We start from the raw sequence: 46,729 nt of genomic DNA, 5'->3' as shown, positions 1-46,729 counted from the left end.
CCTTGAAAGTGCCTGTCCTGTAGAGATCCTGAGTTGTCGCAAACCCAAGTATCTCTTACAGCACAGGCACTTTCACGTCCCCCGACCGCGCGTCACACCTCAACCCGTGAAAGACGCAGGCTACGACGCGTCCAAGCAGCTGCTGGTGACCGGTCGACTGCTGCACGGCACGGCGGGCTACTGGGTGATCACGCCGCTCGTGGTCGACGGCACTGGTGCCCGGGTGGTGATCATGCGCGGATTCGTCAGGTCACCGTCCCAGGCGACTCCGCCCACCACCACGGGCGACGTGACGGTCGTCGGCAGCCTCGCGCCGGGTGAGTCGCCCGCCACGACCGTGCCACCGGCCGGCCAGATCGGCACCATCGACCTGGCCCGCCTGCTCAACACATGGGGTGGATCGCTCTACAACGCCTTCCTCTTCGACATTCATGAGACCCCCAACGCCACGTCGGCCGGTATCACCCGCGTGCCGCCGCCGCCGCCGAACCCGAACAGCGGGCTCAAGCTGCAGAACGCGGTCTACGCCGTGCAGTGGTGGATGTTCGGCGTCTTCGCGATCTACATCTACTTCCGGATGATGCGCGACGACTACGAGGCGAGGGCCGCGCAGAGCGACCCGGACGGCGAGAGCGACAATGAACCGACCATCGCATCGCCCACGAAGGACGCCAATGCCTGACACCAGCACGGCCCGCCAACGCAGCCACATACGGCCGGGGGACAACCTGGCGAAGATCCGCCTCGCTCTGATGATCTTTCGCGTCATGGCGATCATCGCCGGCATTGCGCTGCTCGTGCTGTGCGTCGAGCTCTTTGTGCACTACGGCCTGCACAGTGAGGCGATGGAGTGGTGGCCGCAGATTCACGGATTCTTGTTCATCGCCTTCGTGCTGTCGGTCTTCAACCTCGGCTTCAAGCTGCGCTGGGGCATCATCCAGATGGGGCTGTATGTCCTGACCGCCTTCGTGCCGGTGCTCTCCTTCGTGCTCGAGCACCGTGTCAACGCGACCGTCAGCGCCCAGCTGCAGGCGGCGTCCGCAGAGACCGGGCAGGCTCAGTAGACTCCCTGGCATGACCGACCTCGTACAGTCTTCGCCCCGTGGTCGCTCGGCGCAGTCGGGGTTGCTGTGAGCGCACCCCTGCAGGAGCACCCCGTCCTCGTCATCGACTTCGGTGCCCAGTACGCCCAGCTCATCGCCCGCCGGGTCCGCGAGGCCGCGCTCTACAGCGAGGTCGTCCCACACACGATGCCGGTTGCCGAGATCCTCGCGAAGAGGCCGGCCGCGCTGATCCTCTCTGGCGGACCGTCATCGGTGTATGCCGAAGACGCGCCGGGCCTGGAGCAGGCCCTGCTCGAGGCCGGGGTGCCGGTCTTCGGGATCTGCTACGGGTTCCAGGCGATGGTGCGCGCGCTCGGCGGCACGGTCGAGAAGACCGGTCTGCGCGAGTACGGCAACACGAATGCGGAGATCGCCGACTGCTCCTCGACCCTCTTCAACGGGCAGCCGGCTGATCAGGCGGTGTGGATGAGCCACGGCGACTCCGTCTCGGCCGCCCCGGACGGCATCCGGGTCACTGCGACCACGCCCGGCGCCGCGGTGGCGGCGATCGAGGACGACGAGCGTCAGCTGTATGGCGTGCAGTGGCACCCGGAGGTGCTGCACTCGAGCTTCGGGCAGCGAGTGCTGGAGAACTTCCTGCTGCGGGGCGCCCGGCTCGAGCCGAACTGGACGGCGTCGGCGATGGCCGAAGAGCTCGTCGCCGAGGTGAAGCAGCGGGTGGGTGCCGGTCGCGCGATCTGCGGACTGTCCGGCGGTGTCGACTCGTCCGTCGCGGGAGCGTTGGTGCAGAAGGCAATCGGGGACCAGCTCACGTGTGTCTTCGTGGATCACGGGCTGCTGCGTGAGGGTGAGGCCGAGCAGGTCGAGAAGGACTTTGTCGCCGCGACCGGGGTCGACCTGGTCGTCGTGGATGCCCGGCAGCAGTTCCTCGATGCGCTCGCCGGTGTCAGCGACCCGGAGCAGAAGCGCAAGATCATCGGCCGCGAGTTCATCCGCACCTTCGAGCGGGCCGCTCGGGACATCGTCAGCGATCGTGGGGACGAGCAGCACCCGGTGGAGTTTCTGGTGCAGGGCACGCTCTACCCCGACGTGGTGGAGTCCGGTGGCGGCACCGGCGCCGCCAACATCAAGTCGCACCACAACGTCGGCGGCCTGCCGGATGACTTGCAGTTCAAGCTGATCGAGCCGCTGCGCTCGCTGTTCAAGGACGAGGTCCGTCAGGTCGGCCTCGAGCTCGGAGTGCCCGAGGAGATCGTGTGGCGACAGCCCTTCCCCGGTCCCGGACTCGGCATACGCATCATCGGTGCGGTCACCGCGGAACGCCTGGAGATCCTGCGCGCGGCCGACAGGATCGCTCGCGAAGAGCTGACCGCTGCCGGCCTTGACCGGGACATCTGGCAGTGCCCGGTGGTGCTGCTCGCCGACGTGCGTTCGGTAGGCGTGCAGGGGGACGGTCGCACCTACGGCCACCCGATCGTGCTGCGACCGGTGTCGTCCGAGGACGCCATGACCGCCGACTGGACCCGCCTGCCCTACGACGTGCTCGCCAAGATCTCCGGACGCATCACCAACGAGGTGTCCGAGGTCAACCGGGTGACGCTGGACGTCACCTCCAAACCACCGGGCACCATCGAGTGGGAGTGAAGCGGCGCCCTGTCAGTCGGTGGTTCCGCGAAATCACTTCGCCCGCAGGTGCGTCCGCATCGTTCGTAGCGTGGTGTCGGCGATCGCCGTGCCGACCCTGTGCGTGGTGAAGGCGATGCGATGCGTGGTCGGGTCGCCCGTGACGGTGTACGTCAGGGTGTGAGTTCCCGCCGTCAGTGGTGGGTATTGCAGCGCGAGGAGGGTGTAGGCGCGTAGCCACGGGTTGTAGGGGAAGTTCGAGCTGGTGGTGCCGCCGATGACGGTGCCGACGGAGTGGCCGTCGAGGGCGATCGCGTGCAGGGTGATGTCGGGGCCGGACAGGTTGGCCCCGTCGGCGTTGGTGATGCGGGCGGCGACCGCGACCGCGCTGCCGTAGCGGGTGGTGTAGCCGTCCGCGGTGAGTACCTTTTGCCCATAGGCGACCTGCTCGGTCACGTCGGCCGAGGTCGACCTGGCGAATTGCGGATCGCCGGTGTAGGTGGCTTTCACCGAGTGGGTGCCGACCGCGGAGTAGGCGGTGGTGCAGGTCGCGGTGCCGGTGGCGCTGACCGGGAGGGTCGCGCAGCCGGGGATCGTTGTGGCGCCGTCGGTGAAGGCGACGGTTCCGGCGTTCGGGGTGGGCGTCACGGTGGCGGTGTAGGTGGCGTGTCCGCCGACCAGCACCGGGTTCGGGGCGGTCTTCATGGCCGTCACGGTGGTGGTGATGGCTGGGGAGATCGTGATCGTCGTGGCGGGGCCGATCGTCGCGTTCGCTGCGTTCTGGGTCTGCACGGCAAAGGGGTAGGTCCCGGCGGTCGTCGGGGTGCCGGACACGGTGCCGGTGGTCGGGTTGAGGGTGAGCCCGGGCGGCAGGGCGCCGGAGGTCAGGGAGAACGTGGCGGCGGGCTCACCGGCCGGGGTGGCCGCGGCATACCGGTAGGAGTAGGCGGTGCCGACCGTCCCGGTCGTGGGTGGGGTGGCCGCGGTGAAGGTTGGCGCCGGCGCGTATACCGCCACGCCCTGGGGGCCCCACAGGTCGGTGTCGATGGTGGTCTGTGGGCCGCCGGCGGCGGGAACCTCGACGACTTGGCCGTTGCCGCTGTCGGCGATGAACACATCACCCTTGGCGTCGACCGCTACCCCGGTTGGGTAGCTCAGGTCGGCATCGATGGTGGTCTGTGGGCCGCCGCCGACGGGAACCTCGACGACTTGGCCGTTGCCGCTGTCGGCGATAAACACGTCGCCGGAAGCGTCGATCGCCACCCCCTCCGGGTCGTTCAGGCCGGTGCCGATGGGGGTTTGTGGGCCGCCGTTGGCGGGGACCTCCACCACCCGATTGTTCTCGGGGTCGGCGATGAATACGTCACCCTTGGCATCGGCCGCCACTCTGTACGTCCCGTACAGGACTGGGCCGATGGTCGTCGGTGGGCCGCCGGCGGCGGGCACTTCCACTACCCGATTGTCGTCGGAGTCGGCAATGAACACATCACCCTCGGCGTCGACCGCTACTCCGGTTGGGTAGCTCAGGTCGGTGTCGATGGTGGTCCCTGGGCCGCCGCCGGCGGGAACCTCGACCGCCCGGCTGTTGTCGGTGTCGGCGATGAATACGTCACCCTTCGCGTCGACCGCCACCCCGTACGGGTGGCTCAGGTCGGTGTCGATGGTGGTCCCTGGGCCGCCGCCGGCGGGAAGCTCCACCACCCGGCTGTTGTCGGTGTCGGCGATGAACACGGTGCCGACCGCCGGGCTCGTCGCCGCCACCGCGGGCGGGGTGCCAAGTGCTGCGGCGCCCAGCCCGGTGCCGAGGCCGGTCGCCAGGACGGCCGCGCAGGCCAGGGTCCGCCGCCGGGCGCTCGGGTGGTTGGCTCGCGCCGACCACTGGATGGATTTGATGTGTGCGCGGTGGCTCATGGGCTGCTCCTGACTCACGTGAATGACCGGACCCGATCTACCCCGGGTGGTTGGCCCAGAAGGCACTTCTTCGAATGATCGCCGCACGTGTCGACCTGCGATCCCTGTCTCGCACGGATCGTCAACTTCGAGGCTGTAGGCGGGACCCATGACTGCACGGATCGTCAAGCCGACCCCGCGATGCCCTTCCCGCGCTGGGCGGCCGGAGGGATACTGACCAGGGGGAGAGACATGGTTGCTTGGAGGCGAGTGGTGGCCGAAACCTGCGTGTATCAGCGCTTCGACACCCGACTGGTGTCGCCTCAGGACCGGTTCGCCTTCTGGCGCACCTGGTATGACGAGGCCGTCGACGTGCGGATGCGGCTGGACCCGCTCGGCTCCACCATCACGAGCCCGGCCGGGTTCGCCGCTTCCGCGTACGCCCTGACGGCCGGTGACCTGCAGGTCGTCGAGGTCACCAGTGGCCCGGCGGCCGGCACGTGGGCCAGGTCCGCCACCGAGGTCAAGGATCTGCTCCGGCTGATTCTGCTCGCGCCATCGCCCGCCGGTGTTGCTGCGTGGCACCGTTACCGGCTGCACCTCGAGCATGGTGCAGTGGCCGTGCTGGGTCGCACCGCCGGGGCGTGGCACACGCCGGCCGGGATGCACGGCATTCAGGTCAATGTGGCCCGGAGCGCACTCGCGCTCTCGGATGCGCAGATCGACACCGTGCTCGACCGTGGCCCGCTGCAGGTGACCCCGGTGCTGGCGTGCCTGGCGAGGCCCGCCCTTGCCGCGATGGCCGGGCGTCTGCAGACCTTCGCCGGCGCCGAGGCGTTCGGGATGCGTGACACCTGGGTGGCGATGATGCGGATGCTGTTGCGCGCGATGATCGACCGGGACCTGTGCGGCACGGACCTCGCGGCGGCCCGCCGTGTCGCGATCGACCAGTGCATCCGCGCGAACCTGGCCGACCCGCGCCTGAACCCCGACCAGATCGCGGCCGTGCTGCACATCTCGCGCCGCACGCTGTATGCCGCTTTTCCCACCGACGACCGTGGGTCACCGGGCCACGGCGTCGCGGCCCGGATCCGGCAGCAGCGCATGGACGTGGCGACAACCTTGCTGACCGACCCGGTCGAGCGCAGGCCAGTGCATGTGGTCGCGACCATGGTCGGGCTGCCCGACCCCGCGCACTTCAGTCGGCTCTTCCACGCCGCGTTCGGCTGCAGTCCCCGCGAATATCAGCACCGAGCATCGGCGACGAACGAGCGGCAGAACGCGGTCGGCTGGACCTGAGCCCGCTCACAGGACGCGCAGGATCTCCTCGACCTTGTCCTTGGCGTCGCCGAAGAGCATCTGGCTGTTGTCTCGGAAGAACAACGGGTTCTGCACTCCGGCATACCCGGTGGCCATGGATCGTTTGAAGATCACGACGTCGTGCGCGTTCCACACCTTCAGCACCGGCATGCCGGCGATCGGAGAGCCGGGTTCGTCGGTGGCGGCGGGGTTGACGGTGTCGTTGGCTCCGATGACCAGCACGACGTCGGTGCCGGGGAAGTCGTCGTTGATCTCGTCCATCTCGAGCACGACGTCGTAGGGCACCTTGGCCTCGGCGAGCAGCACGTTCATGTGCCCGGGCAGCCGGCCGGCGACCGGGTGGATGCCGAACCGCACGGTGACGCCGCGCTTGCGCAGCCGGGCGGTGAGGTCCGCGACCGGATACTGCGCGTGCGCGACGGCCATGCCGTACCCGGGGGTGATGACTACCGAGGCGGCGTTTCGCAGCAGCTCGGCGACCTCGTCGACCGACGTCTCACGGTGCTGCCCGTAGTCGTGATCGGCCACTGCCGAGCTCGGCGCCGAGCCGTAGCCACCGGCGATCACCGAGACGAACGAGCGGTTCATCGCGGTGCACATGATGTAGGACAGGATCGCGCCGGAGGAGCCGACCAGGGCGCCGGTGATGATCAGCAGGTTGTTGCCGAGCATGAACCCGGCGGCTGCGGCGGCCCAGCCGGAGTAGCTGTTGAGCATCGAGATGACCACCGGCATGTCCCCACCGCCGATGGAGGCGACCAGGTGCCAGCCGAACGCGAGGGAGATGACGGTCATGATCGCCACCGGCACGATCGAGGGCGCCGCCATGAACCAGACCAGCAACCCGATCGAGACCAGGACCGCCAGCAGGTTGAGCAGCTGCCGGTGCGGCAGCATCAGCGGCCGGGAGGAGATGCGCGCGCTCAGCTTGAGGTTGGCCACGATGGACCCGGTGAAGGTGACCGCGCCGATGAAGATGCCGAGGAAGACCTCGACCAGGTGGATGTTCTCCTCGGCGCCGGTCAGGCCGTGGGTGGACAGGTACGAGTTGTAGCCGACCAGCACCGCGGCGAGGCCGACGAAGCTGTGCAGCATCGCGACGAGCTCCGGCATCCCCGTCATCTGAACGACGCGGGCGCGCCACAGACCGATGGACGCGCCGATGACCATCGCCACCAGGATCAGCAGCACCGTGGTCAGCGCGTGCTCCGCCTGGTCGGCGGCCAGCCAGATGGTGGCGACCAGCGCGATGACCATGCCGATGATGCCGAAAGCGTTGCCCCGCCGGGCGGTCTCGTGCTTGGACAGGCCGGCCAGCGACAGCACGAAGAGCACGGCGGCGATGATGTATGCCGCCTGGACCAGGTTCGTGCTCATCGTGAGTCGTCTCTGCGGAACATCTTGAGCATCCGGCCGGTGACCGCGAACCCGCCGAAGATGTTGACGCTCGCGACGACGATCGCGGCGAACGCGACGACCCGCACGGTGAGATCCTGGCTGCCGACCTGCAGGATTCCGCCGACCAGGATGATGCCGCTGATCGCGTTGGTCTCGGACATCAGCGGCGTGTGCAGAGCGTGCGCGACGTTGGAGATGACGTAGAACCCGACGATAACCGCCAGGGCGAACACGGTGAAGTGGCCGAGGAACGCAGTCGGGGACAGCGCGGCAACGAGCGCGAAGAGGACGGCGGCCACCGCCATACCCACGTATCTGCGTCGCGGGTCCGGCGGCGGCTTCTCCGCGACAGCGGCCACTGGGGCGGGCGCGGTCTTGGCGGGCGCCGCGGACACCTGCACCGGCGGGGGCGGCCAGGTGACCTCACCGCCACGAGCCACGGTCAGGGACCGGATCACCGGATCGTCGAGGTCGAGCACGATCTGCCCGTCCTTGTCCGGTGTCAGCAGCTTGACGAGGTTGACCACGTTGGTGCCGTAGAGCTGGGAGGCCTGCGCGGGCAGCCGACCCGGCAGGTCGGTGTAGCCGATGATCGTGACGCCCTCGTCGGTGCGCACGACCTCGTCGGCCCGGCACAGCTCGCAGTTGCCGCCGTTGGCGGCGGCCATGTCGACGATCACGGCGCCGGGGTGCATCGCCGCAACGGTGTCCGCGGTGATCAGCCGGGGTGCGCGACGGCCCGGGATCAGCGCGGTGCTGATGACAATGTCCGCGTCCGCGCACTCGCGGGCATACAGCGCCATCGCGAGCGCTTCGAGGTCGGCGGACATCTCCCGGGCGTAGCCGTCGCTCGTGGTCTCCTGCTCCGGGACCTCGAGCCGGGCGAACTGGGCACCGAGGGACTCCACCTGCTCGCCCACCTCCGGGCGCACGTCGAAGGCGCGCACCACCGCGCCGAGGCTGGTGGCGGTGCCGATCGCGGCGAGCCCGGCGACGCCGGCGCCGATGACGAAGACCTTCGCCGGTGGCACCTTCCCGGCCGCGGTGACCTGCCCGGTGAACAGCGACCCGAACGCGTGCGCGGCCTCGATCACCGCCCGGTAGCCGCCGAGGCCGGCCATCGACGACAGCACGTCCAGCGACTGCGCGCGGGAGATCCGCGGCACGGAATCCATCGCCAGCGCGGTCACTCCTTGCGCTGCGAGCCGCTGCAGCCGGCCTGGTTCGAACGCCGGGGCAAGCAGGGCGATCAGCGTGCTGCCCTCGGCCAGTCGGGCGATATCGGCATCGGCTGGGGCATTGACGGTGATGACGACCTCGGCGCCCCACGCCTGCTCGGGGCTGCCCACGGACGCCCCAGCCTGCGCATACGCATGGTCCGGGTAGGACGCACGCACGCCCGCGCCGGACTCGACCAGCACGTCGTAACCCAGCCCGATCAGCTGGTGCACGGTCTTGGGGGTGGCCGCGACGCGGGACTCGTCGGGCCCGGACTCTGCCGGAACGCCTACCTGCATGGAGGTCTCCTTCGGTTTGCTGCAGTGTGGCAGGCGGGTGGGCGGTCGTGGTGGCGAGGTGGCAAGAATCTCGCTGGGCGGGCCGCCGTCGGCCCGGGACACCGCGGGAGGGCGCCGGGTCTACGGTTGTTGAGGTCGGTGTGGGCGATTCCGCACGAACGACTCCACAGAGAGGCCTTAGCGGGAGCACAGGATGGTCGACGAAGATGGTCGCATGAGCGCGCCTACCCGACCCGACCTCGCGACGCGACCCGTGTATGCCGAGCGGCGAGCGGCCGCGCGCAGGGCAGCCCTGTGGGCGCAACTGGTGGCCATGGTTGCGCTCGGCATCGGCGCGCTGTGCGTGCTGGTGCCCCTGGCGCTGCACAACCCGCGCGGTATGCGCTTCGATCAGCGCCTGATGGACTCGCTGGGCGGGTCCGAGCAGGCATGGGTGCACATCAGCGACGTCCTGACGGTCATCACCATCGGCTTCGTCGGCCTGAGCCTGCTGTTCTGCCTGATTATTGCGGCAGCGCGCCGTCGGTGGGCGGTCGCGGCGGCCGCCGTGGTGCTGGTCGCCGGGGCCAACCTGACCACGGAGATCCTGAAGTTTCATGTGTTCCATCGCCTCCCGGGCCAGGTGGCGAATGGCCTGCCGGACACGAACTCCCTGCCGAGCGGGCATACGACCGTGAGCCTGTCGCTGGTGCTCGCTGCGGTGCTGGTGGCGCCCCCGGCCTGGCGGCGGGCACTGGTGCCGCTCGGTGGATTCGTCGCGACGTTCGTGGCGGCCGGGACCATCGCGGGGCACTGGCACCGGCCCTCCGACGTGGTCGCCGGCCAGGCGGTGTGCCTGGGCTGGGCCGCGATCGCGATCGGTATCGCCGTGCTGCTGCAGTCGCGCCGATCCGAGTCGGTTACGCGTCGCGGCCAGCACATCTGGCTTGCGCTGATCGGTTCCAGCCTGGTCGGCCTGGTGTTCGTGGCGCTGGGTGTGCGCCCGTCCGACGGCGGCGTGAACCTGCCGATGGCGATGCTTGCGCTCGTCCCGGTCGGCATCCTGTGCGCGGTCGTCGTCTGGTGGGTGTCCGCCCTGTCCGACCGCCACGTCGCCTGACCCTCCCTTCCGCCGAGTAGTCACAAATTGCACTCGAGTAGTCACAAATTGCACTCGAGTAGTCACTTATTGCACGCGAGGGGTCAGGGTGACGAACTTCTCTGACCTCTCGCGTGCGATATCTGACCTCTCGCGTGTAATTAGTGACCTCTCGGGGTGGGGACGAGGGATGGCGTAGGCAGCGACTTAGGCCCGGTCCACCAGGCCAGCCAGCCGATGGCGCCCAGCGGGATCTCGGCGACGTGGGTGAAGAGCGCAAACACCAGCACACCCGCGGCCGCGGCCGGCTTGTCGGCGCCCCACGCGACCAACACGGCCAGCGTCCCGGCCTCGGTGACGCCGAGTCCGCCGGGGGTGACACCGACCGCGGTGAGCAGCCTGCCGACGGCGTATGCCGCAAAGAGGTTCGTGAGCGGCAGGACCACCCCGACCGCGTCCATGGCCCGCCAGAACAGGATGAAGTAGACCGCCAGATATCCCACGACCCCGACCGTCATCGGGAACCACCCTGTGCGGGTCACCACCGACAGGCGCGAGCGCTGGTCGAGCAGCAGCCCATGCAGGTCGACCCGCCGGCCCTTGTTGGCGCCGCGGCGCAGCCGAGCAACCGCGCCGCCGCAGAAGCGGTCCAGCCATCGACCGAGCAGGTCGGTCCACCGGTGGCTGACCAGCACGGCGATGAACGCCCCCAGCACCACGAGTCCCAGGACCCCGCCCCAGAACGCGCCACTGCGCACCGACTTGGGCAGCGCATTGTCCGACGTCGACAGTGCCGCAAAACCCAGCAGCGGCAGCGCTACCCGGGCGAGCACATTCCATACGCCGGTCACGATGATGGAGGTGGAGATGCTGCGTTTGGAAAAGCCCCAGGTGCGCGCCAGCAGGTAGGTGGCGGCCAGCCCGACGGCACCGCCGCCCGGCAGGACGTTGCTGACCGAGGAGCCGCAGACGTTGAGAATCAGCGCCCGAGTATGCCGGAGCCCGGGCAGCGACCCAGTCAACGTGAACGTGTAGAGCCACAGGCCGACGATCAGCAGCCCGATCAACTCGAAGGAGGCGCCCCAGCCGAGCAGGCCGAGGTGCTTCCCGATCTGGTCCCAGCCGGTGTGCGCGAAGAACGGCAGGCCGACGGCGATCAGCACGACCGCGAAGGTGAGGCCGGCGGTGGCCTGTAGGACGTGTTTCCCGGAGATCTTCGGGAAGCCGTCGTCTGGCTCGGCCTCGGCCGGTTCGGCGAGGTCCGCGGGATCCTCGCTCCTCATGTGGGGCCTCCGCAAAGTACTGAGCGACGTAGGAGCGAGGACTTTGTGGGGTAGCTCACGGCAGTCCCGCGAAGATGTCTTTGCTCACCGGCCCATGGTGCGCGGGGTCGACGAACCACTCCCTGCCGAACACCGCGTCATACAGCGGACGGGGTATGCGCAGGAACGCTGCGAGCGTCCGATCGGCACCGCCGTCGGCGGTCGACTGGGAGGCGTGCGCCCGCATCGAGGCGCGTTTGGCGGCAATGTGCCGGTGGACGTCGATGCGGTGGGTGATCGCCGACCGCGGGCTGTAGGACCGCTCGAACGACGTCGGATCGAAGTCCGCCGGGAAGCGGTAGACCTTGCCCGCCATACGAATCGCCCACACCAGCAGGTCCCGCGGCACCGTCGCCTGCAGGACACGCGGAGTGTCCGCCAGCTGGGCCGCCAGCGCCCCGACCTCGTGGACCTTGACGTGATCGCGGTGGCCGTACCCGCCGTTGGGGTCATAGCTCATCAGCACGTCCGCGTGCTCCTCGCGCAGCACGTCCGCCAGCCGTTCGGCGGCCTCCCGCGGATCGGCACGCATGAAGCGGGTGGCCCCCGGGGGGTCCGGATCGAGCTCCGGCCCCATCCCGGAGTCCGCGTATCCGAGGTGCACGACGCGGCTCACGCCGAGAGCTGCGGCGCTGCGGTCCAGCTCCGCGAGCCGCAGCTCGCCCAGCGCGCCCCTGTGGGTGAACTCCTCCGACGCGAGCCCGAGGCCGCCGTCGGTCGCCACGACCAGCACCACGCGGTGACCGGCCGCCGCGGTTTTCGCCATCGTCCCCGCCGTGAGCAGTGCCTCGTCGTCGGGGTGGGCGTGGAAGATCACCAGGGTTCGTCGCATCGCGGTCCATTGTCGTTCATGGGATATTGAGCCCTGTGAAGGTGGCCCTCTTGTCGGACTGTTATCTGCCGCGCCTGGGCGGAATCGAGGTGCAGGTGCACGATCTTGCCCGGCACCTGCAGGGCGCCGGCCACGAGGTGGAGGCCTTCACGGCCACCCGCGGGCCAGCGCGCAGGCGTCGTGGCACTGACATCGTGGACGGCATACCTGTACACAGGCTGGCTGCGCCGCTGCCGCGGGACCTGCCGGTGAACCCGCTGGCGGTGCCGGTCGTGCGCAGCATGCTGCGGGCGGGCGGTTTCGACGTCGCGCACGTGCACATGGGGGTCGTCAGCCCGTTCGCGATGGACTGCGTGCGGGTCGCGCTGGGGCTGCAGCTGCCGACCGCCGTGACCTGGCACTGCGTGCAGGCGCACCTGGTGCCCGCGGTCAGGGCCGCCGGGTATGTCGCTCGCTGGGCCCGGCGGGGCGCGGTCCTGTCCGCGGTGTCGAAGGTGGCGGCCGCTCCGATCGCAGAACTTGCGGGTCCGCTGCAACGGGTGGCAGTGCTGCCCAACGGCATCGACGTCGACCGGTGGGCTCCGCAGTCACGCGGACTGCGGCCGGGTGTGCGGATCGTGTCGGCGATGCGGCTGATGACGCGCAAGCGGCCGGTCCAGCTGTTGGAGATGGTCGCCGAGGTGCGCCGCCAGGTGCCCGGATCCGGCATACGGCTGGATGTGCTGGGCGAGGGGCCGCTGCGTCCCCGTCTCGAGCGGGCGGCGCGGGATCTAGGCGCGCAGTCCTGGTTCAGCGCGCCGGGCCGGATGAGCCGGGATGCGTTGCGGGAGCAGTATCTGCGGTCGGATGTGTATGTCGCGCCGGCGCAGCTGGAGGCGTTCGGGATCGCGGCCCTGGAGGCGCGCACCACCGGGCTGCCGGTGGTTGCGCCGCGGCGCAGCGGGGTCAGTGAGTTCGTCGAGGATGGCGTGAACGGCCTGCTCGGCGGCGATGACCGGGGCCTGGTGGAGGCCCTGGTGCGGCTGGCTCGCGAGGAGGAGCTGCGTCGTCGGATCACCGTGCACAACGAGACGCACCCGCCCCGGGAGCAGTGGTCGTATGTCGTGCAGGCGGTGCTCGCTGAGTACCACCGGGCGCAGGGGCGGGCGTAACCCAGAGCATGTCGTGTCGCCATCACTCGGGTGCTGTTTGTGACCTCTCGGGTGCTATTTGTGACCTCTCGGGTGTTGTTTGTGACCTCTCGGGTGGAGTGGGTGCTAGGTGCGCGGTCGGCGCAGGAGCAGCAGGGCGGCGCTGACGACCAGCACGCCGCCGATGATCGCGATGACCACGACCGCCGATGCGGAGCCTGCGCCGGCCAGGCGCAGGTAGGCCGCCGTCGTGCCGAGCGCGAGCAGCAGCGCCCCGGCGAGCGCCGTGGGGATGGATGGGCCCCATCGACGGGGCCGGCCATCGGGGAGTGTCGGGTCAGTCACGGCGTCATCTCGATTCCACGGTGAGGTCACCGACGCCGACGCGGGCGTCGACGGTCAGGTCGCTGGGCCCGGAGCCCAGGGTGAAGCTGCGCTTGATCCCGGTGCCCGACGGGTTGGACCCGTCGCCGGTCTTGGCGAGCACCGATTGCGGCAGGTGGACGGTGCCGACGTCGACTCGCACCGTGAAGTGCACGGTCAGGTTCTGTGGAACCACGACCTTCAGGTTGCCCACGTTGACTCTGGTGGTGAGGGTTTCGCCGGCAGACGCCGACTTGTCGACGCGGGTGAGGACCAGCGTGCCGTCACCGGCGACCAGCGCGAAGCTGTGCTGATGGCCGGCGGCGACGGACGTCGGCATCCATACCCGGTTGCCGGTGGCGCCGCTCCATGGCAGCCCCGATGGCACGGCCAGGGACAGCAGCGACGCGGCGGCCAAGGGAATGCCGATGAGGGCGAGCAGGCCGCCGCGCCTACCGAGCAGTCCACCGATCAGCAGTCCCAGGCCGACCACACCGGTGGCCACGGCCAGCCCGACCTGGACGGCGTCGTCGGACCGCGCCATGTTGTTCAGCACCAATACCGCGACGGCGCCGGAGATCAGGGCCACGCCCACGATGAGCACGCCGGCAAGGCCGAGACGCGGTCGCCGGGGTGGTCGCGGCGGGCGAGTCCATGCCTGCGGCGCGACCGGCGCGACCGGCGCGGCGCCCCAGTCGCCGGCCCACGCGTCGTGCTTGGTCAGGTCGATGCGCCCGTCCCCCGTGCGATAGCTCGCACCGGCCTGGGCAGCGCGGTTGCCGGTGCTCTGGACGCCCCACCCGGTGGCCCGCCAGCCAGTGCGCAGTCGCTCGGCGAAGTCGGTGCCCTCGCCGGACGACCCGGTGTCCATGCGCCCCGATGCAATCGCCCAGACGACCAGCCCGATCACGATCACCGAGCCGAGACCGAGCCCCCACGAACCCCACGACCCGAAGATCCAGAACCCGTTGATGATCACGAAGGCCAGCAGGATCGATAGCGAGACCGACGGACCGTGCCCCTCCCGCACCGCACGCTCGACCATGATCTGTCCCTCGTCGTCGGGCAGTAGCATCCACGCGATCAGGTAGATCGGCACGGCGGCCCCGAAGAGGCAGGCACCCAGGATGAAGGCCGCCCGGACGATCAGCGGGTCGAGGCCGAAGCGCTCGGCGAGACCGGCGCTGACCCCGGCGAACCATCGACCGCCGTGCGGCCGGGCAATGCCAAGGCTGCGGAGGGTGCCGAAGGCCCGATCCAGCGCGTCGCGCTGCTGCGACGTGGGAGGCACGGAGTGGTTGGTCATGGTGTCGAGCCTGGCAGCGTGCGGGGCTTGCCGCCATGAGGGTCGACCCTGAGCCACCCCTGAGATGGCCCTGAAGGTTGGTCCGGCGGGTCCGCATCGGCTCCATAGTGGGTCAAGATGGAGGGGTGACGCAGGCAGGCACCCGCCCGACGAGCCGAACCAGGCCCCCACTGGTCCGGCCTACTCAGGGGCGGGTCGTCGGGGGTGTCTGCATGGGGGTGAGCCAGCACCTGGGCGTGCCATTGGGCATCCTGCGAGCGCTGACCCTGGTGGCCTGCTTCGTCGGCGCCGGCCTGCCTGCCTACGGGTTCTTGTGGCTGACCATGCCGCGCTCGGACGCGCCGCCGGTGGTCGAGTCGTTCACGGGGCGCCCGCACATCTCCGGTCGGCACCTGCTGATCGCCGGTGCCGTCGTCGTCGCGGTCGCAGTGGCCTCGGCGATGCAGGCCGTCGGGTCGCACTGGTCGGTCGGCAGCGCCATTCCCCTGCTGGCGATCGTGGGCGGTGCGATCATCGTCTGGTCGAGGCTGGACCAGGGGGAGCGGCGCCAGTGGATCAGCCGGGATGTCGGCGAGAACCAGCGGTCGCTGATCCGGCTCGCGGTAGGCCTGGTGCTGGTTGTCGGCGGCATCATCCTGCTGGTCTCGCAGGGCCGGGGGTTCGCCGGCCTACGCGATGTTGCGGTGGCGGCGGTGGTCGTGCTCTTCGGCGCGGTCCTGATCGCAGCGCCGTTCATCGCGCGGCTGTGGGAGTCGTTGAAGCAGGAGGAGGCCGGCCGCATCCGTGCCACCGAGAAGGCCGACATCGCAGCCCATCTGCACGACTCGGTGCTGCAGACGCTCGCGCTGATCCAGCGACGGTCCGGTGACGCTCAGGCGGTGCAGTTGCTGGCGCGGGCCCAGGAGCGCGAGCTGCGCGAGTGGCTGTATGCGCAGGACAACCAGCGAGATGCCACGCTGGCCGCACTTGTCTCGGCCACCGTGCACGAGGTCGAGGAGCTGCACGGTGTGCCGATCGACCTGGTGGTCAGCGGCGACCGGCCGGTGGACGACGGGGGGCAGGCGCTCGTCGGCTCCCTGCGCGAGGCCGCGGCGAATGCCGTGCGGCACGGTGCACCGCCGGTGTCGGTCTACTTCGAGGTGGGTGCGACGGCGGTCGAGGCCTTCGTGCGCGACCATGGCGAGGGGTTCGATCTCGACGAAGTGCCGGGTGACCGGCTCGGGGTGCGCGAGTCGATCCTGGGCCGAATGCGCCGGCATGGTGGCGATGCCGTGGTTCGCCGACGGGAGGATGGCACCGAGGTGTCGCTACGCCTACCGATCAGCAAGGAGGAGTCTCATGAGTGACCCGATCCGCGTGGTGCTGGTGGACGACCACCGCATGTTCCGCTCCGGCGTCAAGGCCGAGCTCGGCGACGCCGTGGCCGTGGTCGGGGAGGCGCCGGACGTCGACAGCGCGATCAAGGTGGTGCGTGAGGTGCAGCCCGATGTGGTGCTGTTGGACGTGCACCTGCCCGGCGGCAACGGCAACGGCGGCAGCGATGTCGTCACGGGGTGTGCCGGGGTGCAGACGCCGGGCGGTGACCCGGTGCGGTTCCTCGCGCTGTCGGTCTCGGACGCGGCGGAGGACGTGATCGCCGTCATCCGGGCCGGCGCTCGCGGCTACGTCACCAAGACGATCTCACCCGGCGACCTGGACACCGCCATCCGGCGGGTCGCCGAGGGGGATGCGGTGTTCAGCCCGCGGCTGGCGGGTTTCGTGCTCGACGCGTTCGGTGCGACCGCCGGTGAGATCGCCGAGGTGGACGAGGAGCTGGACCGGCTGAGTCAGCGGGAGCGTGAGGTGATGCGGCTGATCGCCCGTGGCTACCAGTACAAGGAGGTCGCCAAGGAGCTGTTCATCTCGGTGAAGACCGTCGAGACGCACGTGTCGTCGGTGCTGCGCAAGCTGCAGCTGTCCTCCCGGCACGAGCTGACCAGCTGGGCGATGTCGCGCCGCCTACTGTAGGTTCTCCCCACGAGGTTCTCCGCTCGTTCCTCGCTCCGATACTTCGCGGGGCCCCAAACCTACGCCGCTGCAGTGGTTGCGGGAGGCATAGCCGACGAATCCACTGCAGCTGCGGCGTCAGGAGGCCGGGTCGGTGCCCTTGCGCTGGGCGGCGAATGCTTCCACCTGACGCTCGACCTTCCGGCGCAGCAGCGTGGACCCCAGCAGCCCGAAGAGCACGGCGACCGCCAGGCCTACGTAGGAGAATCCCTTGAGGTAGTTCTCGGCGACGGTGCCCAGGTAGTAGACCAGATAGGTTGTGCCGCCCGCCCAGCAGACGGCGCCGGCCACGTTGGCGGCCAAGAACTTCGGGTATGGCATGTGCAGCGAACCGGACAGCGGACCGGCGAAGATGCGCAGGATCGCGATGAACCTTCCGAAGAACACCGCATAGATGCCCCAGCGCACGAACTCGTGCTCGGCATACGCGATCAGGTCGTCGTTGACGTGCTTGGGGAACCTGCGTTCCAGCCACGCGAAGAGCCTGGTGCCCCAGCGGTGGCCGACGTAGTAGCCGATCGAGTCACCGATGACCGCGCCGAGGATTCCGGCGATCGCGACCGCGTGCGGGCTGACCGCCAGCTCGTGCCTCGAGGACAGGATGGCGGCGAAGACCAGGATCGTCTCGCCCGGGATGGGGATCCCGAGGCTCTCGATGCCGACCAGGACGGCGACGAGCAGATAGACCGCAATTGGCGGGATCGTGGTCAGCCAGTGCTCCACGGTGGGCCTCTCGGTCTCAGTGCCAGCCCGAGGGGTCGGTCCCGCCGGGTGTGTGTGCGTTCGGATCGTACGGTGTCCGGCTGAACCGGAAGCTGCCCAGGTCGAGGTATGCTGCGTCGCCGCCGCGGTCGCGCACGACCAGGTGCTCACCGGCGTAGTACTCGTCCAGTCCGATCCAGCTGCCGTCGCCGACCGGCGCGAACCGGGATCCGCGGCCGCTGCCGGCGGGCGCCAGCTCCACGCCGCCACCGGGCAGCAGCGACAGCACGTGCGGCCGCGGCCCCCAGAACCAGGCGCCGGCAACATCCAGGTCGCCGGTCTGCGCAGGATCCGTGACCCACTCCTCGACCGCGCGCGGCTCATGGCTCTGCAGCAGGTCGAGCAGCTCGATCGCGAGATCCAGGTCCAGGTTGCCGGTGGTGTTCGCGAGCAGCGCGACCCCGTCGCCGCTGCCCGGCTCGACGCGCAGCGCCGCCAGGAATCCAGGCATCGAACCGCCGTGTCCGATGAGGCGGGTGCCACCACGGTTGGTTACATCCAGGCCGAGGCCGTAGGCCCGCGTCCACGGTGATCCGGGCGCGTCGTCCACGAGGGATGGCACCTGCATGGCCAGCCGGAGCTCGTCCGGCAGCACGCCGTCGTTGCCGCGTGCCAGGAAGTGTGCCCAGGCGGTGAGATCACCCACGGTCGACCAGAGCTGCCCGGCGGGGGCCATGGCTCCGGCATCGTGCGCGGGCTCGGCATGGGCCAGGTCGGCGTAGGGGTGCACCGCCAAGCCGGGCGCGGCGTCGCCCGGCGGCAGGTAGGTGGTGTGCTCGAGCCCCAGCGGCGTCAGGACCTCATCGGTGAGGCAGTCCCACCACGGGCGTTCGCGCAGCCGGGCGACCAGCTCCCCGAGGACCGCGAATCCGACGTTGGAGTAGTGGAATCGGCGTCCCACCGGATGGATCCGGCGGATGCTCGGCAGCAACGCCGCCCAGTCGTCACCCGCGGTGCGCTCCCACCACGGGCCCCGCGTCTCGGCATACAGCCCGGCGCCGTGCGTGAGCAGCGCGGTGATGGTGACGGTGCGCAGGCTCGGGTCGAGCTCGGGCAGGTGGTCGGTGACCGGGTCGTCCAGGTCGACCAGGCCGTCGGCGACCAGGCGCATTGCCAGGGCGGCCGCGAACGTCTTGGAGATCGATCCGATGCGGTATGCCGTCTGCGCCGTCGGGCGCGGACCGGCGCCCCGGCCGTCGAGGTGGCCGGCCGCGTGCGACCACACCAGTCGTCCGTCGCGCAGGAGTGCCGCGGTCATCGACGGCACGCGGTGGTCGTGCTGTGCCTGTGCCAGGTGGGCGTCAAGGAGGCTGCGGGTCGACTCGTGCACCCCCGGATCCTCTCACTACGCCCCGAGGTCTTCGCTCGTGCCGGTTATCAGGCCCGTGCGCCGCCGACCTTCGCCAGGGCGTCGCCGTCGAGCCGGTAGGTGGTCCAGTCGTCCTGGGGCAGCGCACCGAGCGCGTCGTAGAACTCGATCGACGGGGTGTTCCAGTTGAGGACACACCACTCCAGCCGGGTGAGTCCGCGCTCGACGCAGACCTGCGCGAGGGAGGCGAGCAGCGCCTTGCCCAGGCCGGTGCCGCGCTGCTGCGGGTCGACGAAGAGGTCCTCCAGCCAGATGCCCTGCTTGCCGGTCCAGGTCGAGAAGGACAGGAACCAGAGCGCGATGCCGGCGACCTTGCCGTCGATCTCGCCGATGTGGCAGAAGGTGGAGGGATGGCCGTGGTCGGGGAAGAGCACCGCCTGCAGGTCCGTGTCGGTGGCAACGGCCTGCTCGGGTGCCTTCTCGTAGGTCGCGAGGTCCCGGATCACCCGCAGGATCTCGGGGATGTCTGCAGAGGTGGCGGACCGGATCCGCGAGTCGAGCGTCATCCGTCAATCATCTCAGGAAGTCTTCGCTCGAGAACTATCATCGGTCGATGACACGCACGATCGGGATGATCGGTGGAATGAGCTGGGAGTCCACGGCCTGCTACTACCGCCTGGCCAATGAGCTGGTCGCGCAGCGGCTCGGCGGGCTGCACTCCGCGCCCGTACTGCTCAGTTCACTGGACTTCGCCCCGATCGAGGCGATGCAGGTCGCCGGCGAGTGGGATCGCGCGGGTCGGCTGCTCGCCGACGAGGCCGTGCGACTGCAGAGTGCGGGCGCGGAGCTGCTGCTGCTGTGCACCAACACGATGCACAAGGTCGCCGGTGCCATCGAGCAGGCGTGCGACATCCCGCTGATCCACGTGGCCGATGTGACGGCGCAGGCGGCGCTGCGGCAGGGCAGCCGGCGGGTGGCGCTGCTCGGCACCGCATTCACGATGGAGCAGGACTTCTATCGGGAGCGGTTGGAGCAGCACGGTCTGCAGGTGCTGGCGCCGGAGGCGACAGACCGCGCGCTGGTGCACCGCGTCATCTACGAGGAGCTGTGCCGGGGGGTGCTGCGCGACGACTCGCGGGAGGCCTACCGGCAGGTGATCTCCCGGATGGTGGACCGCGGCTGTGACGGTGTCGTGCTCGGCTGCACCGAGATCGAGATGCTGCTGACGGCTTCGCGCGAGTGCGGTGTGCCGCTGTTTCCGACCACGCGGCTGCATGTGGAGGCAGCCGTCGACCTGGCCTGCGCGTGACGGTTGGTAGTACAGGCGGGATCCATCCGTCCCGCCTGTACTACCAACCAGCGACTTGTCGCCGCTGGGCCGCCGCGATCACCGCGGCGACCTGCGTCATGAACTCGCGCTCGTGGCAGCGGAAGCCGATCACCGGGATCCGCAGCACCCGGTCGCCGTCGATGAGCAGAGCGTTCTGGCGCAGCGAGTCGTCGATCGAGTGCGGGGTCAGCGCATGGTGCGCACCCTCGATCTCGACGACGATGTGCAGGTCGGTCCACCGCACGTCCAGATAGATGCGACCGCGTTTGGTCTCGACGACCACCTGTCGGTCAGGCTTCGGCAGCCCGTATTTGCGGCACAGCCGCGCAAAGTCCAGCTCACCAAGAGACTCGGCCCCATCGCATACGTCCGCAATGACCTGGTCGATCAGCCGGTGGCGTCGCACCAGGCCGTGCTGCCGCCAGGCGGCCATCAGCCGCGCCGGTGTGGTCAGTCGCTGCTCGATGGTCATGGCGACAAGCGTCCCCGCCTGCCGGTCGGACGTCGCCCATGCAGCGGCGCGAATGGCGGCGATCTCCGGACGGGTGCGGGGTATGCCGCCCGCGACCGGGGGCTCGAGGCGGCGCACCGCACGCACTCTCGCACGTTCGACCCTGCGGATCCGCGTGCCGTGGGGCACCGAGATGTCGATCGAGTGGTGGTTCCAGCCTGCGAGTCCGGCCTGCTGCAGTGCAGTCACCCCGTCGAGCCGCGCGCCGGCGCCGACGTCGAATACCGCTGCCCAGCGGCGGGACACCTCATCCAGATCGCGGCGGACGGCAATCGACTGTGCACCGATGCGCAACCAGCGGCCGGTGGCCACCTCGGTGCGGACGTCATGACGGTGGATCCCGTGGAGCCCCTGTGGACAACTGCGGTTGGTAGTACCGACGGGACCCATCCGTCCCGTCTGTACTACCGAGCAAGCGACGTCGGGGGAGGCACGTAGGGTTGTCGGCGAGATGAGCAGCCTTTTCGATGACCTTCCCCTGCCCGGACTCGATGCACGCTCGGCCTCCGCGGACGTGCCGACCGACGACGCCGTGCACGCCGCGCACGCCGCGACGGCGACGCGGGCACCCGCGTATGCCGGTGAGGTGGACGAACGCGGCGTCCCCACCTGGGCCGGCCTCGGCGGCGACGCGCCGGGCGAGGGCGGCACACGGCATACCGGCGGATGGGGCCGTGACCCGCAGGCCCTGCTCGAAGGTCTCAACCCGCAGCAGCGGGAGGCCGTGGTGCACGAGGGGCCGCCGTTGCTGATCGTGGCCGGCGCCGGATCGGGCAAGACCCGGGTGCTGACCCACCGGATCGCCTACCTGCTCGGGGCACGCCACGTGCAGCCCGGTCAGGTCCTGGCGATCACCTTCACCAACAAGGCGGCCGCCGAGATGCGCGAGCGGGTGGCCGAGCTGGTCGGACCGGCCGCGAAGGCGATGTGGGTGTCGACCTTCCACTCCGCCTGCGTGCGGATCCTGCGGCGGGAGGCGACGAAGGTCGGGATGAAGTCGACCTTCTCCATCTACGACGCGGCGGACAGCCAGCGGCTGATGGGCATGGTGCTGCGCGACCTGGACCTGGACTCCAAGCGCTACCCGCCGCGCTCCTTCAGCCACCAGGTCAGCAACCTCAAGAACGAGCTGGTCGACGAGGACACCTATCGCGCGCAGGTGAGCGAGGGCACCCATCAGGAGCGGATGCTCGCGGAGGCCTACACGCAGTACCAGCGGCGGCTGCGGCAGGCCAACGCGCTCGACTTCGACGACATCATCATGATGACCGTCAACATCCTGCAGGCGTTCCCGGATGTCGCCGAGCACTACCGGCGCAGGTTCCGGCACGTGCTGGTCGACGAGTACCAGGACACCAACCATGCGCAGTACACCCTGGTACGCGAGCTGACGGGGAGTGAGGAAACGAACGGAGTGAGGCCCGGAGCGACCGCGGAAGCTCGCACAGGAAATGCAGAGCTGGTCGGGCAGGAGATCGCCGATCCCGCGGTAGGCAGCGTGCCGCCGGCGGAGCTGTGCGTCGTCGGCGACGCGGACCAGTCGATCTACGCGTTCCGGGGGGCCACGATCCGCAACATCGTAGAGTTCGAGAACGACTACCCGCAGGCTCGCACCATCCTGCTCGAGCAGAACTACCGCTCGACCCAGACGATCCTGCAGGCCGCCAACGCGGTGATCGCCAAGAACCCCGACCGGCGCCCCAAGAACCTGTGGACCGACTCCGGCGACGGTGAGCGCATCGTCGGCTATGTCGCGGACTCCGAGCACGACGAGGCCGCGTTCGTGGCCCGCAGCATCGACCAGCTGACCGACCAGCACGGCATCCGCCCGGGGGACGTCGCGGTCTTCTATCGCACCAACGCGCAGTCCCGTGCACTCGAAGAGGTATTCGTGCGAGTCGGCTTGCCCTACAAGGTCGTCGGCGGCACACGCTTCTACGAGCGGCGCGAGGTCAAGGATGCGCTGGCCTACCTGCGGGTGGTGTCCAACCCGGCCGACACCGTCAACCTGCGCCGGATCCTCAACGTGCCCAAGCGCGGCATCGGTGACCGCGCCGAGGCCTGCGTCGCGGCGCTCGCCGATCGTGAGCGCATCACCTTTGTGGAGGCGCTCGGCCAGGCGGATGACGCCCCCGGCATCGCGACCCGCTCGCTGACCTGCATCAAGGGCTTCACCGCGATCCTCGAGTCGCTGCAGCAGACGCACGAGTCCGGTGCCGGTGTGGGCGACCTGCTGGAGGCGATCCTGGACCGCTCCGGCTACCTCAGCCAGCTGCGCGAGAGCGCCGACCCACAGGACGAGACGCGGGTCGAGAACCTCGCCGAGCTCGTCGCGGTGGCACGGGAGTTCGACGAGAACTATCCGGGCGCCTCCTTGGAGGACTTCCTGGAGCAGGTGTCACTGGTCGCGGACGCCGACGAGATCCCCGACGACGACACCGAAGGTGTAGAGCAGGGCGTCGTCACGCTGATGACGCTGCACACCGCGAAGGGTCTGGAGTTCCCGGTCGTCTTCCTGACCGGTATGGAGGACGGAACCTTCCCGCACATGCGGGCTATGGCCGACCCGCACGAGCTGGAGGAGGAGCGCCGACTGGCCTACGTCGGCATCACCCGCGCCCGCGAGCGGCTGCACCTGTCGCGCGCCGAGGTGCGGTCGGCGTGGGGCGCACCGCAGTACAACCCGCCGTCCCGTTTCCTGGACGAGATCCCGTCGACGCTGATCGACTGGCAGCGGGTGGCGACGACCTCGATGCGACCCTCGTCGACGCCGGCGGTGGCCCGTCTGGCCGCCCGCCCCGGTGTGCGCAGCCCCGGCAACCGGCCGGTGCCCTCACTCGACGGGGGAGACAGGGTCACCCACGACTCGTTCGGGCTCGGCACGGTGGTGCGGGTCGAGGGCCAGGGTGAACGCGCCATGGCCTACATCGACTTCGGTGGCGACACCGGCGTCAAGCGGCTGCTGCTGCGCTACGCGCCCGTCGAGAAGCTCTAGACAGCCCCGCGAAGTCTTCGCTTCGCTCAGTGCTGCCAACTCCACCCCTTCCTGATACGTTGCCGTGGTCCGCAGAATGAGACGGGCGCCGGCCAGTAGCGCCGGGTGAGCGATGTCGGAGAGCGCATTGATCGAGGAAGACGCGGTGGTGACCACGCCGATGAGTGCTGCCCCGCGTGACGGGCTCCGCGAGGTCGACATCCGGCTGGTCGACTGGCATGAGCAGGTGCAGCCGTTGCGGCTGGCCGCGGTGATGGAGTCGGTGCTCGAGATCGGCGTGCGCGAGCCGGTGCAGGTCGCGCGGCGCGGCGACCGGTTCATGGTGCTGGACGGTGCGCACCGGGCCCGGGCGGCGCAGGCTCTCGGGCAGCGGACCCTGCAGTGTCGGCTCATCGACCTGCCGGACGACGCACCCGTGGACGGCTGGATCCACCGTCTGCCGGGGCAGCTGCCGCTCGACGCGGTCGCGTTGCGCGAGGACGGTGCGGGACGCGTCGTCGCTCTGGTCAGCGACGGGGGCGGCACCCGTGACCTGCGCGCCCCTCTGGCGAACGACGGCTCCTACTTCGCGGCACTGCATACGCTCAGCAGGCTCTATCGGAACACGCCGTATGAACGCGTCGAGGCCGGTGATCCCGCAACCTCCGTGGGCACCGAGATCGGCTGGGTCATGCCGACCTGGGGCACGATCTGCGAGCTGGTCGAGGACTACGGGCTGCTACCGGCCGGGGTGACCAGGCTGAGCCGCTACCTCCCCTGATTCCTCAACCGAGAAGTCACGTATTGCACGCGAGAAGTCAGAAAATGCCGTGCGCTCGCAGCCACGGGGCCGGGTCGACCGGCTGGTCATTCAGATGGATCTCGAGGTGCACGTGGGGCCCCGTCGAGTGGCCGGTGTTGCCCGATCGGCCGACCACCTGGCCCGCTTCGACCTGCTGGCCGGCGCTCACCGCGAAGGACGACAGATGCGCCTCGATCGAGCTGACGCCGTTGCCGTAATCGATCTCGACGCGGTTGCCCATCCCGAAGTAGTTGCCCACTGTCACGACCGTCCCGGAGTGCAGTGCGCGTAGCGGGGTGCCGACCGGAGTCGCGAAGTCGTCGCCGAGGTGCATGGTGCCCCACCGGCCGCCGAAGCCCGAGGTGAACGTGCCGCCGCAGCCCGCGATGGCACAGGTCCACCCACCGGAGGTGCTGCCCTTCGCCTTGGCGGCCGCTGCCTTGGCGGTCGCCGCCGTGGTGGCCGCCTCCGTCGCCTTGCTGCGTGCGGCCGTGGCGCTCTGCTCGGCCTTCTGACGGCCGGCCGCTGCGGCGGAGGAGCTGCCGGCGAGCGCCTTCGCACGCTGGGCGGCGCGCGAGGTGTTGGCCGAGTTCGCCTTGACCTGGGCGGTGTTCTGCGGGCGGGACAACGACCGTGAGGTGTCGACCTTGCCCTGTTGGCGCTGCCCCAGGAGGTTGGCCGCCGCGACGGTTGCCTCGTGTCCGCTCGTGGCGGAGGCTGTGGGAGTCACGCCGGTGCTGAGCGCCGAGATCCCGACGGCGGCGGTCGCGAGGGCAGCGGCCACGGTGGGGACCACGACACCGGGACGCCGCCATACGGGGGGATGCGAGGCGCGGTGGCGTGCCTGGTACGGGCTCAAAGCACAGACCTCTGAAGGGGTTTCGTCGGGAGTGGAACCCATCGACGGTATCGCGGCGCGCGCTCGTCCGGCGAGGCGGTGCGCCGGGGCTGTGGACAACTCGGCCCGTATGCCGCAGCCGGCCTGTGCTGCTGCGCACCGTGGATGGCGGCGCCAGATAGTCTGCTTCCCATGAGCGAAGCACCATTGCGGATCGTCGTAGCCAAGCCGGGCCTGGATGGGCACGACCGGGGAGCCAAAGTCGTCGCCCGCGCGCTGCGAGACGCCGGCATGGAGGTGATCTACACCGGTCTGCACCAGACGCCGGAGCAGATCGTGGAGGCGGCGATCCAGGAGGATGCCGACGCCGTCGGCCTGTCCGTCCTGTCGGGTGCCCATATGACGCTGTTTGCGAAGGTCACCGAGCTGCTCAAGGAGCGGGACGCCGAGGACATCGTGGTCTTCGGGGGCGGGATCATCCCGGAAGAAGACATACCCGAGCTCGAAAAGCTGCGCGTAGCAAAGATTTTCACTCCTGGGGCAACGACGCACGAGATCTCTGGCTGGGTGCGTGAGCACGTCGGCAACCTCGACGATGACGAGTAGGCGCGCCCACGGCTCGACACGGCACACGCCCGGCTGGATGAGGCGCGCAGACCCGGCCGACTGCAGGATGATGAGCAGATGAGAGAGAACCGGCTGGAGGCAGTCTGGCTCGTGGTGACCATCGTCTATGGGTGCATCGTGGGACTGACGACGGGGCACGGCTGGTCCGACACCTTCACGATCGTCGGCGCCATCATTGTGGGCATCGGCTGGGTGCTGATCGGCATGCGGCGCCACTCGATGCGCCGGCACTATGAGGAGCGAGTCAGGTAGCGCTCCGTCTCACCTTGCCTGCCCTGGCGGCGGGTGCTGCCAGGAGAGGGATACCCTCACAGTCGGACATTCTCTTCGACGGCGAGGACGGACTCCCAGTGGATCTATTTGAGTACCAAGCGCGCGACATGTTCGAGGCGCACGGCGTCCCGGTGCTTGCGGGCAAGACCGCAACGACCCCGGAAGGCGCCAAGGCGGCGGCGGAAGAGATCGGCGCCACGTCCGGCGGCGTGACGGTCGTCAAGGCCCAGGTGAAGGTCGGCGGCCGCGGCAAGGCGGGCGGCGTCAAGGTGGCCAAGAGCGCCGACGAGGCGCAGCAGTATGCCGAGCAGATCCTCGGCATGGACATCAAGGGCCACACCGTGGGCACCGTGATGATCGCCCAGGGCGCACAGATCGCGGAGGAGTACTACTTCTCCGTGCTGCTGGACCGCACCAACCGCCGCTACCTGGCGATGTGCTCCAAGGAGGGCGGCGTCGAGATCGAGAAGCTCGCGGTCGAGCGCCCCGAGGCGCTCGCCCGGGTCGCGGTCGACCCGAACGTGGGCATCGACGCGGCGAAGGCGAAGGAGATCGTCGACGAGGCGGGTTTCGACGCCGAGCTCGGCGCGAAGATCGCCCCGGTGCTGACCAAGCTGTGGGACGTCTACCGCGAGGAGGACGCGACGCTGGTCGAGGTCAACCCGCTGGTGCAGACCACCGACGGCAAGATCATCGCCCTCGACGGCAAGGTGACCCTCGACGCGAATGCCGACTTCCGGCACCCGGAGCACGCAACCCTCGAGGACAAGGCGTCGGCCGACCCGCTCGAGGCCGCCGCCAAGGAGAAGGGCCTCAACTACGTCAAACTCGACGGTGACGTCGGCATCATCGGCAACGGTGCGGGCCTGGTCATGTCGACCCTGGACGTCGTGGCGTATGCGGGGGAGAAGGTCGGCGCGGAGACCGGCAAGCCGGCGCCGCAGCCCGCGAACTTCCTGGACATCGGTGGTGGCGCGAGCGCCGAGGTGATGGCCAACGGCCTCGGGATCATCCTGGGCGACGAGCAGGTCAAGTCGGTCTTCGTCAACGTCTTCGGTGGGATCACCGCCTGTGACGCCGTGGCCAACGGCATCGTGGGCGCGCTCGACAAGCTCGGCGACGGCGCCACCAAGCCCCTGGTCGTCCGCCTGGACGGCAACAACGTCGAGGAGGGTCGTCGCATCCTCGCGGAGCGGAACCACCCACTCGTCAGCATCGAAGAGACCATGGACGGCGCCGCGGCCAAGGCCGCCACGCTTGCTGCCAAGTAAGACCGAGTAAGGGGATTCCTTAGCAATGGCAATTTTCTTGGATGACTCGAGCAAGGTCATCGTGCAGGGCATGACCGGGTCCGAGGGTATGAAGCACACCCAGCTCATGCTGAAGGCCGGCACCCAGATCGTCGGCGGGGTGAACCCGCGCAAGGCGGGCACCGAGGTCGAGTTCGACGGCGGCGGCAAGGTTCCGGTCTTCGGCACCGTCAAGGAGGCGATGGCGGCGACCGGTGCGAACGTGTCGGTGGCCTTCGTGCCGCCGAAGTTCGCCAAGGACGCGGCCATCGAGTCGATCGATGCGCAGATCCCGCTGCTGGTGATCATCACCGAGGGCATCGCGGTCAAGGACAGCGCGGAGCTCTACAACTACTCCCTGGGGAAGAAGACCCGCATCATCGGCCCGAACTGCCCCGGCATCATCAGCCCCGGCAAGTCGAATGCCGGCATCATCCCGGCCAGCATTGCCGGGCCGGGCCGCATCGGTCTCGTGTCGAAGTCGGGCACGTTGACCTACCAGATGATGTATGAGCTGCGGGAGTTCGGCTTCTCCAGCGCCATCGGCATCGGCGGTGACCCGGTCATCGGCACCACGCACATCGACGCGCTCGCGGCGTTCGAGGCGGACCCGGAGACCGACGCGATCGTGATGATCGGCGAGATCGGCGGAGACGCCGAGGAGCGGGCCGCGGAATACATCAAGGCGCATGTGACCAAGCCGGTCGTCGGCTACGTCGCCGGTTTCACCGCCCCCGAGGGCAAGACGATGGGCCACGCGGGTGCGATCGTGTCCGGGTCGTCCGGCACCGCCGCCGCCAAGCAGGAGGCCCTCGAGGCCGCCGGCGTGAAGGTCGGCAAGACGCCGTCCGCGACGGCTGACGAGATGCGCAAGATCATGAAGGACCTCAAGAAGTAACTAGCCCCACGAAGTCCTCCGGCAGCGGCCGGTCACCCGAACAGGGTGACCGGCCGCTGCCGGCAGATGCCGCGACAGTCCGGGCAGCTTCAACGCCGTGGCCACCGGCGTTGCGTGCACCAATGGGCGCAAAGCTGGGTCCGTGGGCCCAGCTTTGAGCCCAGCTCGCACCGTAGTTTGGAAACCTGGTTCTACGTCGGTCGATGGTGGCTCAGTTCATCGTGCAGGGAGGAAAATGACGCGAGCGTTCATCGCAGCCGGTACCCGCCTGCGTCACGCCGTAGAGGGGTCGACCGATCGTGGTCAGAGCACGTTGGAATATGTCGGGATGATCGCTCTGGCCGCGCTGTTGGTCGCGGTGGTCGTTTCGGCGTTCGCGCACGGCAGCAGCCTCGCCAGGACCGTCAGTGAGGCGCTGAGCAAGATCTCCGGGATCGTGGGCTAGTGCTGCGACAGGTTGGGGGGCGGCGGCGATCTGCCACCGGCATCGATGTGGTCAGGGCGGACGAGAGGCAAGATCTCATGGGCAGGGGCGGCAGGGGTGGCGCGGGCGAGTCCGGTCAGGTGGCGACCGGTCTGATCATCTGTACGGTGTTGGGACTGCTGACGATCATGTTCATGGTGATGCTGCCCGAGGGATCTGCGGTGAACCAGAAGTCCGGCACCCAGAACGCCGCCGACGCGGCTGCGCTCGCCGGCGCCGACGGGGTCATCAAGTCGATCGTGACCGATCTGGCCACCCTGCCACTGAGCGCATTCGCGCCGAAGACCTTCTCCTGTGGTCTTGGTGAGACCGATGCGGCCAGGCTGGCGGCGAGCAACAACGCGCAGTTGACCAGCTACTGCTATGACTGGCGGGCAGACCAGGCCGTTGTGAGGGTCCAGTCGATTCGGGCTCTATCGGGAGGTCAGCACTCACAAGCCGCAGCTTTGGCGAAGACCGGTGTACCTTGGGGCGAGTGCGCGTTCAGCAGTCTGCCGAAGCCGACACCGGAGCCGACACACACGCCAAAGCCGACGACGTCCGGGTCGCCATCGAGCAAACCGACGTCATCACCGACGTCATCCGCCCCTACCGGCCCGATCCACCTGGTCTGTGGAGCCATCACGATCGACTACACGCTCGGACCGGGCGGCCGTCTGGTGCTCACCGATCCGGGAGCGTTGAGCAACCTGCTGAAGGCCCGGCTTGTCGGCTGAAGCGCTGATTCCATGGACAACCTGTGGGAGACATCCGAACGCACCTGGCCGACGAAAGGATCAAACGTGGCCAATCCATGGCGTAGGCGTGTGGCGGCGTGTGGGGTAGCCATCTCCCTCGTGGCTGCGGTCGGGGCAATACCTGCCTCCGCCGCCAACGAGACGATCCCGATTGCGGGGACGTTCGTGTATAGCGGCTATCAGACCCCCACCTCGGGCCAGATCCACGGTGCCATCCACGCTGTGGTGCGGATCCCGGGTGGGACCGCGGTGTTCTACTCGGTCGGCGGTCCAGGTGACAGCCCGGGCGGTGTTATGCCGACTGTGGGCCTGTCGACTCCCTTCCGGGTTGGCTCTGCGTGGGCGGTCGGCATCGTCGACCAGCAGGGGTTGAAGTTCTACCAGCCGATGGTGGACAGCTCGGGAAACTGTATGTGCAGCACGGTCAGCGACATCTCGGCATCGCCCACGAGCCTGAACGTGGGGTGGGCGGTACTGCCGCCACTGCCGCCACGCCTGACGAAGGTGACGGTCGATTTCGGGTTCGGAAACCAGGTCGACGTCCCCGTGACCAACCAGCTGCCACAGCCAACCGTCAACAGCTCCACTGTCACGCTCGGTAACGGATGGCCGAAGCTGCCCAGTCGGCAGACCATTTCGAGCGCGAAGACGGCGACGTTCATTCGGTCGTTGGTGAGTAACTCGGGCAACACGGATGCGACCACGCACCGAAGCGCAAACCACGAGGCGATCGCGTTGAACACCGATGTGCTGTTCGCGATCGACAAGGCCGCATTGACGCCGAGAGCACACGCGGCCCTGAAGCAAGCGGCTGCACAGATCTCGGCGAAAGGCCAGGGGGTGGTGTCCATCGTGGGCTACACCGACAGCGTGGGCACGAGCGAGCACAACCAGACCTTGTCCGAGGAGCGGGCGCAGTCGGTGCTGGCAGCCTTGAAGAGGCTGGTGACCAAGCCCGGCATCACGTTCACAGCTTCCGGTAAAGGAGAGCAGGACCCGGTGGGAGACAACACCACGACGCAGGGACGCCAGCTCAACCGCCGAGTCACCGTCTCCTTCGGGACGGGGGAGAAATGATGCCATCCGGGTTGACCAAGGCAGTGGGTGTTTCGCTGTGTCTGACCTGTGGTGCGCTGATGACGGGATGCAGTGGGGGATCGCATCACTCGTCAGCACCCGGCACGTCGGCGCCCACGTCGGTAGCGAGCCCATCGTCGTCCGGTGGCGGGAGTCAGGTCAAGGCTGTCATCAAACAGATCATGGGGTCGAGTGAGTCCCGGACACCGATCGCGTCGGCCACCGGGAAGATCGACACGGGCACCACAACGTCTCCGATGACCGCCCAGATTCTGCGGATCGTGCGCACCTCGCTGTCCACCACCGTGGTCTGGCGCCTGAAGAGCACCTCGGGCGCGACCGTGCCGACCAACTCGTCCCAGTTGTCGGGCGCCGCACCGCTGTTCGACACGCGACAGCTGGCCCTGGTCGACGTCGAGGGCAACAAGACCTTCTATCCCTACACCTACGTTCCGATCGGTCAGCCCACCGGCCTGGACACCAAGTGTCTGTGCAGCGACTTACCGGACTCGGTGAGCGGCGGCGGAGTCGTGCTCTACGCCATGATGCCGGCGCTTCCGGCCGGCGCGAGCACTGTCAATGTCAGCATCCCCGGCTTTTCCACGATGAAGTCGGTCAAGGTGGCATCATGAGGACTCGAATCACGGCCGTGCTCGCCGTCGTCGGAGTGGGGGTTGCTCTCGGCATGTTCGTCGGGCGGGTCGTCGGCCAGCTGGATGGGTCGCCAGTTGATGAGGAGTTGCCGTGGCCCGGACGCTTGTTGACGCCCGTGTGCGGCTCCGCAATACCGCGGAGGGTCTGGTCAGCCGCGAGCAGCAGGCTGATCGGGGCCAGGGACGTTGGAGTATGTGGGGATGATCGCGCTGGCGGCTCTGCTGGTCGTGGCCGTCGTGGCGGCGTTCGGTAAGGGAAGCAGCCTGGCCAAGATCGTCGGCACCGCAGTCAGCAAGATCACAGATGTCGGCTAGGGCTGGGAACCGGCACCCGCTGCAGCGGGTGCGAGCGGTCTTCTCGAGACAGTCAGGTGGGAGGCGAACACCCGTGAGTGGGGCGAAGGACAGGGCAGGTGCCGTATCCGCGCAGCTTCAGGAAGTGCGTCCTGGCGGCGGGTCCGGACAGGTGACCACCGAGCTCATCATCTGCACGTCCTCTTGTGGACTCGGCCAGTCCGACGCCGCCAGGCTCGCGGCAACCAATGGTGCGTCGTTGACCAATTACTGCTACAACTGGCAGACCGACGAGGCCAACATGCGGGTGCGCGCCGTCAAGGCGCTCTCTGGAGGGCAGCGCTCACAAGCCGCGGCTACGGCGAAAACCGGTGTACCTTGGGGCGAGTGCGCCCTCAGCAACCCGCCGAGTCCACCACCGACGACCAAGCCTTCGCCGAACCCCACGCTGCCTACGAGTTCCTACCAATTGGCCTATGGTCCATTGTCTGACACCCGCCTGTTCTCACTGGTCGACGCTGCCCATGGGAAGACGTACTACCCGTTGACCTATGCACCGGTGGGCCAGGCATTCAACACGCCCATCAGGTGTCTGTGCAGTGACCTGCCGTCCTCGGTCGATGGGACGGGCCAGGTTCTGTATGCAGTGCTCCCGGCCCTGCCCGATGGGACCACCTCTGTGAACGTCGCCATCCCGGGGTTCACGACCATGAAGTCAGTGAAGGTTACGTCATGAATGCTCGAACAGCGTTGGTAATCAGTATGGTCGGGGTGACCCTGCTGTCTGCATGCTCCTCCGGCGGGTCAACATCATCGACCGGGTCCACGACCTCGCACGCGACCACAGTGCCCGGGTCGGCGAGCAGGTCGGCCCCGCTCTTCGTCCCGACATCGAGCGATCCGAGCGGTAGTGGTTCGCGTCGTCAGGTCGGGCCGGCCAGCGTGTGGTTGCCCGCGACGATGAAACAGAAGGGGCAGCCGAGCCGACAGGACAAGGGCACGACCACCCTATTCGTCTCGACGACGTCTTATCACGGCCAGTACGCCGCCGTTGCCGTCACGCTGTCGAACGGCAAGGACGTCATGAGCGCGGCGCAGGAGGCGGAGTCCTTCCATGGTCAGCTGGTCGATGTGGAGCACGTCCCGGCGCTCAAGGTCGCCGAGGCGACTTGGCCCGGTCTCACCGGCACCTACCAGTTCACGTTTCTGGACCCGTCCGTCACGCCCTCGCTGAAATCGGTGGTGTTGATGGGGGAGACCTCCGACGGCCGGTTCGTGTCGGTCACGGCGAAGGCACCACCGACCCTGTTCGACTCGATCAATCTGGTGCACGTGGTCGCGACGACTCGGGTCGGCGCGCACGTCCGCACCTCCTGAGCCTCCTCACGCGTGGCAGGCCCGGAGCGGTTGACCGCCCCGGGCCTGCACGTAGCGGGCAGTGCCGCAACCCGTTTCGAGGCGCACGCGCAGACAAGGTGCTGCGCGCCGATTCCCCTGAGATCGGCACGCAGCACCTTGACTCTGTTGGTTGTGGCTATGGCATGATCGTGCTGATCTTGTTGATGGCCTTGGTCACCTCGCCGGAGAGCGCCGTTCCGCTGCCGAATGCGGTGACGATAGCGCCGACCAGGAGAGCGGCGAGCGCGATCATACCGACGTATTCGAGGGTGCCCTGACCCTTCTCGTCACGACCCTCCACGGCCTTGATGATGCGGACCCGGGTGGCGATCAGTGCTCGTGTCATTGTGCTCCTCATTCCTCTTCCGGGGAGTCTGTGCCCCGTCCCCCTGATGGGGCGTTCCTGTTGACATGGAAGACATTACGAGGCATGCGCTGCCTGAGGCAGGGCCCGCGGACCTAATAGAAGGCCCAACTTCACCCCCATTGAGCGGGGCCAATGGCCAGGCTTCTTGGTGGAGTTCAACCGAGCCAGAGCGCGACTGCAGCAGAGCGTGAGGTGACACCCAGCTTCGCGAAGATGTGGTTGACATGATTCTTCACGGTCTTCTCCGCGAGGAAGAGCCCGCCGGAGATCTCGCCGTTGGTGTGGCCCTGTGCGATGAGGTCCATGATCTCCCGCTCCCGGCGGCTGAGACCGTGGATGTCGTGGCGGCTCGGGTCGGGCACGGCCGGCGCGGCCGTCAGCGCGGACTGGACGGCCTCGATTGCCTGCGAGGACAACACAGAGCCGCCCTGCGCCACGGATCGGATGGCCGCCGTGAGTTCCTGCGGGGTGAAGGCCCCGTGCACGAGATAGCCGCGGGCGCCGGCGGCGAGTGCGCTACGGACGATGTCTGGTGAATCCGAGTAGGTGAGCATCAACACCTTGGTCAGATCGTGCACCTCCGACGCCACGCTCACGCCATCGGCAACAGGCATGCGCACATCCACCAGTGCCACGTCCGGCGTTTCGCGTTTGACGACGGCGACGGCGGTGCGGCCGTCGCCGGCCTCGCCGACCACCCTGATAGTGGGGTCGGTCTCGAGCATGCTGCGTAGGCCCACTCGGATGATCTCGTTGTCGTCGACCACGACGACCCGCAAGGGTGGTGACCAATCAGCGGTCCGGTCGTCGGCCTTCAAGGCCGGCTGGTGCTCATTCATGTGGTCCTCTCTTCCGCGTTGCGAGGCAGCGACAGCAGGACACGAGTTCCCCGAGAACCATTTCTGGTGATAGAGAGGTCACCAGCGAATGACTCGGCGCGCTCCCGCATCCCCAGAAGCCCATAGCGCGCCCGACCGACCGCCCCATCAATGCTCTCGGCGATGCCGACGCCGTCATCGATGATGCTGACTTGCAGGCGCTGGGAGTCAGCCGTGACCTCGACCTGGACGGAATCTGCAGCGGCATGCCGATCGACATTCTCCAGTGCCTCGTCGACAACCGACAGGATGCATAGGCGGGTCTCATCGTCGACGTCGACCAGGCCTATCGCGGTGGCACGAGCGAGGACCTTCGTTCGCTGCGACCATTGGCTGCACCGCTCAACCAGCAGATCCAGAAGCGGCCGGTCGGTTTCGGTCCGACGTAGCCCGGTGAGCAGCGTGCGCGCCTCTTGCGAAGCCACCTCGGAGTGGGCTCCGAGCTGGGTCGCCAGCGCTGACGCCCGGTCTGAGTCGGTGGCGATCCAGTGCGGCAGTGATGCCGCTGTGAGGGAGATGCCGTGAAGGGTCTTGCCAAGGGAGTCATGCATGTCCCGCGCCAGCCGGGCCCGCTCCAGGGCAGCGGTCTTCTCGGCTTGCGCCCGATGCAGAGCGTCGATGGCCACAGTCAGCTGGCTGGTGCCGTAGTTGATCGCCTGGCCGATCGCCGCCATGGCGAGATAGATGAAGGGGATGCCGACACGCATGATGTATGGCGCATCCGCAACCGATACGCCATGGGCGGCGAGCGCACCGAAGTAGCCGAGCTCGAGCACGACCAGCAGTGGGAGTGCGGTGGTCCAACGGAAGAGTGCTCCCACCAGCAGGGCAGTCGGCAGGGTGGCCAGCATGAGCACGTTGTCCGGGCCTTCGATGGACAGCATGGTGACGACGATGGCGACGTCGATCATGGCGAGAGCGGGGTGCCGCATCACGAAGCCGATGGCATCGATGCGGCTGGTGAGGCCGAGAAAGCTACTCGCGCCGAGGAGGACGCCCCAGAGCATGAATCCGGTCGTGAGCTGCCTGCCGACCGACGACGCGCAGGCCAGCATGAGCGCCATGAGACGGATGAGGAAGGCGCTCTGGACGATGATTCGGAACAGCCGGTTCGCAACCGGCATCGGTGACTCAACCAAAGAGCATCCCGAGGTTGACATCGCTGCCCACGATGATCCCGACAAGCACCATGATGAGGACGGCGGGCACCAGGACCAGCGAGGTGACGAGGGTGATCTGAGGGGAGGCACGGGCGGCCTTGCGCCGCATCCGCTGCGCCGCGCCACGCCGCATATCCGAGGCGATGGTGTTCAAGGTGTCGGCGAGTGGGGCGCCCAGTTCCTCCGACTGCAGGAACGCGGAGACGAACTGGTTCATCGAGTCCGACGAGTTGCGCTCCTTCAGGCCGGTGAACGCCTGTCGCACCGATGCGCCATTTTGCAGCTGGCCCATGGTGATCTCGATCTCGGCTCCGAGTGGTCCCTCGAATCGGCTGCTCACTCGGGCGAGCGCCGGACGGAACGCGACCCCGGCGGTGACAGTGACCGCGAGGATGTCCAGGAAGTCCGGCAGCATGCTGTCGATCCCGTCCCGGCGCTTGCGGCGGCTGCCGACCAGCTTGCCGAAGGTCAGGAGCAGCGGTACTGCCATGGCCACGAGCGCGGTGAGAACACTGCCTTGGACCAGGCGGATCAGCGCGAGAGGGACTACCAGGAGATACCACATGACCACGCGAGTGAGGAACTCGTCGACCGTCATTCCATCAGGACGGCCGGCCTCATCGATCAGACGCTGCAGGGCCGCGATTCGGCTGTGCCCGAGGCTACGTCGCAGAAGCGGCACGAACGGTGCGGCGAGGCGACCGACGGCCCCCCGGCCTCTCGCCTCCTTCTTCTGAACGCTTCGAAGCAGCACGAGATCTTCGACGGCTAGTCCGTCGGCGGTGTCCGAACGCATCCGGCGATAGCCCACGATGACGAGCACGTAGACCAGTACACTCGCAAGCCCGACCAACGGCCCCAGCAACGCAGTCATGGTTCGATCCGAGTGATCTTGTGGATGAGGAACAGCCCCAAGGCGTAGAGCAGCCCGGCGATGACGAGCGCGACCTCGCCAACGGGGTTCGTGGTCATCCGCTGCACGGTTCCCGGATGGAGCGTGTTGAGCATGATCAGCATCAAGATGCCCATGACGGCAACCATGTATCCGGTGAGTGTCGCCTGGGCCAGGGTGGTGCGAACCTCACGCCGGGTCTCTTTACGCGCTTCCAGGGTGTCGGCGATTCCCCGCAGTGACGTGACCAACGAACCTCCGCTGCGCGACGACACCAACAGTGTGGACACGAGCACCTTGATCTCCCGGGACGGCAGTCGGTTCAAGATGCCGAGCAGGCCTGTTTCCAGCGTGTCGCCGAACTGCATGGTCCGGGCCACTCGGGAAAGCTCGGTAGAGGCCGGCTCGCTGAGCTCCTCCGATGCCATTTCGATCGCGGTGCGGATGGACAGGCCGGCACTGGTGGCGTTGGCGAGCACCCTTGCGAGCTCGGGCATCTGAACGATGAACGCCTCGCGCCGCCGGTCTCGCGCTCGACGCAGAAAGATACGCAGACCTTGGATCGCGAGCAGAAAGCCGACGATGAGGAATGCCGGAGCCAAGAGTTTGTCAAGCGCGAGACTGGCGACAACGCCAACGGCAGCGGTGATCGTCACGACCAGAAGAGGTGGACGGTCAACGCCGGCGAGCACCAGCTGCTGCTCCACCCGTGTGCCGATCCGGGTCTGCCGGAACCTCGTGTTCAAGCGTTGCCACGTTGTCCGACCGCTGGTGCTCTCGTCGGCAAGGATGAGCTCACGCAACCGAGCGCGATCACTGACTGCGCCTGCGAGGTCAAACACTGCACAGGCGAATACGACGACCATGACGAAGGTGGCAATCGGGAGCAGCACCGGCATCATGGTGCGTCCTGGTTCGTCAGTGAGAGACCCGCAGGCAGCGATTCGCCGCTCGCGTGGAGCCGTCGTGCGAGGTCCGGGGGCGCGGTACCGAGCACGAACGCACCAGGTTTGCCGGTCTCGGATGGCGCACGGGGGTCCCAACGCATCAGAGTATGAAGAGAGAACGGCTCGTTGCGAGCGGAAACCACGTAGTCGCAGGCGACGATGCGGCGGACACCGTCAGACCCCCGTTGTAATTGCACGATGACGTTGATCGCTTCGTTGACCTGGTCGTGCAAGGCCTTGAACGGAATCTCGATGTCGCTCATAGACGCGAGGGTCTCCAGGCGAATCAGGGCATCTGCGGCGGTGTTGGCGTGCACGGTCGTCAAAGAACCCTCGTGGCCGGTATTCATCGCCTGGAGCATGTCCAGCGCCTCGCCGCCGCGGCACTCACCGACGACGATCCGATCCGGCCGCATGCGAAGGGAGTTGCGCACCAGCTCCCGGATTGGCACCTCGCCGCGGCCCTCGACGTTGGATGGGCGCGTCTCGAGGCGGATGACGTGATCCTGCTCAAGGGACAGCTCGGCGGCGTCCTCGATGGTGATGATCCGCTCATGCGTGGGGATGAATGCGGACAACGCGTTGAGCATGGTCGTCTTCCCGGACGACGTGCCACCGGACACGACGATGTTGAGCCGGGCCCGGACACATGACGCGAGGAACTCGGCAGTGACAGTGTCCAGGCTGCCGCGCGCCAGCAGCTCGTCAAGTCCATAGGCCTTGGGGAACAACCGGATGGTGACGACTGGCCCGTTGAGCGCGAGAGGTGGCAGGACAACGTGCACGCGAGCTCCACGGGGCATCCGGGCATCCGCCGGCAGCCGCGCGTCGACCATCGGATTGGACTCGTCCACACGGCGGTTCACGGTGGAGACGATCCGGTCGATGGTCTGCAGCAGCTGCTCCTCGCTGGAGAAGGAGGACGGCACGCGTTGGAGCTTGCCGAACCGCTCGACGTAGACCTCCCGATGACCATTGACCATGATTTCGCTGATGGTGTCATCGGCCAGCAGAGGCTCGAGCACCCCGAGCCCGACGGCCTCGTCGACGACTCTGCGGACCAGTCGGTTTCGTTCGCGTGAGCTGAGGATCAGGCCCTCACGGGAGACCAGATGAGCCATCACCCGCTCCAACCGGATCCGGCGCTGAGCGGTGTCCATCCGGCCGAGCTCATTGAGGTCGATCTCGTCCAGGAGGATCCTCTTGAACCGGCGAATCAGAGCCTCGTCCTGCCGATCCGAGGCAGCGGAGTGGATGCGGGTGCCGGACCTCGATCCGTTGGCACCGTCCATCGGATCGGCGTTGGTGAGTGGGCTATCCGAGAAATGGCCCCTCACGGCATGACCGCGCTCTCGGAGACCGTGGGCGCAGGAAGTGGTCCAAGGCGCGGCACCGTCACCTCGACCGTCGCTCCGTGATCCGGTCCATACAGTGTGACCACCTTGGCCCGAAGGCCGAACGGCAGCGAGCGGTCCACCGCAGCAGTTGGGTTTTCGCCCAACGAGTAGGCGCGCGCGGCGGCTCGCGCCGCGGTCGTCGTCACGTTGGACACATAGGCCGCAGCGATGAACTGCAGGACCAATAGCACGACCACGACGACAACGGGCAGCAGCCCGACGAGCTCAATGCTCGCGCTGCCACGCTGATTGCGACGGGAGCCGATCTTGCCGAATCGGGAACTGGTCATGGCTCGACGACGACCGTCCGGTCGATACGCACCGACCATGGCGAGTTCAGCAGGCCTGGGGCCAGAACCGGTACCCTGACGCTGACGTCGACCCGACCACTCGTCGGTGCACTCGAGCTCGGATCGACGCTCATCCCGTCGCGAAAGTACGACGGCACCCGGGCTTCGGCCGCGGGGCCGGGAGCCTTGCCGATTGATGCCTGCCGTGCCGCCGCATCCGCGGCGTAGGAGGCCCACATGAAGGTCATCCCGACCAGACCGATCTGCCAGATGAAGGCCGCCACGAGGAATATGGCCGGGAGCAGCCCTACGAGTTCGATGGTCAGCTGGCCCAACTCTGAATTGGCGCTCTTGCGGCCGTGCCGTCGCACTTGGTGCGCCTTCCGCCTACCCTTGCGCGAGGTGATGTCATCCGTAATGGCTTGAGCGGCGATGTCCTTGCGCGCCGGTGCCTGAACGAGGGCGATCTCTTTGCCGATCGCTCGCAGCGCCTTCCACCAGGAGCGATCATGCACCGACAACGGATCACGGGAATTGACGGCCGCTTCCAGCTGACGATGCAACGACGGCAACGCGATGGAGATCACCGGCGCTTGTGCGAGACGCTGGACAACGTCGGCCTGAATGGTGTTCTGCTTGTTGCTATTGTTCACGAGGACCCGACTCATCTCCGGCTTGCGCACGCCGAGGTCCTGCCATGAGTCCAGTGTTCTGCGGACACCACGAAGCGAGAGCACGTCCGGCGTCGTGGTGATGATCACCTCGTCGGCGAGCTCGACCACGGCGACCTGCGTGGGAGTCACGTGCGAGCCGCCATCGACAATCACCAGGTCGTAGGCCTGACGCAGGAAGGTGAGGATGACACGGACCGCGTGCGGCGTGATGTACTCCACGTCTTGCACGGACGGCGGCGTGAGCAGAAGGTGCACGCCGGACTCATGGGGGACGACAGCGTCGGTGACAGTGCGGATGCTCAGGTCGTCGGAGATCTTGGCGATGTCAGCGATCGATGTGCGGTAACGGACGTCGATCAAGCTCGAGACGTCGCCCTTCTCCAGGTCCAGGTCCAGGAGAGCCACCCGATGCCCAGGAACCTCGCGCACCACGTCGAGCGCGAGATGCGTCGCGATGGTCGACGTCCCGACGCCACCCTTGGAGCCGGTGAAGCAGATGATTCGTGCGCCTCCGGTCGAGCTGTCGTCGCGGGTGTTGCGGACCATGCGTTCCATGGCCGATGCCCAGTCGATCGCTGCCTTGATGCGAGTGCGGACCTCTTCGAAGGCAAGGGGGTGACTCAGCACCCCGCGAGCACCGGCCTCCATCAACGGAACCAACACGTCGGACGACGTGTCGCTGCACACGATCAGGGTGGCCATTGCGGGCCGCCGCAATGACAAGTCGCGCAGCAGGTCGATCGGAGCATGTGGACCGAGCGCGTCGTGCAGGATCGCAACGTCCGGGTCAAGACGCAGCACCGCCTCGGAGAACTCGATCGTACTTTCGGCGATGTAGCCGATCTCGATGTCGCCCACCTCGTCGAGCTGCGAGCGCAGCTCGTATCCGAGTGTCTGGTCGGCACATCCGATCACGACAAGTGAGCTCATTGCTGTCCCTCCGGCACTGCCTTGCCACCAAGTTGGTTGGCGTCGTAGATCCCCTGCTTGCCGGAACCATTGTCGGGAACGCCCGCCGGAAGGCGCACCACCCGCAGCTCTTGGGCGAATGCGGAAGCGTAGGTGACGGCAAGTGAGTCGCTCGGGTTGAGAGAGAGGGTGATCGGCACGAACTGCTGCGCGCCGTTGCCGCTCGACGACGTGCTCCCGCTGCTGCGTACACCCCCGACTGCTTTCACTGGGACGTTCCGGACCAGCACCCGTACCTGGTCTGGCAGGCCGGGGATTTTGGCGTAGACGGCGTAGACATCAACGGAGTTACCCGCCTGGACGCCACCCGCCATGCCGGTCACGGGGTCGACCTCGATCGTGATGTCGCGCTCGTCCGGTGCCTGGTCTGAGGCAGGGACAAGCATGCCGGCGGTCAGGGTGGACCCCGTGCTCGTGGCGACGGCAAGCTTGCGTCCGGTCACGGTCGTGGGGTCCGAGATGGCATGTGGGTCGGCCCACCGCCTGGGGATCGCCGTGGAGGTGAAGTCATCGGCGGACAGCGTCGTATAGGCCTTCAGATTCGACTTGAACCTGAGAACGGTCACCTCGGGGCCGACCCGAGAGTTTACGCTCGAGACGTATGCGGTGACGCCGAAAAGGATGGCCATGCCGCCCACGATGGCCACGATCAGCAGGAGCATGCCGCGGCGCTGACGTGGATTCACGAACCAACCCGTGCGTCAGGTCGGCGGGTAGGCAGGTCAGTAGACGGGCGCGCATGAGCCATCGTTTCCCCTTGGTCGTTCACTGCGGACTACGTCTCCCTCACGGTGTGCCCGGACCCTGTCGCGGAGTGAGCAACCACGTGTGGTTGTCCGGCTCCGGCCTAGTGTCGCCAATACGGTATCGGACCACCAGGGCACATGGGCCCATTAGGGCCTCCGCTTTTTTGGGCCCTCGCGGAGGCGCGCAGGCCCATCGGTCGTGGCCGGTGGTGGCCATGATGGCCGAGAGGCAGCACTGGACATGCCGCTCGAATGGGGTGGCGCGCGACACCAGTTCTTCGCAGAAGGGGCAGATGAGATGAAGCGGTTCGACCTCACCATCACGTGGCGGGTGGCTGCGTGGACGCTCGGTGGCGGCGTCGTTGCTGCCGTCGGGGCGGGCGTCCTCGCGGGCGTTACCGGTGGGATGACTCGGGCAGTGCTCTTCCGCGGCCTTCTCGTGACTGTGTCACTCCTCATTGCCGCATGGGTGGCCGCACGACGGGCAACGGCGAGTGGCATCGACTCGATCCTGCCGACCGTGGCGACGGGTGCGACGGTCGGGTGCCTGCTCGACCCGGCGAGCTGGGATGGGCGCGCCTACCTGGCCCAGTTGGTGTTGGCGCCGGGGATGATCACCGCCGTGCTCGACCTGGTCATCTGGGTGGCGCTGACGGTGGCAGGCACGGCTGTCCTGCTGTCCGGTGTCACCGAGCGTCTGCGTGGTCATCGGCAGCAGGCAGGGAGCTATGTCGGCTAATGCCCTGTGGGCGTGATGTGCGGATCTTATTGATATAGGTCCAAGTTGGGGACTCTGGGCCCACCCACAATTTCGGGTGCGACGGAATGCTGGAGCTCCACCTCACTCATCTTTCAACTCTAAGAGATCCCACTTGGGGGGAGCCATGAACGCTACAAAGTCCGGGCGGAGAGCAGCGCTGCGGAGCACGTGGGAGCGCGGAGCAGCGACGTTGGAGACAACGGGGATGCTCGCGCTGGCTGCGCTGCTCGTGCTCGCTGTGGCGGCCTCCCTGACAGTTGGAAGCTCGGGTCTGGGGGCCGAGGTCAAGACGGCGATCTGTGAGGTCGTGACACTCGGCCAGGGGTCCTGCGACTATTCGCCGCAGGCACAGGCGCACGTGCCGAAGGAACCGTGCGTGATGAGTTCCCAGAACCAGCAGGGGACCGTCTCCGCCAGCTTTGTCGTGACCCTGAGCGGCGGGGAGTCCGCGCTGATCGAGAAGTTGAGCGACGGAACCTATCGCGTAACGACCGGCGAGACCGGGGGAGTCGGGTGGCAGCCAGGTGTCGGCTTCGACGTCACGGCGACCTATGACGGCAACAAGTACGGGGCAAGTGCCGCAGCCGGCCTGAATATTGAGGCGAGTTTCACTGGCGGAAACGTCTACATCGCCCACAGTCAGGCAGACGTCGGAAAGCTCATGCGCGCGTTCACCGAAAAAGTTGCAGTGGATGGAACGGTGGGCAGCGGAGGGCCGTTGCACTGGGCCACGAACAAGTTTCTCGGCCTTATCGGCAAACGGTACACACTGCCTACACCGGACTCGACCTATGTGGAGGGAGGCGTGCAGGCCGGCGGGTCGGCCAGTGCCACGGCCGGCGCCTCGGGTGCGAGCGCAAGCGCCTCGGTCGCCGCCGGCCTCGGATATCAGCGAAACAAGGACGGATCGACCGTGACCTACTACAAGGCCTCGGTGTCGGGCGCCGCGCAGGGACAGCTGGTCGGCAACGGCAGCACGGCGAAGACCGTGGAGGCGGGCGCCGGCGGTCAGGCGCAGGTCCTCACCCAGGTCGTTCGCAACACCGCCGGAAAGATCACCTCGGTGCGGGTGCAGACGGTGGTCGCGGGCGATGCCAGTGCCACCGGAGCCGGAGATCACTCCGCATACCGCAAGTCGACCGTCGAGCTGCCGATCAGGAATGGTGCGGATGCGGCGGTCGCAAACAACTTTCTGATGTCTCAAGGCATCGACCTCGGCGGCTCGATGCTGTATGCACCGATCGCGAAGCAGGATCCGTCCGGAGGGAACCAGATGCAGGCACCCATCGCGAAGCAGGACCCGTCCGCGGGCGGACACAAGATGCAGGTCTTCAACACCTCACCGGCAGGGCCGCCGAACCTCATCGACAGCACCGAACAGTTCGTCCAGGCGGCGCGAGACCACGGATACGACACTCGGCAGGACTTCCAAAGCCAGGCGGGCAATGAGTACGGATTCAGCCTCGGCGGCAAGTTCCTGGGCAAGTTCGGAGCCAGCGGCGACTATGCGACATCCGGTCTGAAGGCGACGAATAGTCAGTACTGGAACGGTGCCCAGTGGGCCAGCTGGCCCGGTTGCTGACCGGTCCGGGGTGACAGCGTGTCCCCGGACCTGCGGTCGCCCCGGGTAACCTCGCGACAGCACTGTGTATGCAGCTAGGCGACGAAACGGCAGGGACATGGGAGCGCGACAGCAGATTGCAAGACTTGGCATCTATTATTGGTTCTTTCTGCTCGCGGCCGCCTTCTTCTTCGTGTTCGTCGCAGTCGGCGGGGTGAAACTGGTCCGAGCGCACCCGCATGAGGCAGCCGTGACAAGCGCGCAGGGGTTCACCCTGCCCGCCGGTGCCATGCATGCCAGCGGCCCGTTCGCGGGCGACACCTACCTGATGCTGCCCGCTGCCGTGGTCGAGGGACTGCCGCCCTCGGCACCCAGCTGCACCTCCAACGGAGTGGCGTTGCCGGCCTCGCTCTTCGGGACCTCGACCACCTACCAGGGCCGCACGTATGAGGCGGTGGCGTCCTTGCCCAGCGGTTGGCAACCAGGAGGCCGGGTGCAGTGCGGTGACCTGCCGGCCCGGGCAGGGTTGCTATACAACGACTCGCGAGGTCGACTGCTGATCATTGTTGGGCTGGGACTCTTCGCCACCATCGCGAGCCTGACCCTCGCGCTGATCGGCTGGACCCTCCACAAGCGTCAGGCCGTGGCATCCTCTGGCCCCGTCTCGGGCGCCTCCTGGACCGCACCACGCAGGTGACAGAAGGGGCAGGCCTGCCAGACCGGGTCGCCACACGTGCCGCAGTGCCCGTCCGGTGCGGGCAGGCGCATCCCGCGTGGATCGGGGGTCATGACGTACTCGATGCTTGCCTCCGTGCCCCAGCGGGCGCGCAGGCTGTGGCCAGCCGCCAGGATCTCCTGATGCGTCGGGGAGTAGGCGGCGGTCAGCTTGCCCTGCACGGGAGGCGGCACTGTCGCGGAGGTGCGGAGGACGCGAACCGTTGTTTTCTCCACGGGGGTCGTTGGCGATGCAGGCATCGATGACACTGCCGATGCCGGAGTGAGCGTGGCGAACTTGCCGCCGGTGATCGGCGACCAGGAAGCCAGGTGCTGGATCACCGACGGGGCGGGATGCGAGAGGTGTCCGACCCGCTTGACCCAGGCCCCGGCATACGACCGACGAGCGTGCTGCCGGACCTGTGCGACGAACCGGGCGCGTTGTGGCAGCAGCTGTGATGAGTCTCGAATGGCCGCGAGGACCCCGGTGACATGGGTGGGCAGCGTCACCACGGCCACCGAAGGACTCGGCTCCGGCAGCAGCTCATCCAGCTGGGTTCCCTGACCGATCAGCGGATTGTGACCTTCGGAGGGGATGAAGAGGATCGCGCTGCGGACGCCGGCGTTGCTGCGGAAGAACTCGTTGGTCCACAACGGACCGGACGGGTCGATGAACGCGACGGGAACACCGAGGTCGGAGGGGGTGGCGGCGCCCGGCCCGCGGGGCGCAAGGATGCCGAGCACACTCTGCTGCTGGTTCACGCTGTTGGCCCCCGCTGCCTCATCCTGTCCTCCTGCGCCGGGATCAGCCCCGCCCCGACCTCAGGCAGATCATAGCCCGTCTCGTCCGACGATGGCGGTGCGGAGGCTCGCGCCCACTTGGGTCAACTGGCAAGAAGGACCAGCACCGTGCCCGCAACCATGAACGGTCCGAACGCGATGTAGCTGTGCCGGGTGGCGCGGCGCGTGATCAGCAGCCCGGCCGCCCATACGCCGGAGAGCAGGAAGGCGGCCACCGTGCCGCCGAAGACCGCGTACCACGAGAACCAGCCCAGCAGGATGCCGGTGCCTGCTGCGAGCTTGACATCGCCGAGCCCGAGGCCAGCCGCCCCGCGCGATATCAGCAGCAGGATGAAGTAGGCAGCGCAGAGCGCAAGACCGCCGAGCGCGGCTCGAAGCAGGGCGGACCAGTCGCCGGTCGACAGCGTCGCGACGAGCGCGACTACCAGCGCGAGCGGGACCAGTGGGTAGGTCAGGATGTCCGGCAGCCGGTGGACGTCCATGTCGATCGCCGCGAGAGCGGTCAGCGGAACGAGCGCCACGGCATACGCCACGGCCAGGATCTCGGGCCAGCGGAAGCCGAGCTCCAGGGTGACGACGAAGGCACCGATCGGCAGGGCCGCGAGCACCCAGCGGTGTCGTCGCGCAGGCGTGCCGGCCTCGTCCTCGTAGCGGTAGCCATGGGTGAGCAACCACCGTCGGAGCAGCACGGCTGCGCCGATCGCGAGCACCGCGCAGCAGGCGGCGGTCACGTATGCGGTCATCAGCTGGCAACTGACAGGGTGTCGCCCGGTCGCACGCCCCACTGTGCGAACGACCCGGCGGCCGCCTCGATTGTGGCATTGGCCCGGAGCCTGGGGCGAGTGAGGCCGACCCAGGGCCGCAGGGTGCACAGCATCAGCACCGTGCCGGACTTGTCGACCACAGCGGCGTCGATCGGGTACCGCATACCCATCATGTGCACCGAGGGGCACCGGGTCAGCCACAGCGCACCGGCGATCCCTGATGTGCCGAGCAGCCCCTTGCGACGGGTGCGGGCGGTGTCCGCCACAGCAACCGGCGCGATGGGGCGGCCGTTGCAGAGCAGCCGTTCTCGTCCCGGACCGAACGTGGTGCGCGTCATGAATCCCCCCGAAGTGGCGATGGCGTCCTGGATCTGCCCCGATCAGCCGAAACCGTTCCGCGACTGAGCCTGCGGGGATTCTACCCAGGATGCCCAGGTTCGGTTCGGGTTCTTCGGCTGCGCAGTCGCCGCCGAGGTGCGATCTCGACTGTGGTCTTGCTCGCACCACGGCGCGCCGCCCGGAATTCGGGCGGTGGACACGGGACGATGGGGGCCTCATGAGTCTTTTGGAGCGCACCCGCAACACCGTCGTCGGGCCCGATGCCGAACCACCCGACTGGCGTCCGCTCGGAGTGTCCGCAGGCTACGGCGTGATCGGTGCGCTC

50 protein-coding genes (1 of these 50 running past the window's edge) are annotated in these 46,729 nt (G+C 67.9%); 26 read left to right on the top strand and 24 right to left on the bottom strand.

Going from position 1 to position 46,729, the window contains the following annotated elements:
- Positions 1–106 precede the first annotated feature (106 nt).
- The 3 genes from FGL98_RS12175 (at position 107) to guaA (ending at position 2,708) form a co-directional block, all read left to right on the top strand.
- The gene (locus tag FGL98_RS12175; protein WP_186526135.1) at positions 107–682 is read left to right on the top strand and encodes an SURF1 family protein; all 576 of its coding nucleotides are present in this window, start codon (positions 107–109) and stop codon (positions 680–682) included.
- The gene (locus FGL98_RS12170) at positions 675–1,064 is read left to right on the top strand and encodes a DUF3817 domain-containing protein (RefSeq protein ID WP_146317045.1); all 390 of its coding nucleotides are present in this window, start codon (positions 675–677) and stop codon (positions 1,062–1,064) included. Before FGL98_RS12175 ends, FGL98_RS12170 begins: the two co-directional genes overlap by 8 nt.
- 66 nt (positions 1,065–1,130) lie before the next feature.
- Positions 1,131–2,708 carry a glutamine-hydrolyzing GMP synthase gene (gene guaA / locus FGL98_RS12165; RefSeq protein ID WP_146317044.1) on the top strand — a complete coding sequence of 526 codons (1,578 nt, stop codon included), beginning with the start codon at positions 1,131–1,133 and terminating at the stop codon, positions 2,706–2,708.
- A gap of 33 nt (positions 2,709–2,741) precedes the next feature.
- Here guaA and FGL98_RS12160 read toward each other — a convergent pair whose 3' ends face one another.
- On the bottom strand, positions 2,742–4,598 hold the full coding sequence (locus tag FGL98_RS12160) for an Ig-like domain repeat protein (RefSeq protein ID WP_186526134.1): 1,857 nt from the start codon (positions 4,596–4,598) through the stop codon (positions 2,742–2,744).
- Positions 4,599–4,850: 252 nt separating this feature from the next.
- Between FGL98_RS12160 and FGL98_RS12155 the strand changes: the two genes are divergently transcribed.
- A complete protein-coding gene (locus FGL98_RS12155) occupies positions 4,851–5,876 on the top strand; it encodes a helix-turn-helix domain-containing protein (RefSeq protein WP_186526133.1) in 1,026 nt (341 codons plus the stop codon).
- Positions 5,877–5,882: 6 nt separating this feature from the next.
- Here FGL98_RS12155 and pntB read toward each other — a convergent pair whose 3' ends face one another.
- Complete coding sequence (gene pntB / locus FGL98_RS12150) at positions 5,883–7,274, bottom strand: Re/Si-specific NAD(P)(+) transhydrogenase subunit beta (protein ID WP_146317041.1); 1,392 nt, start codon at positions 7,272–7,274, stop codon at positions 5,883–5,885.
- Positions 7,271–8,812, bottom strand: a complete 1,542-nt coding sequence (locus tag FGL98_RS12145) for a Re/Si-specific NAD(P)(+) transhydrogenase subunit alpha (RefSeq protein WP_146317040.1) — start codon at positions 8,810–8,812, stop codon at positions 7,271–7,273. The genes pntB and FGL98_RS12145 overlap by 4 nt, the downstream gene beginning before the upstream one ends.
- Before the next feature lie 214 nt (positions 8,813–9,026).
- On the opposite strand from FGL98_RS12145, the gene FGL98_RS12140 reads away from it, so the two are divergent.
- On the top strand, positions 9,027–9,911 hold the full coding sequence (locus tag FGL98_RS12140; protein ID WP_186526132.1) for a phosphatase PAP2 family protein: 885 nt from the start codon (positions 9,027–9,029) through the stop codon (positions 9,909–9,911).
- A gap of 140 nt (positions 9,912–10,051) precedes the next feature.
- Here the strand turns inward: FGL98_RS12140 and FGL98_RS12135 are convergent, their stop codons facing one another.
- Both FGL98_RS12135 and FGL98_RS12130 read right to left on the bottom strand, forming a co-directional pair.
- Positions 10,052–11,173, bottom strand: a complete 1,122-nt coding sequence (locus FGL98_RS12135; RefSeq protein ID WP_146317038.1) for a lysylphosphatidylglycerol synthase transmembrane domain-containing protein — start codon at positions 11,171–11,173, stop codon at positions 10,052–10,054.
- A gap of 55 nt (positions 11,174–11,228) precedes the next feature.
- Entirely contained in the window at positions 11,229–12,044 is an 816-nt protein-coding gene (locus FGL98_RS12130) for a PIG-L deacetylase family protein (RefSeq protein ID WP_146317037.1), read from the bottom strand.
- A 35-nt stretch (positions 12,045–12,079) separates the two neighbouring features.
- Here FGL98_RS12130 and FGL98_RS12125 point away from each other — a divergent pair, with 35 nt between their 5' ends.
- Complete coding sequence (locus tag FGL98_RS12125) at positions 12,080–13,195, top strand: glycosyltransferase family 4 protein (RefSeq protein WP_146317036.1); 1,116 nt, start codon at positions 12,080–12,082, stop codon at positions 13,193–13,195.
- 105 nt (positions 13,196–13,300) lie between these two features.
- On the opposite strand, the gene FGL98_RS12120 is transcribed toward FGL98_RS12125, so the two are convergent.
- Positions 13,301–13,519, bottom strand: coding sequence for a hypothetical protein (locus FGL98_RS12120; RefSeq protein ID WP_146317035.1), 219 nt, complete (start codon positions 13,517–13,519; stop codon positions 13,301–13,303).
- Positions 13,520–13,523: 4 nt separating this feature from the next.
- Positions 13,524–14,843, bottom strand: a complete 1,320-nt coding sequence (locus FGL98_RS12115) for a PspC domain-containing protein (protein ID WP_146317034.1) — start codon at positions 14,841–14,843, stop codon at positions 13,524–13,526.
- A 107-nt stretch (positions 14,844–14,950) separates the two neighbouring features.
- Here FGL98_RS12115 and FGL98_RS12110 point away from each other — a divergent pair, with 107 nt between their 5' ends.
- Positions 14,951–16,189 (top strand): PspC domain-containing protein, encoded by a 1,239-nt coding sequence (locus tag FGL98_RS12110; RefSeq protein ID WP_342779974.1) that lies wholly within the window; start codon positions 14,951–14,953, stop codon positions 16,187–16,189.
- Positions 16,182–16,850: a LuxR C-terminal-related transcriptional regulator gene (locus tag FGL98_RS12105; RefSeq protein ID WP_146317032.1), complete on the top strand. Its 669-nt coding sequence runs from the start codon at positions 16,182–16,184 to the stop codon at positions 16,848–16,850. Before FGL98_RS12110 ends, FGL98_RS12105 begins: the two co-directional genes overlap by 8 nt.
- 117 nt (positions 16,851–16,967) lie before the next feature.
- Here FGL98_RS12105 and FGL98_RS12100 read toward each other — a convergent pair whose 3' ends face one another.
- From FGL98_RS12100 to FGL98_RS12090, 3 genes are read right to left on the bottom strand one after another with little or no spacing between them, the layout of a single operon-like run.
- A complete protein-coding gene (locus FGL98_RS12100) occupies positions 16,968–17,612 on the bottom strand; it encodes a DedA family protein (RefSeq protein WP_146317031.1) in 645 nt (214 codons plus the stop codon).
- Positions 17,613–17,628: 16 nt separating this feature from the next.
- Positions 17,629–18,981, bottom strand: coding sequence for a serine hydrolase domain-containing protein (locus tag FGL98_RS12095; protein ID WP_146317030.1), 1,353 nt, complete (start codon positions 18,979–18,981; stop codon positions 17,629–17,631).
- Between the two features lie 47 nt (positions 18,982–19,028).
- Positions 19,029–19,526, bottom strand: a complete 498-nt coding sequence (locus FGL98_RS12090; RefSeq protein WP_146317029.1) for a GNAT family N-acetyltransferase — start codon at positions 19,524–19,526, stop codon at positions 19,029–19,031.
- A gap of 47 nt (positions 19,527–19,573) precedes the next feature.
- Here FGL98_RS12090 and FGL98_RS12085 point away from each other — a divergent pair, with 47 nt between their 5' ends.
- Positions 19,574–20,269, top strand: coding sequence for an aspartate/glutamate racemase family protein (locus FGL98_RS12085; RefSeq protein ID WP_146317028.1), 696 nt, complete (start codon positions 19,574–19,576; stop codon positions 20,267–20,269).
- Positions 20,270–20,309: 40 nt separating this feature from the next.
- On the opposite strand, the gene FGL98_RS12080 is transcribed toward FGL98_RS12085, so the two are convergent.
- Positions 20,310–21,191 carry a hypothetical protein gene (locus FGL98_RS12080; protein ID WP_146317027.1) on the bottom strand — a complete coding sequence of 294 codons (882 nt, stop codon included), beginning with the start codon at positions 21,189–21,191 and terminating at the stop codon, positions 20,310–20,312.
- Positions 21,192–21,252: 61 nt separating this feature from the next.
- On the opposite strand from FGL98_RS12080, the gene pcrA reads away from it, so the two are divergent.
- The gene (gene pcrA / locus FGL98_RS12075; protein WP_146317026.1) at positions 21,253–23,796 is read left to right on the top strand and encodes a DNA helicase PcrA; all 2,544 of its coding nucleotides are present in this window, start codon (positions 21,253–21,255) and stop codon (positions 23,794–23,796) included.
- Between the two features lie 112 nt (positions 23,797–23,908).
- A complete protein-coding gene (locus tag FGL98_RS12070) occupies positions 23,909–24,556 on the top strand; it encodes a ParB N-terminal domain-containing protein (protein WP_146317025.1) in 648 nt (215 codons plus the stop codon).
- A gap of 37 nt (positions 24,557–24,593) precedes the next feature.
- Here the strand turns inward: FGL98_RS12070 and FGL98_RS12065 are convergent, their stop codons facing one another.
- Positions 24,594–25,436, bottom strand: coding sequence for a M23 family metallopeptidase (locus FGL98_RS12065; RefSeq protein WP_186526131.1), 843 nt, complete (start codon positions 25,434–25,436; stop codon positions 24,594–24,596).
- A gap of 171 nt (positions 25,437–25,607) precedes the next feature.
- Here FGL98_RS12065 and icmB point away from each other — a divergent pair, with 171 nt between their 5' ends.
- From icmB to FGL98_RS12015, 11 genes are all read left to right on the top strand, one after another.
- Positions 25,608–26,021, top strand: coding sequence for a coenzyme B12-dependent isobutyryl CoA mutase small subunit (gene icmB, locus FGL98_RS12060; protein ID WP_146317023.1), 414 nt, complete (start codon positions 25,608–25,610; stop codon positions 26,019–26,021).
- A gap of 78 nt (positions 26,022–26,099) precedes the next feature.
- Positions 26,100–26,294 (top strand): hypothetical protein, encoded by a 195-nt coding sequence (locus FGL98_RS12055; protein WP_146317022.1) that lies wholly within the window; start codon positions 26,100–26,102, stop codon positions 26,292–26,294.
- A gap of 98 nt (positions 26,295–26,392) precedes the next feature.
- Positions 26,393–27,586, top strand: coding sequence for an ADP-forming succinate--CoA ligase subunit beta (gene sucC, locus FGL98_RS12050; protein WP_146317021.1), 1,194 nt, complete (start codon positions 26,393–26,395; stop codon positions 27,584–27,586).
- 25 nt (positions 27,587–27,611) lie between these two features.
- Positions 27,612–28,502 carry a succinate--CoA ligase subunit alpha gene (sucD, locus tag FGL98_RS12045; RefSeq protein ID WP_146317020.1) on the top strand — a complete coding sequence of 297 codons (891 nt, stop codon included), beginning with the start codon at positions 27,612–27,614 and terminating at the stop codon, positions 28,500–28,502.
- Positions 28,503–28,737: 235 nt separating this feature from the next.
- Entirely contained in the window at positions 28,738–28,947 is a 210-nt protein-coding gene (locus tag FGL98_RS12040) for a hypothetical protein (protein WP_146317019.1), read from the top strand.
- Positions 28,947–29,702 carry a pilus assembly protein TadG-related protein gene (locus tag FGL98_RS12035; protein WP_146317018.1) on the top strand — a complete coding sequence of 252 codons (756 nt, stop codon included), beginning with the start codon at positions 28,947–28,949 and terminating at the stop codon, positions 29,700–29,702. Before FGL98_RS12040 ends, FGL98_RS12035 begins: the two co-directional genes overlap by 1 nt.
- A 66-nt stretch (positions 29,703–29,768) precedes the next feature.
- A complete protein-coding gene (locus FGL98_RS12030; RefSeq protein ID WP_186526130.1) occupies positions 29,769–30,800 on the top strand; it encodes an OmpA family protein in 1,032 nt (343 codons plus the stop codon).
- 257 nt (positions 30,801–31,057) lie between these two features.
- Positions 31,058–31,432, top strand: coding sequence for a hypothetical protein (locus FGL98_RS12025; RefSeq protein WP_186526129.1), 375 nt, complete (start codon positions 31,058–31,060; stop codon positions 31,430–31,432).
- Positions 31,433–31,841: 409 nt separating this feature from the next.
- Complete coding sequence (locus FGL98_RS12020; RefSeq protein WP_222432144.1) at positions 31,842–32,483, top strand: hypothetical protein; 642 nt, start codon at positions 31,842–31,844, stop codon at positions 32,481–32,483.
- A gap of 52 nt (positions 32,484–32,535) precedes the next feature.
- Positions 32,536–32,658: a hypothetical protein gene (locus FGL98_RS26735; RefSeq protein WP_281289174.1), complete on the top strand. Its 123-nt coding sequence runs from the start codon at positions 32,536–32,538 to the stop codon at positions 32,656–32,658.
- A gap of 49 nt (positions 32,659–32,707) precedes the next feature.
- Positions 32,708–33,124 (top strand): hypothetical protein, encoded by a 417-nt coding sequence (locus FGL98_RS12015; RefSeq protein ID WP_146317014.1) that lies wholly within the window; start codon positions 32,708–32,710, stop codon positions 33,122–33,124.
- A 157-nt stretch (positions 33,125–33,281) separates the two neighbouring features.
- Here the strand turns inward: FGL98_RS12015 and FGL98_RS12010 are convergent, their stop codons facing one another.
- From FGL98_RS12010 to cpaB, 9 genes are all read right to left on the bottom strand, one after another.
- Positions 33,282–33,491 (bottom strand): hypothetical protein, encoded by a 210-nt coding sequence (locus FGL98_RS12010; protein WP_146317013.1) that lies wholly within the window; start codon positions 33,489–33,491, stop codon positions 33,282–33,284.
- A gap of 176 nt (positions 33,492–33,667) precedes the next feature.
- Complete coding sequence (locus tag FGL98_RS12005; protein WP_146317012.1) at positions 33,668–34,351, bottom strand: response regulator; 684 nt, start codon at positions 34,349–34,351, stop codon at positions 33,668–33,670.
- Positions 34,348–35,514: a sensor histidine kinase gene (locus FGL98_RS12000; RefSeq protein ID WP_186526128.1), complete on the bottom strand. Its 1,167-nt coding sequence runs from the start codon at positions 35,512–35,514 to the stop codon at positions 34,348–34,350. Before FGL98_RS12000 ends, FGL98_RS12005 begins: the two co-directional genes overlap by 4 nt.
- Positions 35,515–35,521: 7 nt before the next feature.
- Complete coding sequence (locus FGL98_RS11995; protein ID WP_146317010.1) at positions 35,522–36,424, bottom strand: type II secretion system F family protein; 903 nt, start codon at positions 36,422–36,424, stop codon at positions 35,522–35,524.
- Positions 36,421–37,335 carry a type II secretion system F family protein gene (locus FGL98_RS11990; RefSeq protein WP_186526127.1) on the bottom strand — a complete coding sequence of 305 codons (915 nt, stop codon included), beginning with the start codon at positions 37,333–37,335 and terminating at the stop codon, positions 36,421–36,423. Before FGL98_RS11990 ends, FGL98_RS11995 begins: the two co-directional genes overlap by 4 nt.
- 5 nt (positions 37,336–37,340) lie before the next feature.
- Complete coding sequence (locus tag FGL98_RS11985; protein ID WP_146317008.1) at positions 37,341–38,681, bottom strand: TadA family conjugal transfer-associated ATPase; 1,341 nt, start codon at positions 38,679–38,681, stop codon at positions 37,341–37,343.
- 41 nt (positions 38,682–38,722) lie between these two features.
- Positions 38,723–39,076, bottom strand: a complete 354-nt coding sequence (locus tag FGL98_RS11980) for a TadE/TadG family type IV pilus assembly protein (protein ID WP_186526126.1) — start codon at positions 39,074–39,076, stop codon at positions 38,723–38,725.
- A complete protein-coding gene (locus tag FGL98_RS11975; protein ID WP_146317006.1) occupies positions 39,073–40,680 on the bottom strand; it encodes a CpaE/TadZ family protein in 1,608 nt (535 codons plus the stop codon). Before FGL98_RS11975 ends, FGL98_RS11980 begins: the two co-directional genes overlap by 4 nt.
- A complete protein-coding gene (cpaB, locus tag FGL98_RS11970) occupies positions 40,677–41,405 on the bottom strand; it encodes a Flp pilus assembly protein CpaB (RefSeq protein ID WP_146317005.1) in 729 nt (242 codons plus the stop codon). The genes FGL98_RS11975 and cpaB overlap by 4 nt, the downstream gene beginning before the upstream one ends.
- A 358-nt stretch (positions 41,406–41,763) precedes the next feature.
- On the opposite strand from cpaB, the gene FGL98_RS11965 reads away from it, so the two are divergent.
- From FGL98_RS11965 to FGL98_RS11955, 3 genes are all read left to right on the top strand, one after another.
- Positions 41,764–42,204 (top strand): hypothetical protein, encoded by a 441-nt coding sequence (locus tag FGL98_RS11965; RefSeq protein ID WP_146317004.1) that lies wholly within the window; start codon positions 41,764–41,766, stop codon positions 42,202–42,204.
- Positions 42,205–42,349: 145 nt separating this feature from the next.
- On the top strand, positions 42,350–43,807 hold the full coding sequence (locus tag FGL98_RS11960) for a hypothetical protein (RefSeq protein ID WP_146317003.1): 1,458 nt from the start codon (positions 42,350–42,352) through the stop codon (positions 43,805–43,807).
- 97 nt (positions 43,808–43,904) lie between these two features.
- Positions 43,905–44,483 carry a hypothetical protein gene (locus FGL98_RS11955; protein ID WP_146317002.1) on the top strand — a complete coding sequence of 193 codons (579 nt, stop codon included), beginning with the start codon at positions 43,905–43,907 and terminating at the stop codon, positions 44,481–44,483.
- Here the strand turns inward: FGL98_RS11955 and FGL98_RS11950 are convergent.
- The 3 genes from FGL98_RS11950 to FGL98_RS11940 form a co-directional block, all read right to left on the bottom strand.
- The gene (locus tag FGL98_RS11950; protein WP_146317001.1) at positions 44,423–45,262 is read right to left on the bottom strand and encodes a hypothetical protein; all 840 of its coding nucleotides are present in this window, start codon (positions 45,260–45,262) and stop codon (positions 44,423–44,425) included. The genes FGL98_RS11955 and FGL98_RS11950 overlap by 61 nt on opposite strands.
- A gap of 122 nt (positions 45,263–45,384) precedes the next feature.
- Complete coding sequence (locus tag FGL98_RS11945; protein WP_146317000.1) at positions 45,385–46,044, bottom strand: prepilin peptidase; 660 nt, start codon at positions 46,042–46,044, stop codon at positions 45,385–45,387.
- Positions 46,044–46,403: a DUF192 domain-containing protein gene (locus tag FGL98_RS11940; protein WP_146316999.1), complete on the bottom strand. Its 360-nt coding sequence runs from the start codon at positions 46,401–46,403 to the stop codon at positions 46,044–46,046. The genes FGL98_RS11945 and FGL98_RS11940 overlap by 1 nt, the downstream gene beginning before the upstream one ends.
- A 218-nt stretch (positions 46,404–46,621) precedes the next feature.
- On the opposite strand from FGL98_RS11940, the gene FGL98_RS11935 reads away from it, so the two are divergent.
- A protein-coding gene (locus tag FGL98_RS11935; RefSeq protein ID WP_146316998.1) for a cell division protein PerM crosses the window boundary here: on the top strand, positions 46,622–46,729 show its 5' portion. 1,140 nt of this gene lie beyond the right edge of the window; only the first 108 of its 1,248 coding nucleotides appear in the window; it begins with the start codon at positions 46,622–46,624; its stop codon lies beyond the right edge, outside the window.

The sequence above is a fragment of the Leekyejoonella antrihumi genome, from assembly GCF_007845645.1.
Classification (GTDB): Bacteria; Actinomycetota; Actinomycetes; order Actinomycetales; family Dermatophilaceae; genus Leekyejoonella; species Leekyejoonella antrihumi.
This window is presented reverse-complemented; position numbering and strand designations above follow the sequence as displayed.

Coding starts and splice junctions, on each gene's coding strand:
- FGL98_RS12170 (WP_146317045.1), top strand. CDS start 675: ATGCCTGACACCAGCACGGCCCGCCAACGCAGCCACATACGGCCGGGG.
- FGL98_RS12160 (WP_186526134.1), bottom strand. CDS start 4,598: ATGAGCCACCGCGCACACATCAAATCCATCCAGTGGTCGGCGCGAGCC.
- pntB (WP_146317041.1), bottom strand. CDS start 7,274: ATGAGCACGAACCTGGTCCAGGCGGCATACATCATCGCCGCCGTGCTC.
- FGL98_RS12145 (WP_146317040.1), bottom strand. CDS start 8,812: ATGCAGGTAGGCGTTCCGGCAGAGTCCGGGCCCGACGAGTCCCGCGTC.
- FGL98_RS12140 (WP_186526132.1), top strand. CDS start 9,027: ATGAGCGCGCCTACCCGACCCGACCTCGCGACGCGACCCGTGTATGCC.
- FGL98_RS12135 (WP_146317038.1), bottom strand. CDS start 11,173: ATGAGGAGCGAGGATCCCGCGGACCTCGCCGAACCGGCCGAGGCCGAG.
- FGL98_RS12130 (WP_146317037.1), bottom strand. CDS start 12,044: ATGCGACGAACCCTGGTGATCTTCCACGCCCACCCCGACGACGAGGCA.
- FGL98_RS12115 (WP_146317034.1), bottom strand. CDS start 14,843: ATGACCAACCACTCCGTGCCTCCCACGTCGCAGCAGCGCGACGCGCTG.
- FGL98_RS12105 (WP_146317032.1), top strand. CDS start 16,182: ATGAGTGACCCGATCCGCGTGGTGCTGGTGGACGACCACCGCATGTTC.
- FGL98_RS12090 (WP_146317029.1), bottom strand. CDS start 19,526: ATGACGCTCGACTCGCGGATCCGGTCCGCCACCTCTGCAGACATCCCC.
- FGL98_RS12085 (WP_146317028.1), top strand. CDS start 19,574: ATGACACGCACGATCGGGATGATCGGTGGAATGAGCTGGGAGTCCACG.
- FGL98_RS12080 (WP_146317027.1), bottom strand. CDS start 21,191: ATGGGTCCCGTCGGTACTACCAACCGCAGTTGTCCACAGGGGCTCCAC.
- pcrA (WP_146317026.1), top strand. CDS start 21,253: ATGAGCAGCCTTTTCGATGACCTTCCCCTGCCCGGACTCGATGCACGC.
- FGL98_RS12070 (WP_146317025.1), top strand. CDS start 23,909: ATGTCGGAGAGCGCATTGATCGAGGAAGACGCGGTGGTGACCACGCCG.
- icmB (WP_146317023.1), top strand. CDS start 25,608: ATGAGCGAAGCACCATTGCGGATCGTCGTAGCCAAGCCGGGCCTGGAT.
- FGL98_RS12055 (WP_146317022.1), top strand. CDS start 26,100: ATGAGAGAGAACCGGCTGGAGGCAGTCTGGCTCGTGGTGACCATCGTC.
- sucD (WP_146317020.1), top strand. CDS start 27,612: ATGGCAATTTTCTTGGATGACTCGAGCAAGGTCATCGTGCAGGGCATG.
- FGL98_RS12040 (WP_146317019.1), top strand. CDS start 28,738: ATGACGCGAGCGTTCATCGCAGCCGGTACCCGCCTGCGTCACGCCGTA.
- FGL98_RS12025 (WP_186526129.1), top strand. CDS start 31,058: ATGACCGCCCAGATTCTGCGGATCGTGCGCACCTCGCTGTCCACCACC.
- FGL98_RS26735 (WP_281289174.1), top strand. CDS start 32,536: ATGCTCCTCCGGCGGGTCAACATCATCGACCGGGTCCACGACCTCGCA.
- FGL98_RS12015 (WP_146317014.1), top strand. CDS start 32,708: ATGAAACAGAAGGGGCAGCCGAGCCGACAGGACAAGGGCACGACCACC.
- FGL98_RS12010 (WP_146317013.1), bottom strand. CDS start 33,491: ATGACACGAGCACTGATCGCCACCCGGGTCCGCATCATCAAGGCCGTG.
- FGL98_RS12005 (WP_146317012.1), bottom strand. CDS start 34,351: ATGAATGAGCACCAGCCGGCCTTGAAGGCCGACGACCGGACCGCTGAT.
- FGL98_RS12000 (WP_186526128.1), bottom strand. CDS start 35,514: ATGCCGGTTGCGAACCGGCTGTTCCGAATCATCGTCCAGAGCGCCTTC.
- FGL98_RS11995 (WP_146317010.1), bottom strand. CDS start 36,424: ATGACTGCGTTGCTGGGGCCGTTGGTCGGGCTTGCGAGTGTACTGGTC.
- FGL98_RS11985 (WP_146317008.1), bottom strand. CDS start 38,681: ATGGACGGTGCCAACGGATCGAGGTCCGGCACCCGCATCCACTCCGCT.
- FGL98_RS11980 (WP_186526126.1), bottom strand. CDS start 39,076: ATGACCAGTTCCCGATTCGGCAAGATCGGCTCCCGTCGCAATCAGCGT.
- FGL98_RS11975 (WP_146317006.1), bottom strand. CDS start 40,680: ATGAGCTCACTTGTCGTGATCGGATGTGCCGACCAGACACTCGGATAC.
- FGL98_RS11965 (WP_146317004.1), top strand. CDS start 41,764: ATGAAGCGGTTCGACCTCACCATCACGTGGCGGGTGGCTGCGTGGACG.
- FGL98_RS11960 (WP_146317003.1), top strand. CDS start 42,350: ATGAACGCTACAAAGTCCGGGCGGAGAGCAGCGCTGCGGAGCACGTGG.
- FGL98_RS11955 (WP_146317002.1), top strand. CDS start 43,905: ATGGGAGCGCGACAGCAGATTGCAAGACTTGGCATCTATTATTGGTTC.
- FGL98_RS11945 (WP_146317000.1), bottom strand. CDS start 46,044: ATGACCGCATACGTGACCGCCGCCTGCTGCGCGGTGCTCGCGATCGGC.
- FGL98_RS11940 (WP_146316999.1), bottom strand. CDS start 46,403: ATGACGCGCACCACGTTCGGTCCGGGACGAGAACGGCTGCTCTGCAAC.